58 protein-coding genes, 1 tRNA gene and 1 pseudogene (2 of these 60 running past the window's edge) are annotated in these 54952 nt (G+C 63.9%); 31 read left to right on the top strand and 29 right to left on the bottom strand.

Translation table 11 applies throughout. The features are described 5' to 3' along the window. From dapB to hxlB, 3 genes are all read left to right on the top strand, one after another. Positions 1 to 435, top strand: partial view of a 4-hydroxy-tetrahydrodipicolinate reductase gene (dapB, locus tag MCIT9_RS13245; RefSeq protein ID WP_317705345.1) — the 3' portion only. The gene continues 372 nt to the left of window position 1, outside the view; 435 of the gene's 807 nt are visible here — the last part of the coding sequence; its start codon lies off the left edge, out of view; it ends in the stop codon at positions 433 to 435. A gap of 137 nt (positions 436 to 572) precedes the next feature. Further along, positions 573 to 1229 carry a 3-hexulose-6-phosphate synthase gene (hxlA, locus tag MCIT9_RS13240; protein ID WP_317705344.1) on the top strand — a complete coding sequence of 219 codons (657 nt, stop codon included), beginning with the start codon at positions 573 to 575 and terminating at the stop codon, positions 1227 to 1229. A gap of 2 nt (positions 1230 to 1231) precedes the next feature. Beyond that, positions 1232 to 1771 (top strand): 6-phospho-3-hexuloisomerase, encoded by a 540-nt coding sequence (gene hxlB / locus MCIT9_RS13235; protein WP_317705343.1) that lies wholly within the window; start codon positions 1232 to 1234, stop codon positions 1769 to 1771. A 56-nt stretch (positions 1772 to 1827) separates the two neighbouring features. Here the strand turns inward: hxlB and MCIT9_RS13230 are convergent, their stop codons facing one another. Beyond that, on the bottom strand, positions 1828 to 2094 hold the full coding sequence (locus tag MCIT9_RS13230; protein ID WP_317705342.1) for an isoaspartyl peptidase/L-asparaginase: 267 nt from the start codon (positions 2092 to 2094) through the stop codon (positions 1828 to 1830). A gap of 21 nt (positions 2095 to 2115) precedes the next feature. On the opposite strand from MCIT9_RS13230, the gene MCIT9_RS13225 reads away from it, so the two are divergent. The 4 genes from MCIT9_RS13225 (at position 2116) to greA (ending at position 7314) form a co-directional block, all read left to right on the top strand. After that, positions 2116 to 2364: a hypothetical protein gene (locus tag MCIT9_RS13225; RefSeq protein WP_317705341.1), complete on the top strand. Its 249-nt coding sequence runs from the start codon at positions 2116 to 2118 to the stop codon at positions 2362 to 2364. 123 nt (positions 2365 to 2487) lie between these two features. Continuing rightward, on the top strand, positions 2488 to 3612 hold the full coding sequence (gene carA / locus MCIT9_RS13220; RefSeq protein ID WP_479724324.1) for a glutamine-hydrolyzing carbamoyl-phosphate synthase small subunit: 1125 nt from the start codon (positions 2488 to 2490) through the stop codon (positions 3610 to 3612). 1 nt (position 3613) lies between these two features. After that, positions 3614 to 6841, top strand: coding sequence for a carbamoyl-phosphate synthase large subunit (gene carB, locus MCIT9_RS13215; RefSeq protein ID WP_317705339.1), 3228 nt, complete (start codon positions 3614 to 3616; stop codon positions 6839 to 6841). Next, complete coding sequence (gene greA / locus MCIT9_RS13210) at positions 6838 to 7314, top strand: transcription elongation factor GreA (protein WP_317705338.1); 477 nt, start codon at positions 6838 to 6840, stop codon at positions 7312 to 7314. The genes carB and greA overlap by 4 nt, the downstream gene beginning before the upstream one ends. 32 nt (positions 7315 to 7346) lie before the next feature. Here the strand turns inward: greA and yhbY are convergent, their stop codons facing one another. Further along, a complete protein-coding gene (gene yhbY, locus MCIT9_RS13205) occupies positions 7347 to 7619 on the bottom strand; it encodes a ribosome assembly RNA-binding protein YhbY (protein ID WP_317705337.1) in 273 nt (90 codons plus the stop codon). 93 nt (positions 7620 to 7712) lie between these two features. On the opposite strand from yhbY, the gene rlmE reads away from it, so the two are divergent. The 6 genes and pseudogenes from rlmE to MCIT9_RS13175 all read left to right on the top strand — a co-directional run bounded on the left by rlmE (position 7713) and on the right by MCIT9_RS13175 (position 13896). Further along, positions 7713 to 8336 carry a 23S rRNA (uridine(2552)-2'-O)-methyltransferase RlmE gene (rlmE, locus tag MCIT9_RS13200; RefSeq protein WP_317706750.1) on the top strand — a complete coding sequence of 208 codons (624 nt, stop codon included), beginning with the start codon at positions 7713 to 7715 and terminating at the stop codon, positions 8334 to 8336. 101 nt (positions 8337 to 8437) lie between these two features. Further along, positions 8438 to 10369, top strand: coding sequence for an ATP-dependent zinc metalloprotease FtsH (gene ftsH / locus MCIT9_RS13195; protein ID WP_317705336.1), 1932 nt, complete (start codon positions 8438 to 8440; stop codon positions 10367 to 10369). Between the two features lie 102 nt (positions 10370 to 10471). After that, positions 10472 to 10642: a hypothetical protein gene (locus MCIT9_RS13190; RefSeq protein ID WP_317705335.1), complete on the top strand. Its 171-nt coding sequence runs from the start codon at positions 10472 to 10474 to the stop codon at positions 10640 to 10642. Next, a complete protein-coding gene (locus tag MCIT9_RS13185; RefSeq protein ID WP_317705334.1) occupies positions 10632 to 12116 on the top strand; it encodes a 4Fe-4S binding protein in 1485 nt (494 codons plus the stop codon). The genes MCIT9_RS13190 and MCIT9_RS13185 overlap by 11 nt, the downstream gene beginning before the upstream one ends. Continuing rightward, positions 12109 to 12666 carry a TorD/DmsD family molecular chaperone gene (locus MCIT9_RS13180; RefSeq protein WP_317705333.1) on the top strand — a complete coding sequence of 186 codons (558 nt, stop codon included), beginning with the start codon at positions 12109 to 12111 and terminating at the stop codon, positions 12664 to 12666. The genes MCIT9_RS13185 and MCIT9_RS13180 overlap by 8 nt, the downstream gene beginning before the upstream one ends. A 167-nt stretch (positions 12667 to 12833) precedes the next feature. Further along, positions 12834 to 13896: pseudogene (locus tag MCIT9_RS13175) on the top strand (integrase core domain-containing protein). A gap of 111 nt (positions 13897 to 14007) precedes the next feature. Here the strand turns inward: MCIT9_RS13175 and MCIT9_RS13170 are convergent. Beyond that, the gene (locus MCIT9_RS13170) at positions 14008 to 14526 is read right to left on the bottom strand and encodes a YcxB family protein (protein WP_317705332.1); all 519 of its coding nucleotides are present in this window, start codon (positions 14524 to 14526) and stop codon (positions 14008 to 14010) included. Positions 14527 to 14620: 94 nt separating this feature from the next. Between MCIT9_RS13170 and MCIT9_RS13165 the strand changes: the two genes are divergently transcribed. From MCIT9_RS13165 to MCIT9_RS13155, 3 genes are all read left to right on the top strand, one after another. Continuing rightward, positions 14621 to 15157, top strand: a complete 537-nt coding sequence (locus tag MCIT9_RS13165; RefSeq protein ID WP_317705331.1) for a glycine cleavage system transcriptional repressor — start codon at positions 14621 to 14623, stop codon at positions 15155 to 15157. Between the two features lie 65 nt (positions 15158 to 15222). After that, positions 15223 to 15989, top strand: a protein-coding gene (locus tag MCIT9_RS13160; protein WP_317705330.1) for an IS5 family transposase whose coding sequence is annotated in 2 segments (ribosomal slippage) — positions 15223 to 15598 and positions 15598 to 15989 — 768 coding nt in all. Because the reading frame shifts where the segments join, the coding sequence is not laid out codon by codon here. A 22-nt stretch (positions 15990 to 16011) separates the two neighbouring features. After that, complete coding sequence (locus MCIT9_RS13155) at positions 16012 to 16500, top strand: peroxiredoxin (RefSeq protein ID WP_317705329.1); 489 nt, start codon at positions 16012 to 16014, stop codon at positions 16498 to 16500. Here the strand turns inward: MCIT9_RS13155 and MCIT9_RS13150 are convergent. After that, positions 16472 to 17668, bottom strand: a complete 1197-nt coding sequence (locus MCIT9_RS13150; RefSeq protein WP_317705328.1) for an AI-2E family transporter — start codon at positions 17666 to 17668, stop codon at positions 16472 to 16474. The genes MCIT9_RS13155 and MCIT9_RS13150 overlap by 29 nt on opposite strands. Before the next feature lie 214 nt (positions 17669 to 17882). Here MCIT9_RS13150 and MCIT9_RS13145 point away from each other — a divergent pair, with 214 nt between their 5' ends. From MCIT9_RS13145 to MCIT9_RS13135, 5 genes are all read left to right on the top strand, one after another. Next, positions 17883 to 20708 (top strand): ribonucleoside-diphosphate reductase subunit alpha, encoded by a 2826-nt coding sequence (locus tag MCIT9_RS13145; protein ID WP_317705327.1) that lies wholly within the window; start codon positions 17883 to 17885, stop codon positions 20706 to 20708. Positions 20709 to 20727: 19 nt separating this feature from the next. Further along, positions 20728 to 21813 carry a ribonucleotide-diphosphate reductase subunit beta gene (locus MCIT9_RS13140; protein ID WP_317705326.1) on the top strand — a complete coding sequence of 362 codons (1086 nt, stop codon included), beginning with the start codon at positions 20728 to 20730 and terminating at the stop codon, positions 21811 to 21813. A gap of 175 nt (positions 21814 to 21988) precedes the next feature. Continuing rightward, a complete protein-coding gene (locus MCIT9_RS13730) occupies positions 21989 to 22171 on the top strand; it encodes a DUF4258 domain-containing protein (protein WP_422880214.1) in 183 nt (60 codons plus the stop codon). Continuing rightward, the gene (locus MCIT9_RS13725) at positions 22135 to 22398 is read left to right on the top strand and encodes a type II toxin-antitoxin system MqsA family antitoxin (RefSeq protein ID WP_422880183.1); all 264 of its coding nucleotides are present in this window, start codon (positions 22135 to 22137) and stop codon (positions 22396 to 22398) included. The genes MCIT9_RS13730 and MCIT9_RS13725 overlap by 37 nt, the downstream gene beginning before the upstream one ends. Then, positions 22376 to 22546: a hypothetical protein gene (locus MCIT9_RS13135; RefSeq protein WP_317705325.1), complete on the top strand. Its 171-nt coding sequence runs from the start codon at positions 22376 to 22378 to the stop codon at positions 22544 to 22546. Before MCIT9_RS13725 ends, MCIT9_RS13135 begins: the two co-directional genes overlap by 23 nt. An 18-nt stretch (positions 22547 to 22564) precedes the next feature. On the opposite strand, the gene MCIT9_RS13130 is transcribed toward MCIT9_RS13135, so the two are convergent. From MCIT9_RS13130 to MCIT9_RS13105, 6 genes are all read right to left on the bottom strand, one after another. After that, positions 22565 to 24493: a hypothetical protein gene (locus MCIT9_RS13130; RefSeq protein WP_317705324.1), complete on the bottom strand. Its 1929-nt coding sequence runs from the start codon at positions 24491 to 24493 to the stop codon at positions 22565 to 22567. After that, entirely contained in the window at positions 24484 to 24900 is a 417-nt protein-coding gene (locus MCIT9_RS13125) for a pilin (protein ID WP_317705323.1), read from the bottom strand. The genes MCIT9_RS13130 and MCIT9_RS13125 overlap by 10 nt, the downstream gene beginning before the upstream one ends. A gap of 225 nt (positions 24901 to 25125) precedes the next feature. Continuing rightward, positions 25126 to 27708, bottom strand: a complete 2583-nt coding sequence (gene clpB, locus MCIT9_RS13120) for an ATP-dependent chaperone ClpB (protein WP_317705322.1) — start codon at positions 27706 to 27708, stop codon at positions 25126 to 25128. A gap of 79 nt (positions 27709 to 27787) precedes the next feature. Then, complete coding sequence (gene pgeF, locus MCIT9_RS13115) at positions 27788 to 28522, bottom strand: peptidoglycan editing factor PgeF (RefSeq protein ID WP_317705321.1); 735 nt, start codon at positions 28520 to 28522, stop codon at positions 27788 to 27790. Further along, entirely contained in the window at positions 28507 to 29499 is a 993-nt protein-coding gene (gene rluD / locus MCIT9_RS13110) for a 23S rRNA pseudouridine(1911/1915/1917) synthase RluD (RefSeq protein ID WP_317705320.1), read from the bottom strand. The genes pgeF and rluD overlap by 16 nt, the downstream gene beginning before the upstream one ends. An 87-nt stretch (positions 29500 to 29586) precedes the next feature. Further along, a tRNA-Leu gene (locus MCIT9_RS13105) sits at positions 29587 to 29673 on the bottom strand. A 74-nt stretch (positions 29674 to 29747) separates the two neighbouring features. Here MCIT9_RS13105 and rnr point away from each other — a divergent pair. From rnr to MCIT9_RS13075, 6 genes are all read left to right on the top strand, one after another. Continuing rightward, the gene (gene rnr / locus MCIT9_RS13100; protein WP_317705319.1) at positions 29748 to 32087 is read left to right on the top strand and encodes a ribonuclease R; all 2340 of its coding nucleotides are present in this window, start codon (positions 29748 to 29750) and stop codon (positions 32085 to 32087) included. Then, positions 32084 to 32839 carry a 23S rRNA (guanosine(2251)-2'-O)-methyltransferase RlmB gene (rlmB, locus tag MCIT9_RS13095; RefSeq protein WP_317705318.1) on the top strand — a complete coding sequence of 252 codons (756 nt, stop codon included), beginning with the start codon at positions 32084 to 32086 and terminating at the stop codon, positions 32837 to 32839. The genes rnr and rlmB overlap by 4 nt, the downstream gene beginning before the upstream one ends. Position 32840: 1 nt before the next feature. Beyond that, the gene (locus MCIT9_RS13090) at positions 32841 to 33431 is read left to right on the top strand and encodes a LabA-like NYN domain-containing protein (protein WP_317705317.1); all 591 of its coding nucleotides are present in this window, start codon (positions 32841 to 32843) and stop codon (positions 33429 to 33431) included. A gap of 322 nt (positions 33432 to 33753) precedes the next feature. Further along, positions 33754 to 35109: an RNA-guided endonuclease IscB gene (gene iscB, locus MCIT9_RS13085; RefSeq protein WP_317705316.1), complete on the top strand. Its 1356-nt coding sequence runs from the start codon at positions 33754 to 33756 to the stop codon at positions 35107 to 35109. A 28-nt stretch (positions 35110 to 35137) separates the two neighbouring features. Next, positions 35138 to 36523 carry a class II fumarate hydratase gene (locus MCIT9_RS13080; RefSeq protein ID WP_317705315.1) on the top strand — a complete coding sequence of 462 codons (1386 nt, stop codon included), beginning with the start codon at positions 35138 to 35140 and terminating at the stop codon, positions 36521 to 36523. After that, a complete protein-coding gene (locus MCIT9_RS13075; protein ID WP_317705314.1) occupies positions 36520 to 37326 on the top strand; it encodes an MOSC domain-containing protein in 807 nt (268 codons plus the stop codon). Before MCIT9_RS13080 ends, MCIT9_RS13075 begins: the two co-directional genes overlap by 4 nt. On the opposite strand, the gene flgL is transcribed toward MCIT9_RS13075, so the two are convergent. The 13 genes from flgL to MCIT9_RS13010 form a co-directional block, all read right to left on the bottom strand. Next, entirely contained in the window at positions 37327 to 38562 is a 1236-nt protein-coding gene (gene flgL, locus MCIT9_RS13070) for a flagellar hook-associated protein FlgL (RefSeq protein ID WP_317705313.1), read from the bottom strand. Between the two features lie 6 nt (positions 38563 to 38568). After that, complete coding sequence (flgK, locus tag MCIT9_RS13065) at positions 38569 to 40197, bottom strand: flagellar hook-associated protein FlgK (protein WP_317705312.1); 1629 nt, start codon at positions 40195 to 40197, stop codon at positions 38569 to 38571. A 6-nt stretch (positions 40198 to 40203) separates the two neighbouring features. Next, entirely contained in the window at positions 40204 to 41097 is an 894-nt protein-coding gene (gene flgJ / locus MCIT9_RS13060; RefSeq protein ID WP_317705311.1) for a flagellar assembly peptidoglycan hydrolase FlgJ, read from the bottom strand. 3 nt (positions 41098 to 41100) lie between these two features. Beyond that, entirely contained in the window at positions 41101 to 42192 is a 1092-nt protein-coding gene (locus MCIT9_RS13055) for a flagellar basal body P-ring protein FlgI (RefSeq protein ID WP_317705310.1), read from the bottom strand. A gap of 9 nt (positions 42193 to 42201) precedes the next feature. Beyond that, positions 42202 to 42876: a flagellar basal body L-ring protein FlgH gene (locus MCIT9_RS13050; RefSeq protein WP_317705309.1), complete on the bottom strand. Its 675-nt coding sequence runs from the start codon at positions 42874 to 42876 to the stop codon at positions 42202 to 42204. A 4-nt stretch (positions 42877 to 42880) separates the two neighbouring features. After that, positions 42881 to 43669, bottom strand: coding sequence for a flagellar basal-body rod protein FlgG (gene flgG / locus MCIT9_RS13045; protein ID WP_317705308.1), 789 nt, complete (start codon positions 43667 to 43669; stop codon positions 42881 to 42883). Positions 43670 to 43696: 27 nt separating this feature from the next. Continuing rightward, complete coding sequence (gene flgF / locus MCIT9_RS13040; RefSeq protein ID WP_317705307.1) at positions 43697 to 44437, bottom strand: flagellar basal-body rod protein FlgF; 741 nt, start codon at positions 44435 to 44437, stop codon at positions 43697 to 43699. A gap of 12 nt (positions 44438 to 44449) precedes the next feature. Further along, the gene (gene flgE, locus MCIT9_RS13035) at positions 44450 to 45703 is read right to left on the bottom strand and encodes a flagellar hook protein FlgE (RefSeq protein WP_317705306.1); all 1254 of its coding nucleotides are present in this window, start codon (positions 45701 to 45703) and stop codon (positions 44450 to 44452) included. Positions 45704 to 45714: 11 nt separating this feature from the next. Further along, positions 45715 to 46377: a flagellar hook assembly protein FlgD gene (locus MCIT9_RS13030; protein ID WP_317705305.1), complete on the bottom strand. Its 663-nt coding sequence runs from the start codon at positions 46375 to 46377 to the stop codon at positions 45715 to 45717. Positions 46378 to 46380: 3 nt separating this feature from the next. Next, positions 46381 to 46800, bottom strand: coding sequence for a flagellar basal body rod protein FlgC (flgC, locus tag MCIT9_RS13025; protein WP_317705304.1), 420 nt, complete (start codon positions 46798 to 46800; stop codon positions 46381 to 46383). 3 nt (positions 46801 to 46803) lie between these two features. Then, the gene (flgB, locus tag MCIT9_RS13020; RefSeq protein WP_317705303.1) at positions 46804 to 47196 is read right to left on the bottom strand and encodes a flagellar basal body rod protein FlgB; all 393 of its coding nucleotides are present in this window, start codon (positions 47194 to 47196) and stop codon (positions 46804 to 46806) included. 143 nt (positions 47197 to 47339) lie between these two features. Continuing rightward, positions 47340 to 48206: a CheR family methyltransferase gene (locus MCIT9_RS13015; RefSeq protein WP_317705302.1), complete on the bottom strand. Its 867-nt coding sequence runs from the start codon at positions 48204 to 48206 to the stop codon at positions 47340 to 47342. Continuing rightward, a complete protein-coding gene (locus MCIT9_RS13010) occupies positions 48206 to 49141 on the bottom strand; it encodes a chemotaxis protein CheV (RefSeq protein ID WP_317705301.1) in 936 nt (311 codons plus the stop codon). The genes MCIT9_RS13015 and MCIT9_RS13010 overlap by 1 nt, the downstream gene beginning before the upstream one ends. Before the next feature lie 130 nt (positions 49142 to 49271). Between MCIT9_RS13010 and flgA the strand changes: the two genes are divergently transcribed. From flgA to MCIT9_RS12990, 4 genes are all read left to right on the top strand, one after another. Beyond that, the gene (gene flgA / locus MCIT9_RS13005; RefSeq protein ID WP_317705300.1) at positions 49272 to 49967 is read left to right on the top strand and encodes a flagellar basal body P-ring formation chaperone FlgA; all 696 of its coding nucleotides are present in this window, start codon (positions 49272 to 49274) and stop codon (positions 49965 to 49967) included. 65 nt (positions 49968 to 50032) lie between these two features. Beyond that, on the top strand, positions 50033 to 50326 hold the full coding sequence (gene flgM / locus MCIT9_RS13000) for a flagellar biosynthesis anti-sigma factor FlgM (protein WP_317705299.1): 294 nt from the start codon (positions 50033 to 50035) through the stop codon (positions 50324 to 50326). Between the two features lie 77 nt (positions 50327 to 50403). Continuing rightward, positions 50404 to 50808, top strand: coding sequence for a flagellar export chaperone FlgN (flgN, locus tag MCIT9_RS12995; protein WP_317705298.1), 405 nt, complete (start codon positions 50404 to 50406; stop codon positions 50806 to 50808). Continuing rightward, positions 50745 to 51599 (top strand): flagellar brake protein, encoded by an 855-nt coding sequence (locus tag MCIT9_RS12990; protein WP_317705297.1) that lies wholly within the window; start codon positions 50745 to 50747, stop codon positions 51597 to 51599. Before flgN ends, MCIT9_RS12990 begins: the two co-directional genes overlap by 64 nt. Here the strand turns inward: MCIT9_RS12990 and pqqE are convergent. From pqqE to MCIT9_RS12960, 6 genes are all read right to left on the bottom strand, one after another. Next, the gene (gene pqqE, locus MCIT9_RS12985) at positions 51596 to 52720 is read right to left on the bottom strand and encodes a pyrroloquinoline quinone biosynthesis protein PqqE (protein WP_317705296.1); all 1125 of its coding nucleotides are present in this window, start codon (positions 52718 to 52720) and stop codon (positions 51596 to 51598) included. The genes MCIT9_RS12990 and pqqE overlap by 4 nt on opposite strands. Continuing rightward, a complete protein-coding gene (gene pqqD, locus MCIT9_RS12980) occupies positions 52689 to 52964 on the bottom strand; it encodes a pyrroloquinoline quinone biosynthesis peptide chaperone PqqD (protein ID WP_317705295.1) in 276 nt (91 codons plus the stop codon). Before pqqD ends, pqqE begins: the two co-directional genes overlap by 32 nt. Further along, complete coding sequence (pqqC, locus tag MCIT9_RS12975; RefSeq protein WP_317705294.1) at positions 52961 to 53689, bottom strand: pyrroloquinoline-quinone synthase PqqC; 729 nt, start codon at positions 53687 to 53689, stop codon at positions 52961 to 52963. The genes pqqD and pqqC overlap by 4 nt, the downstream gene beginning before the upstream one ends. Beyond that, positions 53686 to 54600 carry a pyrroloquinoline quinone biosynthesis protein PqqB gene (gene pqqB / locus MCIT9_RS12970; RefSeq protein ID WP_317705293.1) on the bottom strand — a complete coding sequence of 305 codons (915 nt, stop codon included), beginning with the start codon at positions 54598 to 54600 and terminating at the stop codon, positions 53686 to 53688. The genes pqqC and pqqB overlap by 4 nt, the downstream gene beginning before the upstream one ends. 70 nt (positions 54601 to 54670) lie before the next feature. Beyond that, positions 54671 to 54745 carry a pyrroloquinoline quinone precursor peptide PqqA gene (gene pqqA / locus MCIT9_RS12965; protein WP_205434686.1) on the bottom strand — a complete coding sequence of 25 codons (75 nt, stop codon included), beginning with the start codon at positions 54743 to 54745 and terminating at the stop codon, positions 54671 to 54673. A 135-nt stretch (positions 54746 to 54880) separates the two neighbouring features. Next, positions 54881 to 54952: the final stretch of a hypothetical protein gene (locus MCIT9_RS12960; RefSeq protein ID WP_317705292.1), read on the bottom strand. 153 nt of this gene lie beyond the right edge of the window; the window shows 72 of its 225 coding nt (coding positions 154–225); the start codon falls outside the window, past its right edge — the gene reads right to left on this strand; the stop codon is at positions 54881 to 54883.

Here is a 54952-nt window from a genome sequence, read left to right as displayed (position 1 = left end):
ATGAGCGTGGGCGTGAATCTGGCCCTCAAACTCCTGGATCTGGCCGCGCGGGTGCTGGGGGACGAGGTGGACGTGGAGATCGTCGAAGCCCATCACCGCAACAAGGTGGATGCTCCATCCGGCACCGCCCTGCGCATGGGCGAGGTGGTTGCCGCGGCTTTGGGAAGGGATCTGGACCGGTGCGCCGTCTATGGCCGTCAGGGCCACACCGGGCCCCGCGACCGCAACACCATCGGCTTTGCCACCATCCGCGCCGGCGACATCGTCGGCGAGCACACGGTGATGTTCGCAGGAGAAGGGGAGCGGCTGGAAATCACCCACAAAGCGTCGAGCCGGATGACCTTCGCCCGGGGGGCGCTGCGGGCGGCGCGCTGGCTGATGGGCCAGGCCCCCGGCCTGTACGACATGCAGGACGTCCTTGGGCTCAAAGATTGACGCTCTGGCTTTTCTCCGATAAAGTGCTGCTCTCCAAATGACTCATTATCGCTTCTGATCGCGATAACGGACGCGAGCGTCCGAGTCATTGAGTTTTTGGGCAACAAACACAAACCAACTTGAAGTGGAGCAATATCATGGCGAAAAAAGTAATGATTCAAGTCGCGCTGGATACTCTGGATCCGCAAGTGACCCTGGATCTGGCGGCGAAAACCGCTCCTTACATCGACATCATCGAAATCGGCACCCCGTGCGTGAAGTACAACGGCATTTCCCTGGTCAAGGAAATGAAGGCCAAGTTCCCGGATCGCAAGGTTCTGGCCGACCTGAAGACCATGGACGCCGGTGAATACGAAGCCCGTCCGTTCTTCGAAGCTGGCGCCGACATCACCACCGTGCTGGGTGTCGCCGAACTGGCCACCATCAAGGGCGTGATCAAGGCAGCCCATGACAACAACGGCTGGGCCCAGGTCGACATGATCTGCGTGCCGGACATCGTCGCCACCGCCAAGGCATCCGCCGAAGCCGGCGCCGACATCCTGGGCGTGCATACCGGTCTGGACCAGCAGGCCGCAGGTCAGACTCCGTTCGCCGACCTGAACAAACTGACCTCCCTGGGTCTGAACGTGATGATCTCCTGCGCCGGCGGCATCAAGCCGGAAACCGTCGCCGACGTGGTCAAGGCCGGTGCCGACATCGTGGTCGTCGGTGGTGCCATCTATGGTGCGGACGATCCCGCCGCCGCCGCCAAGCAGATGCGCGAACTGGTCGACAAGGCTGCCGCTGAGGTCTGAGAATGAGTCCTCATCGCAAACTGGTACTGGACAAGATCACCGAGATCCTCTCCGTCACGCCGGACGAATACGAAGACCGCCTGACCGCCATGGTCGATGCGGCCGAGCAGGTCTTCGTCGGCGGGATGGGACGCAGCGGGCTGGTCACCAAGTTCTTCGTCATGCGCCTGATGCACGCCGGCTACAAGGCCTTTGTGCTCGGCGAGACGGTGACCCCGGCCATCCGCAAGGGTGATTTGTTCATCGTCATTTCCGGTTCCGGTGAGACCGGTTCGATGATCACCAACGCCAAGAAGGCCAAGGAAGTCGGCGCCAAGGTGGTGCTGCTCACGGCCAAGAGCAGCTCGACCCTGGCCGAGATCGCAGACGAAGTGCTGCAGATCGGCACCGACGATTCCTACGCCAAGGTCAAGGGACTGCCCATGGGCACCATGTTCGAGCTCTCCACCCTGATCTTCCTGGAAGCCATGGTGTCTCACATCATCCACGAGAAGGGCATCCCGGAAGAGAAAATGCGTGAGCGTCACGCCAATCTGGAGTGATTTGCGCACGGGCAGCCATTGCCGCAAAGGCAGGCATCTTCGGATGCCTGCCTTTTTTAATGGCCGAAGAGAAACACCTGGGGATTTTCTCCCGCGCGGATGTAGCCACGGTACATGCCCTCGGTATTGAAAGGCATGGCGATATGGCCGTCGCGGTCGAGGGCGACCGCGCCGACGGTGTCGTAGGCCCGCTGCCACTGGCGGTAGCGGCGTTCGGTGACGAAGTATGCCGGCGGCTCGATGGCCAGCCCCTGATCGGCGGCAAAATGCTCGGCAGGTATCCGTGATGACGGCGACGATGATATGCTGAAAGGCCGTTCCACTGTCAACCGTTCCAGAATTTCATGAGTCCGAAAAACCGCTACCAACTCGCTGTGCTGGCGCCTTTGGGCGTGTTCGTCGCCACCCTGCCGGTCAACCTGGCCCTGCACCAGCCCCTCATCACCTTCATTCCCACCCTGGCGACGCTGTTCTGGTCCTCGCGTCAGCTCGAGGCCATCCGTTGTCCCCAATGCGACACGCCGGTGCGCCAGGGGCGTTTCTTTCTGTTCGGCCTCGACCGTTGCAAGCACTGCGGCGCGGGGCTGAGCTGAACCGGGCGCATGGAAATTGCCGTCCCGATGTCCTAAAATGAATCCGGTTTCAGATCAACGAATTCCGAGGACGGGATGACCTTGAGCGGCATCCCGTTTTGTTTGCCCGCAGCGGGAGGCGAAGTGAGTACGACTGCGATTCTGGCGCTGGAAGACGGCACCCTGCTTCGGGGTGTTTCCATCGGGGCATCGGGCTGCAGCGTGGGGGAGGTGGTGTTCAACACCGCCATGACCGGCTATCAGGAAATCCTGACCGATCCCTCCTACGCCCGTCAGCTGGTGACCCTGACCTATCCCCATATCGGCAACACCGGGGTCAATCCCGAGGACGGGGAGTCGGCGGACATCCATGCCGCCGGTCTCATCGTCCGCAACGTACCCGGCCGGGCCAACAACTGGCGCATGACCGAAACCCTGCCCGAATACCTCCGGCGTCACGGGGTGGTGGGCATCGCCGACATCGACACCCGCAAACTGACCCGGATTCTGCGGGACAAGGGTGCCCAGCGCGGCTGCCTGTGGGCCGGGGACGACATCGACGAGGCCGCCGCCGTGGCCCGGGCGCGGGATTTCCCCGGCCTCAAGGGCATGGACCTGGCCCGGGAGGTCAGCTGCGATGCTCCTTACCCCTGGGAGCAGACCCCCTGGGCGCTGGGGCAGGGCTACGGCGTTCGTGAGGAAAGCCGCTACCGGGTGGTGGTCTACGATTTCGGCGTCAAGTTCAACATTCTGCGGCTGCTGGCGGCGCGCGGTTGCGAGGTGACTGTGGTGCCCGCCACCACTCCGGCGGCCGAGGTGCTGGCCAGGCACCCCGACGGGGTGATGCTGTCCAACGGCCCCGGTGATCCGGAACCCTGTCGCTACGCCATCGAAGCGATCCGCGCGCTGCTCGACGCCGGCGTGCCCCTCTTCGGCATCTGTCTCGGGCACCAGCTCCTGGCGCTGGCCTGCGGGGCGCGAACGGTGAAGATGAAATTCGGCCACCACGGCGCCAACCATCCGGTGCAGGATCTGGAGACCAGCCAGGTGCTCATCACCAGCCAGAACCACGGGTTCGCCGTGGACGAGGACAGCCTGCCGGCCCATCTCCGGCCCACCCACCGTTCCCTGTTCGACGGCACCCTGCAGGGCGTCGCCCACACCCACAAGCCGGCCTTCGGCTTCCAGGGCCATCCGGAGGCCAGCCCCGGCCCCCACGATGTGGAAGGCCTGTTCGACCGTTTCATCGACCTGATGGCAGCCAGCTGACATGCCCAAAAGAGACGACATCCAATCCATTCTCCTCATCGGGGCCGGGCCGATTGTCATCGGCCAGGCGTGCGAGTTCGACTATTCCGGCACCCAGGCCTGCAAGGCCCTGCGCGAGGAGGGCTACCGGGTCATCCTGGTCAACTCCAACCCGGCCACCATCATGACCGACCCGGACACTGCCGACCGCGTCTACATCGAGCCGGTGGACTGGCCCACCGTGGCACGCATCATCGAGCAGGAGCGCCCCGACGCCCTGCTGCCCACCATGGGCGGGCAGACCGCCCTCAACTGCGCCCTCGACCTGGAGCGGGAGGGGGTGCTGGAACGCTACGGGGTGGAACTGATCGGTGCCTCCCGGCAGGCCATTGAAAAGGCCGAAGACCGCGACCTGTTCCGCCAGGCCATGCGCCGCATCGGCCTCGACGTGCCCAACAGCGGCGTCGCCCATAGCATGGAGGAAGCCCTGGAGGTGCTGGAGGAGATCGGCTTTCCGGCTATCATCCGCCCCTCCTACACCCTGGGCGGCAGCGGCGGCGGCATCGCCTACAACCGCGAGGAGTTCGTGGAAATCTGCGAGCGCGGTCTGGAGCTGTCGCCGGTGAGCGAGCTGCTCATCGAGGAATCCATCCTCGGTTGGAAGGAATTCGAGATGGAGGTGGTGCGCGACCGCAAGGACAACTGCATCATCGTCTGCTCCATCGAGAACCTCGACCCCATGGGGGTCCACACCGGCGATTCCATCACCGTGGCCCCGGCCCAGACCCTCACCGACAAGGAATACCAGATCATGCGCGACGCCTCCATCGCGGTGCTGCGCGAGATCGGCGTCGATACCGGCGGCTCCAACGTCCAGTTCGCGGTCAACCCTAAGGACGGCCGTCTGGTGGTGATCGAGATGAACCCGCGCGTTTCCCGCTCCTCGGCCCTGGCCTCCAAGGCCACCGGTTTCCCCATCGCCCGGGTGGCGGCCAAGCTGGCCGTCGGTTACACCCTCGACGAGCTGCGCAACGAGATCACCGGCGGGGCCATCCCGGCCTCCTTCGAGCCCAGCATCGACTACGTGGTCACCAAGGTGCCGCGGTTCGCCTTCGAGAAGTTTCCCGATGCCGACGACCGGCTCACCACCCAGATGAAATCGGTGGGCGAGGTGATGACCATCGGCCGCACCTTCCAGGAATCGCTGCAGAAAGCGTTGCGGGGGCTGGAGATCGGCGTCGACGGCCTGACCGAGAAGGTCGATCCCCAGGCCGACGATACCCGCGACCGCCTGGTGCGCGAACTGCGCAGCCCCGGCCCCGACCGGCTCTGGTACGTGGCCGACGCCTTCCGTTTCGGCATGTCCCCGGAGGAAATCCACGAACACAGCCGCATCGATCCCTGGTTCCTGGCCCAGATCGGGGAAATCGTCGCCGCCGAGCAAAGTCTCAGGAAACGCACCCTGGCCACCCTGCGCCCGGAGGAGCTGCGGGCCTTCAAACGCATGGGGTTCGCCGACTCGCGCCTGGCGGCCCTGCTCGACAGCTCCGAGTTGGAGGTGCGCACCGCGCGCCACAAACACGGCATCCGTCCGGTGTACAAGCGCATCGACTCCTGTGCCGCCGAGTTCGCCTCGAGCACCGCCTACCTTTATTCCACCTACGAGGACGAATGCGAGGCCGAGCCCACCGACAGGCGCAAGATCATGATCCTCGGCGGCGGCCCCAACCGCATCGGCCAGGGGATCGAGTTCGACTACTGCTGTGTCCACGCCGCCTTCGCCCTCAAGGAAGACGGTTTCGAGACCATCATGGTCAACTGTAATCCGGAAACCGTCTCCACCGACTTCGACACCTCCGACCGCCTCTACTTCGAGCCCTTGACCCTGGAGGACGTGCTCGAGCTGATCCACGTGGAGCAGCCGGAGGGCGTGATCGTCCAGTACGGCGGCCAGACCCCGCTGAAGCTGGCCCGCGATCTGGAGGCGGCCGGGGCGCCGATCATCGGCACCTCGCCCGACGCCATCGACCTGGCCGAGGACCGTGAGCGCTTCCAGAAGCTGGTGGAGCGCTTGGGGTTGAAACAGCCGGACAACCGCACCGTCCGCTCCCTGGAGGAAGCAGTCCTGAGCGCTCGGGAACTGGGCTATCCCCTGGTGGTCAGACCGTCTTACGTGCTCGGCGGGCGGGCGATGGAGATCGTCTTCAACGAGGAGGAGCTGCGGCGTTATATGGTGGAGGCCGTGAGCGTCTCCAATCAGTCGCCGGTGCTGCTCGACCGTTTCCTCGACGACGCCGTGGAGGTGGACGTGGATGCGGTGTGCGACGGCGAAACCGTGTGGATCGGCGCCATCATGGAACACATCGAACAGGCGGGAATCCACTCCGGCGATTCGGCCTGCTCGATCCCGCCCTACGAGCTCGACGCCGGGCTGCAGCAGCGCCTGCGCGAACAGATGCGCCGGCTCGGCGAGGCCCTGGGGGTGGTGGGGCTGATGAATACCCAGTTCGCCATCAAGGACCGGGACATCTACATCCTCGAGGTCAATCCCCGCGCCTCGCGCACCGTGCCCTACGTTTCCAAAGCCGTCGGCCTGCCGCTGGCGAAGATCGCCGCCCGCTGCATGACCGGCCGCACCCTGGCGCAGCAGGGGATCGCGCAGGAGCGGGTGCCGCCCTATTTCGCGGTCAAGGAGGCGGTGTTCCCGTTCATCAAGTTCCCCGGCGTCGATCCGCTGCTGGGGCCGGAGATGAAGTCCACCGGCGAGGTCATGGGGGTGGGGCTGAGCTTCGGCGAGGCCTACGCCAAGGCCCAGCAGGCGGCCGGTTCCCGGCTGGTATGCGGCGGGCGGGTGCTGATGAGTGTGCGTGAACGGGACAAGCAGCGTCTGGTGCCGATCGCCCGCCGGCTGCTGGAGAAGGGCTTCGAACTGGTGGCCACCCGCGGCACCGCCAAGGTGCTCAAGGAGGCGGGGCTTCCCTGCGAGGTGGTCAACAAGGTCCGCGAGGGCCGGCCCCACATCGTTGATCTGATCAAGAACGGGGAAGTGCAGCTCATCATCAACACCACCGAGGGCAAGAAGGCCATCGCCGATTCCTTCCTGATCCGCCGCGAGGCCCTCCAGCACCAGGTGACCTACACCACCACCCTGACAGGGGCCTACGCCATCGCCCTGGCGCTGGACGCCCTCGACACCGGGCGGGTCTATTGCCTGCACGATTTGCACCGACAACTGGAGGAAAGCGCATGAACAAAGTGCCCTTGACCGTCCGCGGAGCGGAGAAGCTCAAACAGGAGCTTCACGAGCTCAAGACCGTCAAGCGCCCGCAGGTGATCGCGGCGATCGCCGAAGCGCGGGCCCATGGCGACCTGAAGGAAAACGCCGAATACCACGCCGCCCGCGAGCAGCAGAGCTTCATCGAGGGGCGGATCCGCGAGATCGAGGCCAAGCTCGCCAACGCCCAGATCATCGACGTGACCCAGATCAATGCCGACGGCAAGGTGGTGTTCGGCGCCACCGTCGAGCTGGAGGATCTGGAGACCGGCGATACCGTCACCTACCAGATCGTCGGCGACGACGAGGCCGACATCCAAGCGGGGCTGATCTCCATCTCCTCGCCCATCGCCCGCGCCCTGATCGGCAAGGAAGTCGAGGATGTGGTGGAAGTCAAGACTCCCAAAGGCATCCGCGAGTACGAAGTCCTCGCCATCCGCTACGAATGACCCTGCCGGCTGCGGCATTTCGCCGCAGCCCCTTAGCTTTCCGGATTTTCCCGATACAATGTCGCCACGTGCCCGAGGATCTGGACCAGCTCCGCGTCGAGGCGGTCGCAGATTTGCTGCGCCATCTCCCGCCGGGCTTGACGGTCCTCGGCGTTGATCCGTACCTTGATGAGCTCGTGGGCCGTCAGGGCCCGGTCGATCTCCGCCAGCACCGCTTCGGTGAGGCCGAGCTGGCCGGTGATCACGACCGGTTTGAGCGGGTGGGCGCGGGCCTTGAGGTGGCGTTTCTGCTTTTTGTCCAACATGGCGATGGGTCGCTCCGAAAAAGGGGCGACAGTATAGCGGAATCTGAACGTCCCGGCGCGGTCGCGGTCTAAACTAGAGTAGAATACTTGGAAATTATGGCGAGGAGTCGAAGCAGCGGCCGCTGGCTGGCGGAGCATTTCAACGATGATTACGTCCGTCAGGCCCAGGCCAAGGGCTGGCGCAGTCGGGCGGTGTTCAAACTGGCGGAGATCCAGCAGCGCGACCGGATTCTGCAGCCCGGCATGATCGTGGTCGATCTGGGGGCTGCCCCCGGTGGATGGTCGCAATACGCCGCCGAACAGGTGGCGCCGAACGGCCAGGTGATCGCCCTGGATCTGCTGCCCATGGAGCCGCTGCCGGGCGTGACCTTCCTGCAGGGGGATTTCACCGCGGCGGAAACCTGGCGCCGGCTGCAGGATGAGGTCGGCGGCCGTGCGGTGGACGTGGTGCTGTCGGACATGGCGCCGAACATGAGCGGCAACCGCAGCGTCGATCAGCCCCGGGCGATGTTGCTGGCCGAGCTGGCCCTGGAGGCGGCCGAGAATCTCTTGAACGAGAACGGGTGTTTTTTGACGAAACTTTTTCAGGGCGAGGGGTTCGAAGCTTTTCAGAAACAGGTGCGCCGGCGTTTCGCCCGGGTGGCGACCTGCAAGCCCAAGGCGTCGCGGGCACGCAGCCGAGAAGTCTATCTGCTGGCGCAGGGATTCAAACGCTAAGTTTTAAGGCTACTTTTTAAGTAGGCAAACCACAGACAATACAGCGGACGTATTGGCAACAAACCGGAAGGAGCCGGTTGGGAGAGAGACCTTTGAGCAACATGCTGAAAAACATACTCCTGTGGGTGGTGATCGCCGCGGTGTTGATGTCGGTGTTCAACAACTTCGGTGCCCGCAAGCCTGCGGGTGCGCAGTTGTCGTACACCCAGTTCATCGAAGCGGTCCACAATGGCCAGGTCAAACAGGTGGTCATCGAAGGGAAAGCCGTCAAGGGCATCACCAGCGCAGGACAGAAATTCATCACCTACAACCCCAACGACCCGCATCTGATCGACGATCTTTTGGAAAACAAGGTCGAGATCAAAGCCGAACCGCCGGAAGGCCAGTCGCTGTTGATGCAGATCTTCATCTCCTGGTTCCCGATGCTGCTGCTGATCGGCGTGTGGGTGTTCTTCATGCGCCAGATGCAGGGCGGCGGCGGTGCCGGCCGCGGGGCGATGAACTTCGGCAAGAGCAAGGCGCGGCTGATGGAGGAAGACAAGATCAAGGTCACCTTCAAGGACGTGGCCGGCTGTGACGAAGCCCTGGAAGAAGTCCAGGAAGTGGTCGACTTCCTCAAGGACCCGAGCAAATTCCAGAAGCTCGGCGGCCGCATCCCCAAGGGCATCCTGATGGTCGGCCCGCCCGGGACCGGCAAGACCCTGATCGCCCGCGCGATTGCCGGCGAGGCCAAGGTGCCGTTCTTCACCATCTCCGGCTCCGACTTTGTGGAAATGTTCGTCGGGGTCGGGGCTTCCAGGGTGCGCGACATGTTCGAGCAGGCCAAGAAGCACGCCCCCTGCATCGTCTTCATCGACGAGATCGACGCCGTCGGCCGTCACCGCGGTGCCGGACTGGGCGGCGGCCACGACGAGCGCGAACAGACCCTCAACCAGCTGCTGGTGGAGATGGACGGTTTCGAAGGCAACGAAGGCATCATCATCATCGCCGCCACCAACCGTCCCGACGTTCTCGACCCGGCGCTTTTGCGTCCCGGCCGCTTCGACCGCCAGGTCACCGTCGGCCTGCCCGACATCCGCGGCCGCGAGCAGATCCTCAAGGTGCACCTGCGCAAGGTGCCCACCGCCGACGACGTCGACCCCAAGGTCATCGCCCGCGGCACCCCCGGCTTCTCCGGGGCGGATCTTGCCAACCTGGTCAACGAGGCCTCGCTGTTTGCCGCCCGCGCCAACAAGAAGCTGGTGGACATGAGCGACCTGGAAAAGGCCAAGGACAAGATCCTCATGGGGGTCGAACGCCGATCCATGGTGATGAGCGACGAAGAAAAGCGCATGACCGCCTACCATGAAGCCGGTCACGCCATCGTCGGCCTCAACGTCCCCGAGCACGACCCGGTCTACAAGGTCAGCATCATGCCTCGGGGGCGGGCTTTGGGGATCACCATGTTCCTGCCCGAGCGGGACCAGTACTCGGCCTCCAGGCGCAAGCTCGAGAGCCAGATCTCCAGCCTGTTCGGCGGCCGCATCGCCGAAGCCCTGATCTTCGGCAGTGAGGCCATCACCACCGGCGCCTCCAACGACATCGAGCGGGCCACCGACATCGCCCGCAACATGGTCACCAAATGGGGGCTGTCGGAAAAGCTCGGGCCTCTGGCCTATGCCGAAGAGGAAGGCGAAGTGTTCCTGGGCCGCTCGGTGACCCAGCACAAGAGCATGTCCGAGGCCACCGCGCGGATGATCGACGAGGAGATCCGCGCCATCATCGACCGTAACTACGAGCGTGCCGAGCGCATCCTCAAGGAGAATATGGACAAGCTCCACCTGATGGCCGAGGCCCTGGTCAAGTACGAAACCATCGACCGCGACCAGATCGATGCCATCATGCGGGGCGAAACCCCGCCGCCCCCCAAGGACTGGGAGGACAATCCGCCGGCGGGCAAGCCAGCCGAGGCTGAGGGCAGGAAGGAAGCCCCGGCCGAGCCTTCCGGCGGCGTCAGTCCCGTCGGGGGGCCGGCAGGGCAGCACTTCGAGTAAGTAATGCCTGCCGCAGAGAAAGCCCCGCATCTCCCGAGGGAGGTGCGGGGTTTTTCTTTGTGGGCTATCCTGTTGCGGTACCTGTGACGAGGAGAAAAAACGATGCAAACCGGCAACAAGATGAGCGAGGGTTTTCGCCGGCTGCTGTGGCGGCGCCGTTTCATCGGGGAGGAATTTCAGGACCCGGACCGGCTCAACGAATACGACGAAGACTACACGGCTCTGGAGGAAGACGGTGATGCCGGAGACGGCTCCATCCGGCATGACGCCTGAAGCGGTCGAATACCGTTCCCGGGGGCGGGTGCTGTTCATCGGCGCCGCTGCGATGTGGGCCCCCTGGCTGCAGCGCAACGACTGGCCGGAACCGTTGCAGCCGGCCTTCCTGCTGCTCGACGACATCCCCGTCGCCGCCGCTGCCCGGACGATGCGGGCCGCTGGCCAGACTATTTCCATCCAGGGCCACCTGGGCACCTACCGGGTGCGACTGGACGACGGGCGGGACGTGGCCGCCGAACTGCTGGGGCCCGGCGAGGTCTTTGATCTGATCGTCGATGCCGGCGATCCCCCGCAGCTGGCGCGGGAGGTGGCGCCTTTCGGTTATTTCGCGCCCCTGAACGAAGGCCGGGACCTGGCCGACGTGGTGGCACAGCTGCCCGAGTGGGTCGGGGAGTTCGAGAAACGCCGTTACTTCGCCTACCGGGACGGGCTTTGCGCCCGCCGGGGAGGGGGGCGTGAAGGCTGTCGGCGCTGCGTCGATGCCTGTCCGGCCGAAGCCATCGCCCTGCGCCCGACCGCGGTCGAGGTCGATCCCTATCTGTGCCAGGGATGCGGCGACTGCACCACGGTCTGTCCCACCGGGGCGCTGTCCTACTGCTGGCCGCCCCCGACGGAAAGCCTGTCCCGCTGGCTGGCGGCGCTCGAAGCCCGCCCCGCGGCGCCGGTGGCGATCGTCAGGGCCCGGCAGCCGGCCGAACCCGGCGACGACTGGCAGGTATTCCCGGTGCATTCGGTGGCTGCCTGCGGCCCGGAAGTGTGGCTGACGTTGCTGGCGGCCGGCGCTGCCGGCGTGTGGCTGCAGCGGGCCGGGTTGACGGCGCCCAGCGTGGCGGCCCTGGAAGCCCAGTTCGGTTGGGTGACGGCCTTGCTCCGGGGCTTGGGGTATCGCCGTCGCGGCATCGGCTGGCTGGAGCAGCTCCCGGAAGACGGCCCCGCAGCGCTCGTTTCCGAGCCGGTGTCGCCGGCGGTGGTGGAGAGCAAGACCGACCAGTTGCACCTGGCCCTGGCGCGGCTGACCGACGTGGCGCCGCAGCGGCTGGCGTCGGTGCCGCTGCCGTCCCCGGCGCCTTTGGGCGCGGTGGCGGTGAATGCCGACCGCTGTACCCTGTGCTACGCCTGCGTCTCCGTGTGTCCGACCGGCGCCCTGCAGGCGGGCGGGGAATCCCCGCGGCTGGGTTTCGTGGAGGCAGCCTGCGTCCAGTGCGCCCAGTGTCAAAGCCAGTGTCCGGAAGCCGCCATCACCCTCGAACCCTGCTGGCTGACCGATGCCGGACAGCGCCGCCGCCTGCGCTGGCTGCAGGAGGATGAAGTGTTGCTCTGCCTCGACTGCGGCAAACCCTTCGGCAGCCGGCGGCTAGTGGAACAGGTCGCCGCCCGGATTGCCACGCATCCCCTGTTCGCCGATCCCCGCCAGCGCCGGCGCCTGTACCTGTGCGAGGACTGCCGCATCCGGGATCTGGCCCATGACTGACGCCCAAGCCCGCGCCGACCTGTACCTGCTGTTGGCCGCCCTGCTGCGCGAACCTCCGGAACCGGTGCTGCTGGAGACTCTGGGGGCGCTGGAGGTGCACGGTGACGACGAACTGGCCGAAGCCTTGCGTGCCCTGCAGGCGGCGGCGACCGCAGCCGATCCCGAGGCGGTCGTGGACGAATTCCATACCCTGTTCATCGGTGTCACCCAGGGGGAACTGCTGCCCTATGCCTCCTGGTACCGCCGGGGATTCCTGCACGAGACGCCGCTGGTGGAACTGCGCCGCGATCTGGCCCGGCTGGGGGTCTGCCGGATCGGGACGGGCGAACCGGAGGACCATGCCGCCGCCCTGTGCGAAGCGATGGCGCTGCTGGCCGTGGAGGACCACCCCGGCCAGGGCGATTTCTTCCGGCGCCACCTGGCGCCCTGGATCGGCCGTTTCTTCCGGGATCTGGCCCGAGCCGGCGGGGCGGATTTCTACCGCCGGGTAGGGGCGGTGGGGGAACGTTTCATGGGTCGGGAGGCGCGTTGTCTGGGCCGCTGTGGCTAAAGATGAAACTCCATCAGCGCCCAAAGGGTAGGTGTTGGGTCCCGTGTGATCATATCCCCAAAAGGAGCTATCCTTTGTTCCGTGCTTGGGATGTTCTGAGCGAGCTGATGGCAGAGGCTCAGGCCGGAAAGAAAGAAGGTTCAAGTTTGACGGAGAAGGAGGAAGCCATGGTCATCCGTCTTCACAAGAAAGCCCGCACCACCCCTGAGATCCGCCGGGAGATCCAGAACTCCGATCTGCCGGCCACGGTTCTGGCCAGGAAATACGGCGCTCATCGTCATACCATCCGCAAGTGGCGCCAGCGCGATTCGGTCGAGGATGCCTCGCACCGGCCCCATCGCATCCATGCCACCCTGACCCCGCAGCAGGAAGCGATCGTCGTCTGTCTGCGCGAAACCCTGCTGCTGCCCCTGGACGACCTGCTGGCGGTCGTTCACCGCTTCATCCATCCCAAGATGTCCCGCTCGGCTCTGGACCGGCTGCTGCGCCGCCATGGGGTCTCCAATCTCAAGGAACTGATCGCTGCCAAGGAAGGGGAGAACGCCCCCGCCAAGGCCAAAAAGAAAGGCTTCAAGGACTACGAGCCCGGGTTTGTCCACATCGACATCAAGTACCTGCCCAAGATGCCCGATGAGACTCGGGGCCGTTACCTCTTCGTCGCCATCGACCGGGCCAGTCGCTGGGTCTGCCTGGAAATCCCATCCCACCAAGGAAGCCCAGGTCGCCGCCGGCTTCCTCGACCGCCTGATCGCCAAGGCTCCCTTCAAAATCACCAAGGTCCTGACCGACAACGGCAAAGACAAATCCGCCGGGAGCGGATTTGGACCGCGTAGCGGGCCCCGAAGGGGCGAACCCCAGGGATGGGGTGAGCAATTCACCGACCGCTTCTGCGCCACCGGGGAACGCGAACCGACCGGCCGTCACCTTTTCGACCAGACCTGCCAACGCCATGGCATCGAGCACCGCCTCATCCCACCCAAACACCCGCAGACCAATGGGATGGTAGAACGTTTCAACGGTCGGATCGCCGAGATCCTCAAAACCACCCCCTTCCGCAGCAGCCAGGATCTGGAACGGACCTTGATGCAGTATGCCAGTGTCTACAACCATCAGATTCCCCAGAAGGCCCTGGGACACATATCACCGGTACAGGCTCTCAAAGACTGGCAGAAGAAGCGGCCGGAGCTCTTCAAAAAACGTGTATACAATCTCACGGGGCTTGACAGCTAACCTTATGCTGGGTAAGCATTTTGCCGATTAACGCTTTTCCTCGGCATTGTCCGCCTCTCACTTCCCTACAGCCTACAGGTGCTAATAGGCCAAGGTGCTATTTATCGATAGTCACTCGGCAGCTGCGATGCGCTTGCGGGCGATCTCGACGAACTTCTTCAGGTCGCCCTTGGCCTGTTTCTTGGGGACGATCAGCGCCTGATCGACGTCCAGGTAGATGAAGATGTATTTCTTGGTATCCTCGATGCGGATCAGATCGCGCCAGGGGAAGCGGGTTTCCTCCTTGCCGCGCACCAGCAGCAGTGCCTGGGGTTCGAGCACCAGTTTGTAGTGGCCGGTCAGCTGCGCGATGTCCTCGGCGCTGTATAATTTGAGGGTACGGCGCCGGATGTTGTACTTGATAATGAGCGGGGCGACGTAACGCCAGAGGATGGCCATGAGGCCGATGTAGATGGCGCCGGGGACGTTGCCGTAATAGAACCACACGAAGAAGGCCAGCAGGGCCATGATGGCGGGGAGCAGCACTTCGTGGCGGCGCAGGACTTTCTGAAAGTGTTCCTTGTCCTGCAGTTCGTGTTCGGTGAAGGCGGTCAGGTCCTGTTCCTGGAGGTCGTACTCGATCTGTAACATGGATTGCGGTTCCGTTTTTTCTTGTCGTGGAGGTCGATTTGGCGCTTCATTGTAACCGATCGCAGAACCCCGATCGCCGGGCTTTGGAGGACGCATGCAACTGATCATTACCGCCTGGGGTGAGCCGGACGGCACGCTGTTCGAGCGGCTGCTGGCCAGTATCCGCGAAAGCGACTGCGAGGTGCGCGAGTGCCGCATGGCGCGGATCGCCCGGGGGTGTGCCTGTTTCCTGCAGGTCCAGGGCAAGTGGAATCACGTGGCGCGGCTGGAGAGCGCACTCGCCGTGCTGGGACAGCAGGCGCAGATTTTCCACCACCGCCTGGAAGAGACAACCGGGGAAGGCAAGGAGGAGAGCGGGGAGCTGCTCTACGTCGCCGATGTGGTGAGCCGCGAGCACGCCGGGGTGTTGGAAGGTCTGGTGGCCTACTTTTCCCAGGCCGGCGTCGGCATTCAGGATCTGCGCTGCAGCAGTTACCGCCTGCCTTACGTGGACGCCACCGTCTGCACCATCCACATGTTGCTGCGGATTCCGCCGGGAATCGGGGTGCTGTCGCTGCGCGACGATTTCCTCGACTACTGCGAGCAGCTGCAGGTGGACGCCATTTTCGAACCGGTCAAACCCATCTTCTAGATGCTGTCGTCACGAGTTTGTGAGATACTGAACGTCTGTTTGGACTTTATCACAGGACCTGCGCCATGACGACACCTGCACACCGCCGCCACGATATTTCCGACCGGGTTTGGGAGCTGTTGGAACCGCATCTTCCCGGGCGCCGAGGCGCCTGGGGCGGGGTGGCCAGAGACAACCGGCAGTTCATCAATGCGGTGTTTTGGATTCTGCGCACCGGCGCCCCCTGGCGGGATCTGCCACCGGATTACGGGGATTGGAAGAACGTCCATCGAAGGTTCTGCCGCTGGCGGGACAAGGGGGTGTGGGAGAAGGTTCTCGAGCAGCTGATCGATGAGCCGGATTACGAATGGCTGATGATCGATGCCAGCCATGTGAAGGTACACCCTCATGCGGCCGGCGCCAAAGGCGGCAACCAGGACATGGGGCGCACAAAAGGGGGCTCAACACCAAGATACATCTGGCCGTGACAGCGCTGTGTCTGCCGGTCCGAATGGTTGTCACAGCAGGTCCCACAGCGGATTGCAGCCAGGCTGCAACCCTGATCGAGGGAATCGACGCCCAGTACCTGTTGGCGGACAAAGGTTACGACAGTGATGCCCTCATCGCCCAGGCCAAAGAGCAAGGGATGGAGCCTGTCATCCCTTCCCGCAGGAATCGCAGGCATCGGCGTGAATACGACAAGCATTTGTATCGTCTGCGCCATCTGGTTGAGAACGCCTTTTTGCATCTCAAGCGCTGGCGGGGTATCGCCACCCGTTATGCCAAAAATACGGCTTCCTTCCTTGCCGCCGTGCATATCCGCTGTATCGCCATTTGGGCATCAATCTTGTGACGACACTATCTAGGAGCGCGACGTGAGTGAAGCCAACGTACAAGCAGGACAACCGGTGCCGGATTTTTCCGCCCCCGCCACCGGCGGCAGGACCGTGCGGCTGTCGGACCTGAAGGGCAAGTGGGTGGTGCTGTATTTCTATCCCAAGGACCACACCCCCGGCTGTACCCTGGAGGGCCGCGCCTTCCGCGACCATTACGAGGCATTCAAACAGCTGGGGGCGGAAATTTTCGGCGTCTCCCGAGACAGCCTCAAGACCCACGAGAACTTCAAGGCTCGCCAGGGGTTTCCCTTTGAGCTGATTTCTGACCGGGACGAAACCCTGTGCCGCCTGTTCGACGTCATCAAGCCCAAAAAGATGTTCGGCCGCGAATACCGTGGCATCGAGCGCAGCACTTTCCTCATCGACCCCGAGGGCCGGCTGGCGGCCGAGTGGCGCAAGGTCAAGGTCAAGGGCCACGTGGACGAGGTGTTGGCCCGGCTCAGGGCGTTGCAGCAGGCGGGCGACTGAGTTTCTTGTGTTTGGGCGGCGGGCCGTGGTGCCGTTTGCGCTGGCGCGGCGGTTTGCCGCCTTTCTTGCTCTGGCCCACGTAACAGCCTTCCCGCGGCCAGGCGCTCAGCACCGCCTCCACGAGGGTCGCCAGCGGAATGGCGAAAAACACGCCCCAGAACCCCCACAGCCCGCCGAAGAACAGGATGGCGACGATGATCGCCACCGGATGCAGGTTGACCACCTCCGAGAACAGAATCGGCACCAGCACCATGCCGTCGAGGGCCTGAATCACGAAGTAGGCGATGGTTACGTACCAGAAGGAATCGTTCAGTCCCCACTGAAAGTAGGCCACGATCAGCACCGGAAAGGTCACCACCGTGGCGCCGATGTAGGGAATGATAACCGACAGCCCCACCAGCACCGACAATAACAGGGCGTAGTTGAGCCTCAGCAGGGAGAAGGTCAGGAAACTGACGCCGAAGACGATCAGGATCTCGATCACCTTGCCGCGGATGTAGTTGCCGATCTGGGCGTCCACGTTGCGCCAGACCTGGGCGGTCAGGTGGATGTCCTTGGGCAGGTATTGCTTGAACCAGGCCAGGATGCGGTCCTTGTCCTTGAGGAAGAAGAACACCAACAGCGGCACCAGGATCACGTACACGACGATGGCGATGAGGTTGACCACCGAGGCATAGGAGTAGGTCAGGAGGCGCTGGCCCAGGAGGATGAATTCCTGACGCACGGTGGCGATGAGCTCGTTGATCTGGCTCTGGCTGATGAATTCCGGATACAACTCCGGCAGGCGGTTGAGCAGAGCCAGTCCCTGGGTCACCATGTTGGGCAGTTGCTGGGCCAGCTGGGCCAGCTGCTGGTACAGCAGCGGCAGCAGGGCGATGACGGTGAACAGCAGTAAGGCCATGAAGGCGACGAAGACGATAATGACCGCCGCCAGCCGGGGCACCCCGCGCCGTTCCATGGCGCTCACCGGCCCCTCCAGCAGGTAGGCGATCACCAGGGCGGCGAACACTGGCATCAGCATGTCCGCCAGCATCACCACCGCCAGGAAACCGGCCGCCAGCAGCAGGGTCAGGGCGACCGCCTGGGGAGTGGGGAACAGGCGGTGCAGGAAGCGCTGCACGATCTGGATCAGAGACGGAGCGGGTTCAGGATGGGGCAGGGTCGGCATGACGATTCTCGTTGGTGTTGTCGGGGCATCCTCCTCAAGCCGGATATTGTGCCAAAGTCTTTGAGACGGCAGGGGGTTTTTCCGTATCCACAGGTTATCCACAGATTTTCCGCCGAAAAAGCACAGGATATTGGGGTTGACCATTTTGGAAAGCACCGTCTATAGTTTTTTCCAAAACCCCGAAACCTGAATTTCACCTGAGGGAGGAACAACCATGGAACCCACCACCGCTGCCACCGGGCCGATGCCGGCGTCCAACTATCCGGCCCTCGAGCTGAGTTCCGAAGTCCAGGCCATGATTCCGGAGGAGCTCAAGGTCATCCGCCGCAACGGTAAGCTTACCGGCTTCGATCCCAACAAGATCCGCATCGCCATCACCAAGGCCTTCCTCGCCGTCGAGGGCGGCCAGGCCGCCGCCAGCCGCCGCATCCACGACACCTGCACTGAGCTCACCGAACAGGTGGTGCGCGCCCTGATGCGGCGCCTGCCCGCCGGCGGCACCGTCCACATCGAGGACATCCAGGACCAGGTGGAGCTGGCCCTGATGCGCGGCGGCCACCACAAGGTGGCCCGCGCCTACGTCCTCTACCGCGAGGAGCGGGCGCGCCTGCGGGCCGAGAAGGCCAAGGTGGAAAATGGGCCCGAGGCGCCGCAGCTGCACGTCACCGACGAGCACGGCCGGCGCAAGCCTTTGGATGTGGAACGGATGGCGCGGCTGGTGAAAGAGTCCTGCCAGGGGCTGGAGGATCCCGATCCCGAGTGGATCCTGCAGGAAGCCAAGCGCAACCTGTACGACGGCGTGCCCGAGAACGAGGTCATCGACACCCTCATCATGGCCGCGCGCCTGCGCATCGAGCAGTCGCCTGACTACGGCTATGTGGCCGCCCGCCTGCTGCTCGACAAGATCCGCTCCGAGGCCCTCGGCTTCCTCAGCGGCCACTTCGAGACCGCCACCGGCGCGGAAATGGAGGAAGGCTACGCCGACTACTTCCAGCGCTACATCCGCCGCGCCATCGAGCTGGAGCTGCTCGACCCGGTGATGGGCCAGTACAACCTGGAACAGCTGGGCCGGGCGTTGAAGCCGGAGCGCGACTTCCAGTTTACCTATCTGGGGCTGCAGACCCTCTACGACCGCTACTTCATCCACCACGACGGCATCCGCTTTGAGCTGCCGCAGGCGTTCTTCATGCGCGTGGCCATGGGGCTGGCCAAGAACGAGATCGACCGCGAGGCCCGCGCCATCGAGTTCTACGAGCTGATCTCCAGCTTCGACTTCATGTGCTCGACCCCGACCCTGTTCAACGCCGGCACCCGCTGGTCACAGCTGTCGTCCTGCTACCTGACCACCATTCCTGATGACCTCGAAGGCATCTTCAACGGCATCAAGGAAGACGCCATGCTTTCCAAGTACGCCGGCGGCCTCGGCAACGACTGGACTCGGGTGCGGGCGAGGGGAGCGCGCATCAAAGGCACCAACGGCATCTCTCAGGGTGTGGTGCCTTTCCTGAAAGTGGCCAACGACACCGCCGTGGCGGTCAATCAATCCGGCAAGCGCAAGGGCGCCATCTGCGCCTATTTGGAAACCTGGCACCTGGACATCGAGGAGTTCCTGGAGCTGCGCAAGAACACCGGCGAGGAGCGCCGCCGCACCCACGACATGAACACCGCCAACTGGGTGCCGGATTTGTTCATGAAGCGGGTGGCCGAGGAAGGCGAATGGACCCTGTTCTCCCCCGACGAGGTGCCCGACCTCCACGACAAATACGGTCAGGACTTCGAGCGGGCCTATCTGGCCTACGAGGAAAAGGCCGCCCGCGGCGAGATCAAGCTGTTCAAGAAAGTGCCGGCGGTGCAGCTGTGGCGCAAGATGCTTACCATGCTGTTCGAGACCGGCCATCCCTGGATCACCTTCAAGGATCCGTGCAACCTGCGCTATACCAATCAGCATGTGGGAGTCGTCCACAGCTCTAATCTCTGTAGTGAGATCACCTTGCACACCTCCGACGAGGAAATCGCCGTCTGTAATCTGGGGTCGGTCAACCTGGCCGCCCACGTCACCGAAGACGGCCTCGACATGGACAAGCTGGCGCGCACCTGCCGCACCGCCATGCGGATGCTCGACAACGTCATCGACATCAACTACTACAGCGTTCCCAAGGCGCGCCGCGCCAACCTGCGCCACCGGCCGGTGGGGATGGGGCTGATGGGCTTCCAGGACGCCCTCTACAAGCTGCGCATTCCCTACGCCAGCCAGGAGGCGGTGGAATTCGCCGACCGCAGCATGGAGGCGGTCAGCTACTTCGCCATCGAAGCCTCCGCCGAACTGGCCCAGGAACGTGGGGTCTATTCCAGCTTCCAGGGCTCGCTGTGGAGCCGGGGCATCCTGCCCATCGACTCCATCGACCTTTTAGCCGAGGCCCGCGGCGAGTATCTGGACATGGACCGCAGCAGCACGCTGGACTGGGACGCCCTGCGGGAGAAGGTCAGACAGGGAATGCGCAACTCCAACTGCCTGGCCATCGCCCCCACGGCCACCATTTCCAACATCTGTGGGGTGAGCCAGTCGATCGAGCCCACTTACCAGAACCTGTACGTCAAATCCAACCTCTCGGGCGAGTTCACCGTGGTCAACCCCTATCTGGTGGCCGACCTCAAGGCCCGGGGGCTGTGGGACGAGGTCATGATCGCCGACCTCAAGTACTACGACGGCAGCGTGCAGCAGATCGCCCGCATCCCCGACGACCTCAAGGCCCTGTACGCCACCGCCTTCGAGATCGACCCGCGCTTCCTGGTGGAGGTGGCCTCCCGGCGGCAGAAATGGCTCGACCAGAGCCAGTCCCTCAACCTCTATCTGGCCGAGCCTTCGGGCAGGAAGCTCGACGCCCTGTACAAGTTCGCCTGGCTCAAGGGGCTCAAGACCACCTATTACCTGCGTACCCTGGGGGCGACCCGGGTCGAGCGCCACACCGCCGCGCCGAAACAGGAAGAGGCGCCCAAGGTGTGCTCGATCCTCGACCCCGACTGCGAAGCCTGCCAATAAATTTTGAAGGAGAAGACCGATGCTGAACTGGGACGACCCCCTCGAACAGATCAAACAACGCAAGCAACCGACCGCCGACACCAAGGTCCACTTCGAACCGGTGGCCGCCGACCGCGAAGCTGCGGCGGCGGTGGACGGCGAAAAGCGCCTGGTGGGCGGCAGCGACCTGACCGCCAACATCGCCCCGATCAAATACCACTGGGCCTGGGACGCTTACATCAAGTCCCAGCGCAACTTCTGGCTGCCCACCGAAATCGGCATGGGCGAAGACCTGATGACGCTGGGCAAGCTCAACGACAACGAGCGCCACACCTTCTTCACCACCTTCGCCACCCTCACCACCGCCGACGCCCTGCACCAGCGAAACCTGGCCCTGGCGGTGTACGAGCGCATCACCGCGCCTGAAGTGGGGATGGCGGTCATCGCCCAGATGCACCAGGAAACCATCCACTCGATGAGCTACCAGCACATCATCGAGTCCCTCAACTTCGACGAGGACGAGATCTACCTGCTGTACCAGAAGGTGCCGCAGATCCGCGCCAAGTTCGAATACAGCAACGCCCAGACTCACGCGCTTCAGGGGCAGGGCGGCGATCTTACCGATTACGTCCGCGGCCTGTTCTTCTACTACATGATCTTCGAGGGCGTCTGGTTCATGGCCAACTTCTGCCCCATCTTCTCCTTGCAGCGCCGCCGCCTGATGGTGCGCACCGGGGAGCAGCTCCAGTACATCGCCCGCGACGAGTCCGGCCACGTCGCCTTCGGCAAGGCGCTGATCCAGGCCCTGTGGCGCGAGCATCCGGAGACCCGCATCGACGAATCGCAGGCCCACAAATTGATGGGCGAGGCGATGGAACTGGAGCAGGCTTATGCCGAATACGCCGTCAAACCCATGCTCGGTTACGATCTGGAGCTCCATCTGCGCCACGTGCGCTATCTCGCCAACCGCCGCCTGCTCGACTTGGGGCTAACCCCTCTCTACCCGGAAAGCGAAGCCGAGGTCCTGCCCTGGTGGGAGGAACAGATCGGCTTCCGCAAGGAGAAGAACTTCTTCGAGACCCGGGTGACGGAGTATCAGACGGGTGGGGCGTTGAGTTGGGATTGACAGCTACCGCTGCGGATATTGATGCGCAATGACCGCAACACGGAATTCCGCCAGTTGATCCGAGAGCGGGCTTCGCAGCGGATGCTCTTTTTGCCGCATGCAGTGCGCCAGATGTCGCGGCCGGATCGAATGATTGCTACCGCGGATGTTCGCAAGGTCGTGAAGGAAGGGGGAAATCATAGAGGACTATCCCGAAGATGCCAGAGGCCACAGTTGTCTCATGTTGGGTAGAGGCGTGGACGGACGTCCTATTCATGTCGTCTGTGCACCGAAGGACGAATATCTGGCGGTGATCACGGCATATATCCCGGATGGGAAGCAATGGTCCAAGGACTTCAGAGTGAGAATCAAGTCATGAAATGCATGTATTGTCAGGGTGAAATGGTGCGTGGGCATGCACCATTGCATATCGATCGTAAAGACGTGCATGTCAGCTTCGACAACGTCCCCGCATGGGTGTGCTTGCAATGTGGGGAAGCCTATTTCGAGGAAACGGCGGTCGATGCAGTCCAGGATATCATCAGGGCCGTGGACGAGCAGACAGACAATTGGCACGCACGGCGTGAAGTCTGCGGCTGGCGGTAAACGTCGCCTCATCCAACCGCCGTACCCAGAAAGCGAAGCCGAAGTCCTGCCCTGGTGGGAGGAACAGATCGGCTTCCGCAAGGAGAAGAACTTCTTCGAAACCCGGGTGACGGAGTATCAGACGGGTGGTGGGTTGAGTTGGGATTGACCCGGGTAGTGAAGATGGTTAAGGGAGGGCCTTGGGGGCAGCTGCAAGCTGTTCCTTAAGGTGTCGTATCTGTACGCTGCACTCGCTCGTTCCAGCGGCAATGGCCTTGTTCAATTCTACGGTAGCGTTTTTTCTTTCTTGAAGCGCGAGTTGAAGCGCAATCAGAGTAGTCCGGGCGCAGCCATTGCCTGGATAGGCTTCTGCGGCTTGACGTGCCAGCGTTAAGCCCAGGGGCAAGTCGTGTAAGGCATTGACCGCAAAGCGGGCGGCGCTGGCTTCTATCAGGGCACGATTGCGGCTGGAGAGCCTGGGATTCCTCCGTATGGCTTCGTACAGCGACCATACTTCCGCTGCCGGAAGCTGGCATTTTCCTGTTTGCTGACATTTGGCCAGCGCTGGCAATAGTGTGAAATTGTGCGCGTGTAGAGGTCCCTCTGACAGACGGCGTTTCAGCTCCGACAAATCCTTTGATACATCGTCCTGCAGCAGGCTGGATTTTATGACGACTCTCGCATAAAGCCCGCCGATATTTCCTCTTTCAGCCGCTTTATGGAATAGCCTTAAGGCATCTTGCAGGTATTTCTCCTGTTCGTCTCCTTCCACGTTTTCCGCCAGGCGGAACATGACCCGTCCGGCCTCGTAGGCGGTGGCTGCGGAATTCGGATGATTCTGGACTTCGACCAGCATTTGTGCGGCCGTGTCGCCCCATAGGGCGGCGCGGGCTGCGGTGGCGATCATCAGACCCAACAGGATCGACCCAGTGACGGCGGTGCAGATAGTGGTTGAAAGCTTTCGGGATAGGAGGCGCAATCCATCGGCCGCCATAAGGCAAAATCCCACAAGCGGCAAATAATTTCGGTGTTCATGTATCAGTTCCAAAGGGAACACGCTGGATTCCATGCTATGCCCCCAAAGAAACCAGAAGATACCCAATGAGGCGATTGGGTGTTGATGGCGAAGGCGCCAAGCCATAACGACAAGGACGCCAAGCCCCATGATGGCCAACAGGGTCGTGGGCGGATCGAGCGGACCGTTCGATAGCGGAATGTCCTCGTGGAACAGGCCCATATGCTGAATGTTGGGAAGCAAGAACAGACCAATGTAGAACCAGAGCACGCGGCTTTCCGTCATGAGGCGCTGTTCCAGGTCGAACGGTCGGTTTGCATAGCCGTTCGTGATCCAGCCCGGGTGGAGGGCGGTATAGAACAAGGTTGCCAAGACAGGAAGCCAGAACAGGAGGCTATGAACGGCGAGCAGAGCCTGTCTCTCGTCAGCCTGGGCTTTGAAACCGCAGACCAGCCATTCGACGAGAAAAAGAAAACCGGGCAGTAGCAGTCCATTCTCCTTGCTCAGAGCGGCGGGAACGGTACAGGCGAATGCCGCAGCAATCCAGAGCCAGCGCCGGCCGCCTTGGGCGCGTCTGCCGTATAGATAGAAACCGATGCCCAGGAAGACGAACAACGCCGCCAGACTGGCCATGCGCTGCACGACATAGAGCACCGGGCTCAGATTCAGGGGATGGAGCAGCCAGAGCGCGCTGGCGATCAGGGCGAAGCGGCGCCGTTCCCGTTCCGGCAGAGAGGGGAACAGATGGCCGGCGGTCAGCCATGCGATCCAGAGGACCAGCAGTCCGTTGAAAATATGGATGCAGACGTTGGTGAGCTTGAACCACCAGGGGTCCAGGCCGGTCAAGGCGTGGTTGACGGCAAAGCTGGCCATGGCCAGCGGGCGTTTCAAGGGACCGGCGGCCCCTGATGCGGCGGCGTCCCGAAGTTCTTGCCAGCCGAGGTGGCTGATGTGGAGCGCCGGCTGGTCGAGGATATTGCCGATGTCGTCGAAGACGAACCAGCCGTTCAGTCCCGGCCAGTAAATGGCCAGGGTCAAGAGCGACAGAAGCAAAAAGCGGCCCCCGAAGGGGCCGCCGAAGATGAGGGTTATTATTTGCATGAGCCCGGGGCGTATTTGGCATTCGTTCCACTGGAGCTACACGTCCATTTCACCGCTCCGCCGCTTAAGGTGGGAGCCAGATAAATGTCTAAACCGGAAAGATCACCTTTACCAACCACTGCAATACGATTATTAGAGGAATCCCAAGAAACACTGCTCACATAATCTGTGGATACCGTGGAGAAACCAGCTTGAGTTGCATTGCTTGGCAATGAATTGTTGGCGACAATAAATTCAGAAACGGCAGCTTTTGCCGGCCCAGCTGCATTCAAAAGCTCAGCCGCTTTGGCTTTCTTTGTATAGTCCTGATACGCCGGAATCGCGATCGCCGCCAAAATCCCGATGATCGCCACCACGATCATCAGTTCGATGAGCGTGAAACCCTGTTGGTTGCGTTGTTGCATCATGTCGATATCTCCTGTGTGGGGTTGGAAGAAAGTCCGCTTTGAATGAAGCAATCCCCTTGCCAACTTTACAAGTCGTTGAAAATCAAGCAGCTGGCGGGAGTCCGGCGCCATCGGGGGTGGAATCACGGGTTATTCGTGGGCCGGTTTTGACAATTTTGTCATCTGCCGGGCAAAAAAATGCGCCCCGAAGGGCGCACAAGGCAGGTTGAACGAGCAACGCGGGGCTTAGCCCTTGCGGAAGACGATCTTGTCGCCCTCCGCGTCGGCGACGATGGTGTCGCCGGGGCCGAACTTGCCGGCGAGGATCTCCATCGCCAGCGGTTCCTCGATGAGGTGCTGGATGGCGCGGCGCAGGGGCCGGGCGCCGAACACCGGGTCGTAGCCCACCTCGGCGATGATGTCGAGGGCGGATTCTGTGACTTCCAGCTTCATCTCCCGTTCTTCCAGCCGCTGCTGCAGGCGGGCGATCTGCAGCCGGGCGATGTTGTGGATGTGCTCGCGGCCGAGCGGGTGGAACACCACGATCTCGTCGATGCGGTTGACGAACTCCGGCCGGAAGTGGCGGTTGACGTAGGTCATCACCTCGTTCTTGATGACCTTGTACTCGGCCCCCTCCTGGGCCAGCTCCTGGATGCGGTCGGAGCCGAGGTTGGAGGTCATGATCACCACCGTGTTGCGGAAGTCCACCGTGCGCCCGTGGCTGTCGGTCAGGCGGCCGTCGTCGAGGATCTGCAGCAGGATGTTGAACACGTCCGGGTGGGCCTTTTCCACCTCGTCGAACAGGATCACCGAATAGGGCTTGCGGCGCACCGCCTCGGTGAGATAGCCGCCCTCCTCATAGCCGACGTAGCCGGGGGGCGCCCCGATCAGACGGGCGACGGCGTGCTTCTCCATGAACTCCGACATGTCGATGCGGATCATGGCGCGCTCGGTGTCGAACAGGAAGTCCGCCAGCGCCTTGCACAGCTCGGTCTTGCCCACCCCGGTGGGGCCGAGGAACAGGAACGAACCCACCGGCCGGTTGGGATCGGACAGTCCGGCGCGCGAACGGCGGATGGCGTTGGCCACAGCCTGCACGGCCTCGTCCTGGCCGACGACGCGCTTGTGGAGTTCCTCCTCCAGGCGCAGCAGCTTCTGCTTCTCGCCTTCCAGCATCTTGGAGACCGGGATGCCGGTCCATTTGGAGACGATCTCGGCGATCTCCTCTTCGGTCACCTTGTTGCGCAGCAGCTTGAACTCGCGGGTTTCCGCCTCCTGGGCGGCCTTGAGCTGCTCCTCCAGCTGGGGGATGACGCCGTACTGGATTTCCGCCATGCGCTGCAGGTCGCCGGCGCGTTTGGCGTTTTCCAGCTCGAGGCGGGCCTGCTCCAGTTTTTCCTTGATGGCCTGGGCGCCCTGCAGGGCGGCTTTCTCCGCCTTCCAGACTTCCTCCAGCTCGGAGTATTCCTTCTCCAGCTTGGCGATTTCCTCCTCCAGGGCCTCCAGGCGTTTTTGGGAGGCGGGGTCGGTTTCCTTCTTCAGGGCCTCGCGCTCGATCTTGAGCTGGATCAGGCGCCGTTCGAGGCGGTCGAGGGCCTCCGGCTTGGAGTCGATCTCCATGCGGATCTTGGCGGCGGCCTCGTCGATGAGGTCGATGGCCTTGTCCGGCAGTTTGCGGTCGGTGATGTAGCGGTGCGACAGGGTGGCGGCGGCGATGATGGCCGAGTCGGTGATCTCCACCCCGTGGTGCAGCTCGTAGCGCTCCTTGAGGCCGCGGAGGATGGCGATGGTGTCCTCCACCGAGGGTTCGTCCACCAGCACCATCTGGAAGCGGCGCTCGAGGGCGGCGTCCTTCTCGATGTACTTGCGGTATTCGTCCAGGGTGGTGGCGCCGATGCAGTGCAGCTCGCCGCGGGCGAGGGCCGGTTTGAGCATGTTGCCGGCGTCCACCGCGCCCTCGGCCTTGCCGGCGCCGACGATGGTGTGGATCTCGTCGATGAACAGGATGATTTTGCCTTCCGCCTTGGCGATCTCGTTGAGGACGGCTTTGAGGCGCTCCTCGAACTCGCCGCGGAACTTGGCGCCGGCGATCAGGGCGGCCATGTCCAGGGACAGGATGCGTTTGTCGCGCAATCCTTCCGGGACTTCCTTGTTGACGATGCGCTGGGCCAGCCCTTCGACGATGGCGGTCTTGCCCACGCCGGGATCGCCTACCAGACAGGGGTTGTTCTTGGTGCGCCGCTGCAGAATCTGGACGGTGCGGCGGATTTCCTCGTCACGGCCGATGACCGGGTCGAGCTTGCCCTGCTCTGCCTTCTCGGTCAGGTCGATGCAGTATTTTTCCAGCGCCTGGCGGGTCTCTTCGGCGGCTTGGTCGGTCACTTTCTCTCCTCCGCGGATTTCGTCAATGGCTTTTTCGATCAGGCTGCGGGTCGCGCCCAGCCGGCGCAGCAGGTCGGCCAGCGGGCCGCGGTTGTCCTCCACCGCGGCAAGCACGAACAGCTCGCTGGCGATGTATTCGTCGCCGCGCTTCTGGGCCAGCTTGTCCATCAGGTTGAGGATGCGGATCAGGTCGTTGGACAGGTGCACCTCGCCGCCCGCGCCCTCCACGGTGGGCAGGCGGTCGAGCAGTTTGCCCAGCTCGCTGCGCAGCTTGGCGACATCGACGCCGGCCTTGGTCAGCAGGGGGCGGACGGTGCCGCCTTCCTGTTCCAGCAGCGCGATCATCACGTGGACCGGCTCGATGAACTGGTGGTCGCGCCCCAGGGCCAGGCTTTGGGCGGCCTGCAGCGCTTCCTGGAATTTGGTGGTCAGTTTGTCCATTCGCATGTCGTTAAATGCCTTGCTTCCGTTGGTGGGGGTGAAAATTCGTCGGTCGCCGTATAGGTGGGGACGGCGCGGTTTTTTTTCAAGCGCTGCGCCAGATCAGGGCGGCCTGCCGGCCGCAGGCGCCGTCACGGCGATGGGAGAAATAGCGCTTCGGGGCGCTGAAGGTGCATTCGTGGCCGCCGAAGACGGCGTAGAGGTCGTGGCGGTAGAGCTGGTAGGTGGCGATCTGGTACAGATCGGCGAGGAAACGGTCCCGCCTGGGGAAGAAGGCGGTGTCGAGGTCGGGATAGCGGCGCAGGAAGGCGTCGCGGACCTCGGGGCCGACCTCGAAGGCGGCCGGCCCGATGGCCGGTCCCAGCCACACCATCGGGGGGCGGCCCCAGGGGATCTCGGTCAGGGCACGTTCGAGAATCCCGGCGGCCAGCCCCCGCCAGCCGGCATGGACGGCGGCGACGATGAGACCGTCGGTGATGAGGACGGGCAGACAGTCGGCGGTCAGCACCGCGCAGACAACCCCGGCGGTGGCGGTGTAGCTGCCGTCGGCGCGGGGCGGCCGGGAGGGCGGCTGCGGGAGATGGACCAGGTCGGTGCCGTGGACCTGTTCCAGCCAGGCCGGCTCCGACGGCAGGGCCAGGCCTTCCCGCAGGCGGCGGCGGTTCTCGGCCACCGCCGCAGGGTCGTCGCCCACGTGGGCGGCCAGGTTGAAGCTGGCGTACGGCCCGGTGCTGATCCCGCCGTGGCGCAGGGTGACCGCGGCGTGGATGTCCGGCGGCGCCGGCCAGTCGGGGGTGAACCAGTTCAATCCGTCGGCCATATCATCTCCCATCCGTCTCCGTCGTGATCATCATCGCCGGCATACGCGCGCCGCAAGGCTTCGAGCAAGGCGGCGAAATCGTCCGGCAAAGGTGCCTTCCAGCTCATCTCCCGGTTCGTGGCCGGATGGATCAGGGTCAGCTTCTCGGCGTGCAGCGCTTGGCGGCGGAAGTTTCGCAATGTCTGGATCAGCGCCTCCGAGGCGCCCAGCGGCAGGCGCAGGCGGCCGTACAGGGGATCGCCCACCAGCGGATGGCGCAGGTGGGCCATGTGGACGCGGATCTGATGGGTGCGACCGGTCTCCAGGGATACCCGCAGCAGGGTGTGGTGGGGAAAACGCTCGGCGATGCGGTAGTGGGTGATGGCCTCCTTGCCGGTGGGGGTGACGGCGAAGCGCTTGCGGTCCAGCGGATGGCGGCCGATGGGGGCGTTGACGGTGCCGCCGGCGGTGACCCACCCCTGCGCCAGGGCCAGATACCGGCGCTTGACGCTGCGGGCCTGCAGCTGCGCCACCAGGGAGGTGTGGGCGCGCAGGCTTTTGGCCACCACCATCAGGCCGGTGGTGTCCTTGTCGATGCGGTGGACGATGCCGGCCCGCGGCAGCTCGGCCAGTTCCGGAGCGTGATGGAGCAGGGCGTTGACCAGGGTACCGTCGTGATGACCGGCGGCCGGATGGACCACCAGCCCGGCGGGTTTGTCAAGGACGATCAGATCCTCGTCCTCGAACACGATGTCCAGGGGAATGTCCTGGGGCAGATCTTCTGCCTGGATTTCCGCCGCCGGGTACAGTTCGATGGTTTCACCGCCGGCGAGCCTGTCCCGCGGGCGTCTGGTTTCCCCATCGACGGTCACCCGCCCGGCCTCGATCCAGCGTTTGAGACAGCTGCGGGAATAGTCGGGAAACAGCCTGGCCAGGGCCTGGTCCAGGCGCAGGCCGGCAAGTTCCTCGGAGGCGGTGCGGGTGATGGGGGTGGTCATGGGTCTATATCACTTCGACGCAGAAAAGGGCCTCATGTTCACCGACACAAAAAAACCCGATCCGGCTGGATCGGGTTCCTTCGAAACTGGTGCCGAGGAGAGGACTTGAACCTCCACGGGGTTTCCCCCACATGGACCTGAACCATGCGCGTCTACCAGTTCCGCCACCTCGGCGAAGACGGGCGAAAATATATCGTCCCCGTGATAAGATGTCAAGTTTGTTTCAGCAGAGATTTAAGAGCAAGCCTATGGCACGATCGCCCAGATCCGGGCGCAAGTCCCGGAGCGGAGCCCGCAAGGATACGAAAATCGCCAAGAAAAAAACGGAAGCCGCCAAAGGCCGCCCCCGACGTTTCAAGATCCCGGATCCCTACGCAGAGCGCGAGGCGAAGAAATACGAACGTCCCATCCCCAGCCGCGAGGCGATCCTGATGCTGCTGCAGGAGAAGGGCGTCCCGCTCTCCTTCGAGGAGATCGCCGCCGAGCTGGGGGTGAGCGATCCGGTGGATCTGGAAGCCCTGGAACGCCGTCTCAAGGCCATGGAACGCGATGGCCAGCTGCTGCGCAACCGCAGGGACCGTTACTGTCTGGTCAACGAGAGCGATCTCATCCGCGGCCGGGTCATCGGCCATCCCGACGGCTTCGGCTTTCTCAAGCCCGACGAGGGCGGCGAGGATCTCTTTCTGTCGCCGCGGGAGATGCGTCAGGTGTTCCACGGCGACCGGGTGGTGGCCTGCGTCACCGGGATCGACCGCCGCGGGCGCAAGGAAGGCAGCATCGTCGGGATTCTCGAACGGGCCCACGAACGGGTGGTCGGCCGTCTGTTCGTCGAACGCGGGATGGCCTACGTGGTGCCGGACAACAAGCGCATCACCCACGACGTGCTGATTCCCGAGGACTATCTGAACGGCGCCAAGCCGGGGCAGATCGTGGTGGCCGAGATCGTCGAGCAGCCGACCCGGCGCAATCAGCCCATCGGCCGCATCGTCGAGGTGCTGGGGGAACACATGGCCCCGGGGATGGAGATCGAGGTCGCCATCCGCGCCTTCGACATTCCCCACGAATGGCCCGAGGAGGTGCTGGCCGAGGCGGCCCGCTTCGGCACCGAGGTACCGGAGGCGGCCAAGGAAGGACGGGTGGATCTGCGCAAGCTGCCGCTGGTCACCATCGACGGCGAGGACGCCCGCGACTTCGACGACGCCGTCTATTGCCGCCCCACCCCCAAGGGATGGCGCCTGATCGTGGCCATCGCCGATGTGTCCCACTACGTCCGGCCGGGCAGCGCCCTCGACCAGGAGGCCCTCAAGCGCGGCAATTCGGTGTACTTCCCCCAGCAGGTGATCCCGATGCTGCCGGAGGTGCTCTCCAACGGCCTGTGCTCCCTGGTGCCTGACGAGGACCGCCTGTGCATGGTGTGCGAGATGCTGGTTGACCGCGAGGGCAGGGTGACCCGCTCCAGGTTCTATGAGGGGGTGATGCGTTCCCACGCCCGCCTGACCTACACCGAGGTGGCGGCGATGCTGGTGGACAAGGACCCGGCGGTGCGGGCCAGACACGAGAAGCTGCTGCCCCACCTGGAGGAACTGTACGCCGTCTATCAGGCCCTGCGGCGCCAGCGCGAAGCCCGCGGGGCGATGGATTTCGACACCGACGAATACAAGATCGTCTTTGGCGAGGGCCGCAAGATCGAGCGCCTCGAGAAAGTGGTGCGCACCGATGCCCACAAGCTCATCGAGGAATGCATGATCGCCGCCAACGCCGCCACCGCCCGCTTTCTCGACCGCAAGAAGGTTCCCTACCTGCGCCGCATCCACGACGGCCCGGATCCGGAAAAGGTGGCCGACGTGCGTCAGTTTCTCGCCGAGCTGGGGCTCAAGCTGCCCGGCGGCGACACCCCGTCACCGGCCGATTACATGCAGGTGCTGAAGGCGGCCGAGGGCCGACCCGACTACCATCTGGTGCAGACCCTGCTGCTGCGCACCCTGCCGCAGGCAATCTACAGCCCGGAGAAGAAGGGCCACTTCGGCCTCGCCCTCGACGCCTACACCCATTACACCTCGCCGATCCGCCGCTATCCCGACCTGCTGGTCCACCGGGCCATCCGCCACGCCCTGGCCGGCGGCAAAGCAAAGGACTTCCTCTATTCGGAACCGGAGCTCAAGACCATCGGCGAGCACTGCTCCATGACCGAGCGCCGCGCCGACGAGGCCACCTGGGACGTGATCGCCTGGCTCAAGTGCGAATACATGCAGGACAAGGTCGGCGAGGTGTTCTCCGGCGTCATCACCGCGGTGACCTCTTTCGGCTTCTTCGTCGAGCTTCAGGACATCTACGTGGAAGGACTGGTGCACATCTCCACCCTGGGGCAGGATTTCTACCACTTCGATCCCCTGCGCCATTGTCTGGTGGGCGAGCGCACCCACATCACCTACCGCATCGGTGACGTGGTCAAGGTGAAAGTGGCGCGGGTCGATCTGGACGAGCGCAAGATCGATCTGGTGCTGATCGAGCCTCTGGCGCCGGCCAAACCGCAGCCGAAAAAGGCCGCCTCACGGCGGCGCCGCCGCAAGCGCAAGAACGCCGCATGAGCGCGCGCATCTACGGGCTGCATGCGGCCCGCGCCGCCATCGAGCACGCCCCCGAGCGCATCCGCAGCGCCTGGCTCGACGCCGGCCGCCGCGACCGCCGCCTGGAGGAACTGCGCCAGCGCCTGCGTGAGCTGGGGATTCCCGTGGCCGACACCGAACGCAAGCGTCTCGACCGCCTCGCCGGCAGTTCCCAGCATCAGGGCATCGTGCTCGAAGTCACCCTGCCCCGGGCATTGGACGATGATGCCCTGGCGGAGCGGCTGGCGCGCGGCGGTTCGCCCCTGTTCCTGGTGCTCGATCAGGTGCAGGACCCCCACAATCTGGGGGCATGCCTGCGCACCTGTGACGCGGTCGGCGCCGCCGGCGTCATCGTCCCCAAGGACCGCTCGGTGGGGCTGACGCCGACGGTGTGCAAGGTGGCCAGCGGGGCGGCGGAAACCGTGCCGCTGTTCCGGGTCACCAATCTGGCCCGGACCCTGGAGCAGATGAAGGCCGCCGGATTGTGGCTTTACGGGGCCGACGGCAATGCGGAGCAGCTGGCCTTCGAGGCCGATCTGTCCGGTCCCCTGGCGCTGGTCATGGGGGCCGAGGGCCGGGGGCTCCGGCGTCTGACCCGGGAAGCGTGCGATCTTCTCATCAAGCTGCCGATGCGGGGACGGGTGGAAAGCCTCAATCTTTCGGTGGCCGCCGGCGTGCTGCTGTACGAAAGTCTGCGCCAGCGGCTGGCCAAAACCTCAACCCGGGAAGTCTGAAATGGTATCGAATCGCGGACGCACCATCGTCTTCATCGACAATTCCAACATCTTCGGCGGTCAGCAGGCCGCCGGCTGGCGCCTCGACTGGGAGAAGCTCATCGACTATTTGCGCCGCGGCGGCGACATCTGGCAGGTGCATTTTTTCGCCTCGGTGGACGAGAAGGCGTCCGAGGGCCAGATGGGTTTCTACCGCTATCTCAAGGAAGTCCTCAACTGGGAAGTGCATCTGTACCCGCTCGGTTACAAGCGCACCCGCTGCAGCCACTGCGGCCAGCTCAGCGAGGTGCGGGTGGAGAAGGGCGTGGACGTGGCCCTGGCGACCCGGATGCTGATCCTGGGCATCAACCGCGCCTACGATACCGCCATCCTGGTCTCCGGCGACGGCGACTACAAGGAAACCGTGTGGCTGTTGAAGAACACCCGCGGGCTCCGGGTGGAGATCGTCGCCTGGCGCCGCTCGCTGTCGGCGGAGCTGGCGGAGGAATCCTCCTCCAAGATCGTTTACCTCGACGATCTCAGGGACTTGATCGAGAAGAATGACATTCGCGATCCGGCCCAGGAAGGCGGCGCGCTGCTGGCGTCCGATTGATTCGATAGAATGGACTTTCCATCTTAGTCTTGCGAGGCAGCGGTCAACCACCCCTCCCTAAAGGGAGGGGATTGCGGGGAAACCTGCAAGCCCGGGGTTGACCAGGGAAAGCCGTAACCAACCGGCAACAAAGCAGGTAAGGCCAAAAGACCCACCCTGGGATGCTTCCTCAGTCCCAGGCTCTGGAAGTCCCGGTTGCAGACAAGGGCCGGGTACCCGCGAAACGGACCGGGACAGCGGGCTGGCCTGCAACCTTCCCGAGGGGAGACACCCTGAAAGGGGTGCGTTACCAGGCCCGTAAGGGCGTTTTGGAGAGAGAATCATGGCTGTCTTTGTACTCGACAGACACAAAAAGCCGCTGATGCCCTGCTCGGAGAAGCGGGCGCGACTGCTTTTGGAACGGGGCCGGGCGGTGGTGCATCGGCGGGCGCCGTTCGTCATCCGCCTCAAGGACAGGACGGTGGCGGAATCCCGATTGCAACCGCTGCGCCTGACCCTCGATCCCGGCAGCCGGGGGACGGGGATGGCCCTGGTGCGGGAGACCGAGCGCTTAGATTCGGAAACCGGCCAAATCCGCCGGGAACGGCAGGTGCTGGCGCTGCTGGAGCTGTTCCACCGCGGCCATCTGATCCGCAAGCAACTGGCGCAACGGGCGTCCTTCCGCCGAATCCGGCGCTACCGCAAGACCCGCTACCGGGCGCCCCGCTTCGCCAACCGGCGGCGACCTGAAGGCTGGCTGCCGCCCAGTCTGAAGCACCGGGTGGATGCCACGCTGGCGTGGGTAGAGCGGCTCTGCCGCTTTGCACCTGTCACCGATCTTTCGCTGGAACTGGTGCGTTTCGACACCCAAAAGCTCCAGAACCCGGAAATCTCCGGGAGCGAATACCAGCAGGGCGAACTGTTCGGCTATGAGGTGCGGGAATACCTGCTGGAGAAGTGGGGCCGGCAATGCGCCTACTGCGGCGCTGAGAACGTGCCGCTGGAAATCGACCACATCCATCCCAGGTCCCGCGGCGGCAGCGACCGGGTGAGAAACCTCACCTTGGCCTGCAGGAATTGCAACCAGGCCAAGGACAACCGGGAGGTCAAGGAATTCCTGTCCGGCCAACCGGATCGACTGGCGAAGATGCTGGCGCAGGCCAAAGCGCCGCTCCAGGACGCCGCCGCGGTCAACGCCACCCGCTGGGCGTTGTTCGAGGCCCTGAAAGCAACCGGCCTTCCGGTCGAAGCCGCTACCGGCGGCAAGACCAAGTGGAACCGGACCCGGTTTGCCATCCCCAAGACCCACGCCCTGGATGCCGCCTGTGTCGGCCAGGCGGATACGGTACGAAACTGGCGCATTCCCACCCTCGGTATCCGCTGCACCGGCCGGGGCAGCTATCAGCGCACGCGGTTGACCAAATACGGCTTCCCAAGAGGCTATCTGATCCGCCGGAAACGCCACTTCGGCTTTCAGATCGGCGACTGGGTGCGGGCTGAGGTGCCCTCGGGCAAGAAGGCCGGCGTCCATGTGGGCCGGGTGGCCGTCCGGGCTTCGGGCAGCTTTAACATCCAGACGCCCCAGGGCGTCGTGCAAGGGATCCATGCCCGCCACTGCCGCCTGTTGCAACGGGCGGACGGGTATGGGTATTTCATGCAACCTACACCAAAGGAGGCCGCGCTTTCCTCCCCCGCCTGAAGGCGGGGGAAACCTGCGCGGGAAACAGATGAGCGAATACCGCATCGAAAAGGACAGTATGGGCGAGGTCCGGGTCCCGGGCGACGCCCTCTACGGCGCCCAGACCCAGCGGGCGGTGGAGAACTTCCCCATCAGCGGCCTGAGGATGCCGCCGCCCTTCATCCGCGCGGTGGTGCTGATCAAGCGCACCGCCGCCGAGGTCAACCGCGACTTGGGGATGCTCGACGAGGCCATCGCCGATGCCATCGTCGCCGCCGCTGACGCGGTGCTGGCGGGCAAACACGACGACCAGTTCCCGGTGGACGTGTTCCAGACCGGTTCCGGCACCAGCACCAACATGAACGTCAACGAAGTGCTGGCCTCCCTCGCCAGCCGGATCTGCAGCAAGCCGGTCAGCCCCAACGACCACGTCAACTTCGGTCAGAGCAGCAACGACGTCATCCCCACCGCCATCCACGTCAGCGCCGCCCTGGAAATCCACGAAAAGCTGCTGCCCGCGCTGACCCATCTGGGTGCAGTCATCGGCGCGCGCACGGCGGAACTGGACGATATCGTCAAGACCGGCCGCACCCATCTGATGGACGCGATGCCGGTGCGCATGGGGCAGGAGGCCTCCGGCTGGGAGGCCCAGATCGCCGACGATATGGCGCGATTGCGCGACGGCTGCCGCCGCCTTTACCGGCTGGCCCAGGGGGGGACGGCGGTGGGGACCGGCATCAACACCCATCCGGAATTCGCCACCCGCTTCGCCGCCCGCCTGGCGGTGGTGACCGGCCTGCCGTTCGAGCCCGCCCGCAATTTCTTCGCCGCCCTCAGCGCCCAGGACACCGCAGTGGAGGCTTCCGGCCAGCTCAAGGTGATCGCCTGCAGCCTGATGAAGATCGTGGGCGACCTGCGCTGGATGAACTCCGGGCCCCTGGCGGGGCTGGCGGAGATCGAGCTGCCGGCGCTGCAGCCGGGCAGCTCCATCATGCCCGGCAAGGTCAATCCGGTGATTCCCGAGGCGGTGTGCCAGGTTTGCGCCCAGGTGATCGGCAACGATGCCACCATCGCCATCGCCGGCCAGTCGGGCAATTTCCAGCTCAACGTCATGCTGCCGGTGATCGCCCATAACCTGCTGCAGAGCATCGGGATTCTCGCCAACGCCTGCCGGGTGCTGGCGGACAAGGCGATCCAGGGCTATGCGGTCAAACGGGAAAACATCGAGCGCCCGCTGGCGCGCAATCCCATCCTGGTGACCGCCCTCAACCCCATCGTCGGTTATCTGAAGGCGGCCGAGATCGCCAAGCGGGCCTACCGGGAAGGACGTGCCGTCATCGACGTGGCCGAGGAGATGACCGGCCTGCCGCGGGAGGAGTTGGAGAGGATCCTCGATCCCCGGCGCCTGACCGAAGGGGGCTTCGTCAAGCCGTGAGCGCGCCGGTCCTGACCGAACTGCATCTCTACCCGGTCAAGTCCCTGGGCGGCATCGCCGTGGACCGCTGGGAACTGGATGCCTTCGGCCTGCGCTTCGATCGGCGCTGGATGGTGGTGGACCGGGAGGGGAAATTCCTCACCCAGCGCCAGCATCCCCAGATGGCCCGGATCCAGCCCCGTATCGACGCGCCGGGCAGGCTGACGTTACGGCATCCGCGGCAGGGAAGCTTCCAGGTGCCGCCGGCCGATCCCGAAGCGCCGCGCCTGGCGGTGACGGTCTGGGGCGATACCGTGGAGGCGGCCCCGGTGGGAGAGGACGCCGACCGCTGGCTGAGCGAGGCCATCGGCGTCGACTGCCGGCTGGTGTGGTTCCCGGACGACGTCAAGCGCCAGGTGGACACCCGCTACGCCGCCCCCGGCGAGCGCACCGCCTTCGCCGACGGTTTCCCTCTGCTCCTCATCGGCCAGTCCTCCCTCGACGATCTCAACCGTCGCCTGGAAAGCCCGGTGCCGATGCGGCGCTTCCGTCCCAATCTGGTGGTGGCCGGCGCCGCAGCCTACGCCGAGGACAGCTGGCGCCGCATCCGCATCGGTGCCGTCACGATGCGCGTGGCCAAGCCCTGCTCGCGCTGTATCATCACCACCGTCGATCCCGAAACCGGCCGCCGCGCCGGCCAGGAGCCTTTGGCGACCCTGGCCAAATACCGCTGCCGTGGCAAGCACGTCTATTTCGGCCAGAACGTCATCCACGAAACCCAAGGGGAATTGGCGGTCGGGGAGCCGGTGGGGGTGTTGGCCTGATCAGCGGATGTAATTGAACAGCGACAGGTTCTGCACCTTGGCGAAGGCCTGCTGGGCCGCCTGCAGGGCCACCTGCTGCAGGTTGAAACGCCCGATCGCCTCGGCGTAATCCAGATCGTCGACCTCCGAGAGCGTGGTTTTTATATCCACGACGAATGCTTCGTTGACGTTCTTCTGATTGTCGATGGCATTGAGACGGGCGCCGATGCTGGCACGGGTGGTGTTGATCTTCTCCAGGGCGTTGTCGAGCGCCAGCAGGGAATCGCCGATGAGGCGCTTGGCGCTGTTGCCGTCCAGACCGCCCTCGAGCGCTTTGGCGAACTGGTCGATGGCGCTGAAGGTGTTGTCGTAGCGGCGCAGCTGGGCGACCGAGTTGACGTTGCCGGGGCTGCTCCAGGTCAGCACCAGTTTGCCGGCGTCGTTACCCAGCCCCTCGGCGACGGTGAAGGGGGCAGGCAGCGCCGTGGCGGCAGCGTTGAGGGCGGTGGCCAGCTCGGTCAGGGTCGGGTCCTTGTCCATCGGGCCTGCGCTCAGTTTGACCCCGTCCACTTCCAGTTCGAAGGTGGCCCCGGGGGTGAGGGCGCCGACGGGAATCTTCTGCACTTCCGCGGTGGTCGGCGTGCCCTCGGTGATGTCCTCGGGGGATGCATCGATGCGGGCGGTTTCCACGTTTTCGAACACACTGCTGCCAGGGTCGCCGTCCGCCAGGCGGCGGGTGGGGCCGATCTGGATCAGGCGGTGGTTGGCGTCGCCCTGGTATTTGTAGTAACCGTCGGTGGCCAGGGTGGCGGCGCTGTAGGGTTGGGTGTGGCTTTTGGTGCCGGCGAACAGATATTCGCCGTTGGCGTTCTTGGTGTTGGCCAGGCCGACCAGCTGATCCAGCCCCTGGCGGACTTCTTTGGCGATGTAGCTGCGGTCCTCCGGGCGCAAGGACGCCTCGTTGTTGGCGCGAACGGCCAGCTCGCGGATCCGCTGGAGCACGTCGGTGGCGTTCGCCAGGGTGTCTTCTTCCAGGGACAGGCGGTTTTGCGCCGAGCGGATGTTGTCCTGGTACTGGGTGTGCTTGCGGATCTCCTCACCCAGGTCGAGCGACTGGACGGCGGCGCTGGGATCGTCGGCCGGGGTCAGATTGCGCTTGCCGGTGGCCAGCTGCAGTTGGGTTTTGTGGAGTTTGCTCTGCTGGTCGAGAATGGCGTTGACGCCCCGTTGCTGGATCAGGGCCGTGGACAGACGCATGGCTGATTACCTCCTGACTGCATTGATGAGGGCATCGAATGTCTGGCTGGCGATGGTGACCACCTGGGCGGCGGCCTGATAGGTCTGCTGGTACTTGACCAGATTGGCCGCCTCCTCGTCCAGATTAACCCCCGCCAGTTGCTCGTGCGCCTCCAAGGTCTGGCGCTTGACAGTTTCGTGGGCCCCCCGGCTGATTTCGGCCGCCCGCGTCAGGCTGCCGACCTCGGTGACCATTTGACCATAAGCGTCCTGGAAGGTCGCCTTGCCGCCCAGCAGCTTCTTGTCCGATTCCAGCGCGGCCAGGGAAAGGGCGATCTGGTTGTCCCCCTCGGCGCCGGCGCTGCCGGCGGCGGCGATCCGGCGCGGATCGTCCAGATTCGGCTCGATTTTGCCGGCCGCCTCGGCGGTGGGGCGGATCAGGAACCGGCTCGCGCCGGTCGGTGCGCTGGTGACGTCGATCTGGATGCCGTCAACCGTGGCCGGGAACGTGGTCAGCGTCTGCTGAAACCGGTCGCTCAGGCGGGTGAGGGTGTAGCTGCTGCCGTCGTACTCCAGCAGGTAGTCGCTGGCCTGCAGGTCGGCGCTGGGACCGGTGTAGGTGGCGGTGACGGTGCCAGTCCCGTTCTGCATTACCGCGATCGGCGGGGCGACGAAAAAGTCCTGACCGGTGTTGCCATCGAGATCGTAGCCGCTTTGGTGGAGCTGATTGAACTCGAGGGCGATGCCGGCGGCCAGGCGGCCCAGCTTGTTCTGGGTGGGAATCAGGACCTGCTCGCGGAAACGCAGCAACCCGCCGACTTCGCCGCCGGTCAGATCCTTGGTGACGGTCAGGCTGGTGGAGTCGCTGTCGAAGGTGATCTCCTGCTGGTTCGGATCCAGGTCGTTGGCCTTGAGGCCGAGGCGGTTGGCGTGGGCGCCGCCGACCAGTTCATGCCCCTTGCCGATGAAGAGGCTGACGGAACCGTCGTCCTGGGGAACCGGGGTTACGTCGATCTTTTCCGCCAGGCGGGTGACCAGGAGATCGCGCTGATCCAGCAGATCGTTGGGGAGGTGGCCTTGGCCCTTGCCGATTTCGTGCACGATCTTGTGGTTCAGTTCGGCGATCTTGGTAGCGGTGGTGTTGATTTCGTCGATCTGGGCCTGCAGCTCGTGCTGGGTTTGGGCATCGAGTTCACGCAGGCGGCTGTCGAGCAGGTGGAAGCGGTCGGTCAGGGTTCCGGCCTCGCTCAGGAGGGTTTGGCGGGCCGGTATCGAAGTCGGGTCGGTGGCGACGTCGTGGACGGCGTTGAAGAAATTCGCCATCGCCGAGGCGAGGCCCACGTCCGGATCGGCGGTAATGTTGTCGACCTGGGCGCTGAGGCGGTAGAAACGGTCGGTCTCGCTGAAACGGGTGGTGGCCTCGCGCACCCGGTTGTCCAGGAATTCGTCGTAGGCGCGCTGGACGTCGGTAATATGAACCCCGGTGCCGAAGAAGCCGGCGCCGGTGAACAACGGCGTGCGGGTGGCGGTGTCGACCCGTTGGCGGTGATAGCCCTCGGTGTTGACGTTGGCGATGTTGTGCCCCGTGGTGTCGAGCGCTTTCTGGGTGACGCGGAGCGCCGATGTGGCGATGCTGAGAAGTTCCCGGTTGCTCATGGTCGTTTACCTGGTCGTGTTGGCGGCAAGGGTCTGGCGCCGGTAGATGGCAAGAATCTTGTCCGCATAATTAGGATCGGTTGCATAGCCCGATTCTTGAAGGGCGCGCAGGTATTTTTCCGGCTCGCCGGCGTGGCGCAGGGCCTGACGGTAACGCGGCTGGCGCAGCAGGTCGGCGTAGTCGGCGAAGCTCTGCTCGTAATCGTCGTAGGCGCGGAAGGCGGCCCGTTTCTTCACCGCCACCCCGTCGAGATATTCGAGGGTGTTCACCTGGACCCTGTCGCCCTGCCAGCTGCGTCCGGCCTTGATGTTGAACAGGTTGTGGCTGCTGCGCCCGTCGGGGTAGTGGATGATGCGTTTGCCCCAGCCGGTCTCCAGCGCCGCCTGGGCCAGCAGCAGGTCCGGATCGACGCCCAGGGCGGCGGCCACCTTCCTTGCCTTGGGACGCAGCGTGGCGATGAACTGCTGCGGGGATTCGAAGCGTGACGGGGCAGGTTCCGGCGTGGGTGCTGCGGCCGGTGCTGGAGTTACCGCTTTTTTCGTGACTCCTGCCGGGACCGCCTGACGGCTGAGGCCGGGTTGGGGGGCGGCGGGCGGCCGGGTGGATTCACCGCCGCCGAGCTGGCGGACGATCATGTCGGCGATGCCGACGCTGCCCTGCCGGGACAGGTGCAGGGCCAGCTGATGATCGTGCATTTCCCGGTAGAACCGGGTGCGGTCGTTGTCGAAGATCGGATCGCCGGGGCTGGCCTGGCGCATCTGCTTGAGCATCAGTTCCAGGAACATGGCCTCGAACTGTTTGGCGGCTTCCTTGAGGGCCGCATGGCGGTCCTCTTTGGCCTGCCGGCGCAGCTCGGCCAGCTGGGTGAAATCGGTGTAGAGGGCGGTCGGATTCTGCATGGCCTAGATCACGATCAGTTCCGCTTCCAGGGCACCGGCGTTCTTGAGCGCCTCCAGGATCGCCACCAGGTCCGAGGGGGCGGCGCCGACGGCGTTGACCGCGCGCACCAGATCGTTGAGGGAAACGCCGGGATCGAACACGAACATGTGCTTGCCCTGTTCCTCGATGCTGACGTCGGACTGGGGCACCACGGTGGTGGTGCCGCCGGCGAAGGGCGCCGGCTGGCTCACCTTGGGATTTTCCCGGATGGTCACCACCAGCTTGCCGTGGGACACTGCCGCCGGCCGCACCCGCACGTGGCGGCTGACGACCACGGTGCCGGTGCGGGCGTTGACGATCACCCGCGCCGGGGCCTCGCCGGGTTCCACTTCCAGATTCTCGATCATGGAGACGAAGGTCACCTTTTGGGCCGGGTCCGCCGGCGCTCCCACCTGCACCGAGGTGGCGTCCAGGGGGCGGGCGGTGTCCGGTCCCAGGATGCGGTTGATGCTGGCGGCGATGCGCTGGGCGGTGGTGAAATCGGCCCGGTGCAGGTTGAGGGTCAGATAGCGGGCGTTGCCGAAGGGGGAGGGAACCGCCCGTTCCACGGTGGCGCCGTTGGGAATGCGCCCGGCGCTGGGGATGTTGACGGTGATGCGGGAGCCGTCCTGACCGCTGGCGGTCAGGCCGCCCACCAACAGGTTGCCCTGGGCCACGGCGTAGATCTGGCCGTCGATGCCCTTGAGGGGCGTCATCAGCAGGGTGCCGCCGCGCAGGCTCTTGGCGTCTCCGAGGGAGGAGACGGTCACGTCCAGCGTCTGCCCCGGTTTGGCGAAGGGCGGCAACTCGGCGTGGACGGCGACGGCGGCGACGTTCTTGGACTTGGGATTGACCCCGGGCGGCAGGGTGATTCCCAGGCGGGCGAGCATGTTGCGCAGGGTCTGGCCGGTGAACTTGGTTTTGTCGCCGGTGCCGTTGAGTCCCACCACCAGGCCGTAACCGATCAGCTGGTTGGCGCGGACCCCGGCGATGCTGGCCAGGTCCTTGATCCGTTCCCCCCGGGCCAGGGGGGCCAGGGCCAGTAACAGGATGCCGAGCCAGAGCCTTGCTTTCATGCCGTCACCTCAGAAGGGAAAGAACACGCTGTTGAAGAACCGGGTCAGCCAGCCGACCTGTTTGACGTCGGCCATCGCTCCCTCGGCGGTGTACATGATGGTGGCGTCGGCCACCTTGGTGGAGGGTACCGAGTTGTCGGCGTCGAGATCCACCGGCCGGACGATGCCCGCCAGGCGCACGTATTCGTGGCCGTCGTTGATCGTGATGCGTTTTTCCCCCTGCACCCGCAGATTGCCGTTGGGCAGCACTTCCACCACGGTGACCGTGATAGTGCCTTTGAGTGTGTCGTTCTGTTTGGTCTTGCCGGTTCCCTTGTAATTTTTGGTGCTTTTGGCGTCGGTTTCAAAGTTGACGCCCAGCGGTTTCGCTGTTCCGAACAGCATCGGCAGCGAGCCGCCAATCTTGTTGCCCTTCTTGATTTCCAGACCAGCCTCCTTGGTGGCGTCGGTATTTTCCACCAGGCGGATGGTGAGAATGTCGCCCACCTGATGGGCGGTCAGGTTCTCGAACAGGGCCAGGTGCTGGTTGGCGCGGAAGATGGCGCCGGTGGGCTGTGGCGGCGGCGGCCGGTAAGCGGGCGTGGCTGGCGCGAACAGGGCGTTGTGGCGCGGCAGCGACTCCGGCAGGGTGGTGCAGCCGGCGGCCAGCAGCAGCAAAGGGAGGATGGCGGGCAGACGCATCATCGCATTACAGGTTGTTGTTGAGGAAGCCCAGCATCTGGTCCACGGTGGAGATGGCCTTGGAATTCATCTCGTAGGCGCGCTGGGTTTCGATCATGTTGACCATTTCCTCCACCACGTTGACGTTGGAGGTCTCCAGGGAATGCTGCACCAGAGCGCCGCGCTCGTCCTCGCCGGGATTTCCCACCGTGGGGGCGCCGCTGGCCACCGACTCACGGAACAGGTTCTCGCCGATGGGTTCGAGCCCGGTGGGGTTTACGAAATCGGCCAGCTGGATCTGCCCCAGCTGCTGTGGGGTGGCGGTGCCGGGGACGGTGACCGAGACGATGCCGTCCTCGCTGATGGTGATGCTCTTGGCGTTGGCGGGGACGGTGATCGCCGGTTCCAGGAAATAGCCGCTGGCGGTCACCAGCTGGCCCTCGGCGTTCAGTTTGAAGGAGCCGTTGCGGGTGTAGGCGATGTCGCCGTTGGGCAGCAGCACCTGGAAGAAGCCGCGGCCGTTGATAGCCACGTCCAGGGCGTTGCCGGTCTGGATCAGGTTGCCCTGGGTGTGGAGCTTTTCCGTGGCCACCACCCGCACCCCGGTGCCCAGTTGCAGGCCGGAGGGCAGTTCGGTGTTCTGGCTCGACTGGGCCCCCACCTGGCGCACGTTCTGGTACAGCAGGTCCTCGAACAGGGCCCGCCCTTTCTTGAAGCCGGTGGTGTTGACGTTGGCGAGATTGTTGGAAATCACCGCCATCCGGGTCTGCTGGGCGTCGAGGCCGGTCTTGGCGACCCAAAGGGCTCGGTCGGTCATGGTCGTTTCTCCTTTTGAACGATTCGGTTAAACCATGCGCAGCAGTTGCGCGGCGGTGTCGGCGTCGTCCTCGGCGGTCTTCATCATCTTCACCTGCAGCTCGTAGCGCCGCGACAGTTCGATCATGTCCACCAGGGCGGCGACGCTGTTGACGTTGCTGCCTTCCAGGGCGCCGGAGACCAGGGTGATCCCGGCGTCGGCCTCGGCAGGCTGACCCGACCTGAGCCGTATCAGTCCGTCTTCGCCTTTCTCCAGTTGTTCCGGGGTGGCGCGCACTAGCTTGATACGGTCGACGACCGCCAGCACGTCGGGCTTTTCCCCCAGCGGGACGACGCTGATGGTGCCGTCGCTGCCGATGTCGACCTTTTGCGCCGGAGGGATGGCGATGGGGCCGTTGTCCCCCAGCACCGGATGGCCGTCGCCGGTCTGCAGCAGCCCTTCCGGGCTGATGCGCAGGTCGCCGCGGCGGGTGTAGGCTTCGGAGCCGTCGGCGGCCTGGACCGCGATCCAGCCGTCGCCCTTGACGGCGACGTCGAGATCGCGGCCAGTGGTCCGGATCGGGCCGGGATCGAAGTCGGTGGCCGGCCGCTCGTTGAGGGCGTAGACCCGGCTGGGATAACCGGGCCCGAACACCGGCATGCTGCGGAACTGTTCCAGATCCTGTTTGAAACCGGTGGTGTTGACGTTGGCCAGATTGTTACTCACCGACGCCTGGGCCCGCAGGGTTTCCCGGGCGCCGCTCATGACCACGAACAGGCTGCGATCCATGGGTCAGCTCCCTCAGCGGACGTTGAGCAGGGCCTCGATGACCCGGTTCTCGGTGGAGATGGTTTCGGCGTTGGCCTGGTAGCTCTGTTGGGCGATGATCAGGCGCACGAGTTCTTTGGAAAGATCGACATTGGAAGCTTCCAGGGCGCCGGACTGGATGGTGCCGACGTTGCCCGTGCCCGGGTTGTCCCCCTGGGAGCTGATAGCCGGACCGGAGGCGGAGCTTTCTCCCCAGGTGGTGTTGCCGAGTTTGGCCAGGCCGTGCTCGTTGCGGAAGCGGAAGAGCTTGATATGACCGATTTTCTCACCATTGCCGTTGGTGAAGCGGGCGAAGATTTCCCCCTTGTCATTGACTTCCAGGCCGGAAAAGTCACCGGCCGGAAAACCATCCTGACTCATGGAATTGATGGTGAAGTCGCTGTTGTATTGCGAGGTCCCCGCAAAATCGAATTCGATGTTGAGCGGGTCTGCCCCGGTGGGGGTGAATGGATCCAGATTCACCTTGGTGCTGCTGCTGCTACCATTGACTTTTATCAACGAGCCGTTGGTGTCGAATTCAAGGCTGATGGGAGTTGAGGTCAGGGTGTCGGTGGTGCCGTCGATGTACTGATAGACCGACCATTTATTCGGGGTGGTACCGTCCTTGACGAAATAAGTCGTCAGGTTGTGGGCGTTTCCCAGGGAATCGTAGGCGGTAATCGATGAGGAGTAGTTGTAGCTGGTCGTGTCCGTCGGATCGAACGGCGTGGTGACAGGGGCAGAGGCGCTGGCGTTTAGATTCAGGCTGATGGATTCCTTGGTGGTGGCGCTGGGTTTGCCTTTGCCGACATCCACTCGGAGCGCACCGGGTTGTTCGCCGTTTCCGGTCGGCGTCGTGCCATAGAGCATCATGCCTTGGTCATCGACGATGTAGCCGTCCTTGTTCAACTGGAAAGCGCCGTTACGGGTGTAGGCGGATGGTACGCCCGCAGACAGATTCTTCGGATCGACAAGTCCGAAAAATCCCTGGCCGTTGATGGCGAGGTCGAGGACGTTTTCGGTGTATTCCATGTTCCCCTGGGAGAAGGTTTGGGCGATGTCTGTCACCCGTACGCCGCTTCCGGGGGTGGTTTTCGAGGCGCCGAGAACGCCGGCGGCATAGACATCGGCAAACTCCGCCCGCGACTTTTTGAAGCCGACGGTGTTGGCGTTGGCGATGTTGTTGCCGGTGGTCTGCAGATCGGTGGATGCGGCATTGAGGCCGCTGAGTGCGGTACTGAAGCTCATAGAATCACCTCCTAGAGAATTTGTTCGATGTCCTTGAAGTCGACGCTGCCCAGGCCTTCCAAATCCACCTTGAGGCCGTAGCCGCCCTTGGCGGTGGAGACGCTTTCCACGGTGGCCGGCACCAGGGTGGTGAGGGCCTGGTTCTCGCCGCCGACCACCCCTTCGGCCTGGATGCGGTAGCGTCCGGGTTCGGCGAACTCGCCGTCGTCCTTGATCCCGTCCCAGCTGAAGGGGACCCGTCCTGCATCTTGGGGTCCCAGCTCCAGGGTGCGGACGGTGATGCCCTGGGGATTGACGATTTTGATCCGAACTCCGGTGGCCGGCGTGTCGAGCTTGAGGGCGCCGTGGATTTCGCCGCCGGGGGACAGGCGAGCCTCGTGGCCTTGCACCAGTACCTGCCTTCCCACCAGACTGGCGGCCTGCAGGGCCTGGTCGGAGCCGATGGCCTTGGCGAAGTCGGCGAAGGATTTCTGCAGGCTCTGAATGCCGGAGACGGTGCCGAACTGGGCCATCTGGGTCAGAAACTCGGTGTTCTCCATCGGTTTCAGGGGATTCTGATGGGTCATCTGGGTGGTCATGAGCTTGAGGAAATCCTCCTGGCCCAGTTCGTTGCGGGGCTTTCCGGCGCTTTTAGGCTTCATCAGCCCCAGTTCTTGAAGGCGGTCCACGTTCATGGCTTACTGCCCCATCTTCAGGGTTTGCATCATCATTTCCTTGGCGGTGTTGAGCACCTCGATGTCGTTCTGGTAGGAACGCGAGGCGGCGATCATGTTGGCCAGCTCCTCCACCGGATCGACGTTGGGTTTGAAGATGTAGCCGTCCTTGTTGGCCATGGGGTGGTTGGGGGCGTATTCCATCCGCAGCGGCTCCGGGCTTTCCACCACGCCGAGGACCTTGACCCCGGTAGCGACGGCGTGGAGGCGGTCGAAGGCGTTGCGGAACTGGGCCGCGAACACCGGCTGCCGGGACTTGTAGGTTTGTTCGATGCTGCTGGAGACGCTATCGACGTTGGCCAGATTGCTGGCGGTCAGGTTGAGCCGCAGCATCTGGGCGTTCATGCCGGAACCGGCGACGTCGAAGATCTTGAAGCTGGACATGGCTTACTCTCCCCGAATCGCTGTCATGAGACCGGAAAATTTGCCGTTGACGAAGCGCAGGCTGGCCTGATAGCGCAGGGCGTTCTCGGCGAACTTGGCCTGCTCGATGTGCTCCTCGACGGTGTTGCCGTCCAGGGCGGCCTGCTGGGGGACACGGTAAAGCAGACGGAAACGCGCATCCTCATCATCCAGCGACAGATGATCCGGACTGGTTTTCCGGATTGGCAGTTTGGGCGTTTCCGGCCCGCGCAGCAGTTTGTCCACGTTGAAATCCCGGGCCTTGTAGCGGGGGGTGTCGGCGTTGGCCAGATTGGAGGCCAGCACTTCCATGCGCCGGGCCCGGAGCTGGAGCGCTTGCGGATGAAGCCCTAGGGCGTTGGCAAAGCTGATCTTCATGGGACTACCCGATACCTGCAATTGATCTCGCAGCTAATCCAGCATCTTCCGTGCCAGGATTTTATTCAAGAGAAATCAATTGGTTGGGGTTTTCGTTCTGGGCGTGGCGGCAAAATTTTGCCGTCGTGACGGATTTCTGCCAGTCAAGCCGGACGTTGGTAAATCCAGGTTCCCCGCAGGGAAAGCGGTTGCAGCGCTGCGACCGGCTCCGCCAAGGTTTCGGTGCTGCTGAGAAAAAGATAGCCGCCGGGCTCGAGGGCGGCGGCCAGACGCTGGAGGATGTCGCGCTTGGTTTCCGGCGTGAAGTAGATCAGGACGTTGCGGCAGAAGATGAGATCGAAGCGCCCGAGGGCGGTGCAGGGTTTGAGGAGATTGAAGGGCTGGAAGCGGACCAGCGCGCGGACTTCGGGTTTGAGCCGCCAGCCGTTGGCGTGAGGTTGAAAATAACGCTGCCGGATCGCCTCCGGCAGGCCGCGGCTGAGGGACAGGTCGGAATAGACCGTCCCGGCGGCGGTTTTCAGTACCTGTTGCGACAGATCGGTGCCGACGATACGCAGGTTGGCCCGTGGCAGCCGGCCTTCGCGCACGGCTTCCAGGGCGGTGATGGCGATGGAGTAGGGTTCCTGGCCGGTGGAGCAGGCGGCGGACCAGATCCTAAGGGGGCGGAAACGCTGCCGGCTCAGGTCGGCCAGCAGTCGTTCCTTTAACAACTCGAAATGCCCCCGGTCACGAAACCAGAAGGTTTCGTTGGTGGTCATGACGTCGATGATGCGGCTGCGGACTTTCTCCGGCAGTTGCCCGCGGACCAGCGCCTCGATCAGGGCGTCCAGGCTGCCCAGGCCGGTTTCCGGCAGGATCTGACTCAGGCGGCTCTGGACCAGGTAACGTTTGCCGTCCCCCAGGGTGATGCCGCTGTGCTCGTGCAGAAAGCGCTGGAAGTCGCAAAACGCGGTCTGCGATAACGTGTCTCCATTGGGGGACGTCAGGTCCAGGACACGGGCGCCTGCCATCAGGCCGCCTTTCTGGCGTCGTATTCGCGCAGGCGCTCCTGGACCGCGGTGGCCAGCTCGTCCGGGGCAAACTTGGCCAGGAAGCGGTCGGCGCCCACCTTCTTCACCATCGCCTCATTGAACACGCCGCTGAGGGACGTATGGAGCAGGACGTAGAGATCCTTCATCTGCGGGTGTTCGCGCATTTTGGTGGTCAAGGTATAGCCATCCATCTTGGGCATCTCCACGTCGGAGATGACCATGCTGAGGAAGTTGTTGAGGTCCTTGCCTTCCTCGATCCAGGCGCTCAGCTTTTCGTAGGCATCCTGACCGTCGCGGGCCAGGGTGGCTTCGACCCCGAGCTGGTCCAGCACCCGTTTGATCTGATTGCGGGCGACCATGGAATCATCCACCACCAGGATGTGATGTTCGCTGTCCAGGATTTCGCTGTCGATGACGCCTTCGGAAACCTCCTCGTCACCGCCTATGATCTCCTTCATGATCTTTTCCACGTCGATGACCTCGATCAGTTCGCCCTCGAACTCGGTCACCGCAGTCAGATAGCTGTCCTTGCCGGTTCCCCGGGGCGGCGGTTTGATCTGGTCCCAGCCCATGTTGATGATGCGGTCCACTTCCCGGACCAGGAATCCCTGTACCGAGCGGTTGTACTCGCTGACGATGACATAGCCGCTGCCGTCCCGCGGCAATGCCGGTCCGCCGATGCCTTTGGAAATGTCGAGAATGGGGACGGTCTGGCCGCGCAAATGGGCCATGCCGCACATGACCGGGTGGGCTTCCGGTACCTGGGTCAGGGGCGGGCAGGAGATCACCTCCTTGACCTTGAACACGTTGATACCGAAACGCTGCGGTCCCTGAAGGCGGAACAGCAACAGCTCCAGGCGGTTGTGCCCGGCCAGCTGGGTGCGTTGATCGACTCCGGCAAGAATACCCGACATGGTGCCCTCCTTATGGGAGTTTGTGCAGAGTTTTTTCCTGTATCGGCCGGCTTGCGGCGGACTTGAAAACCAATTCTGGCCCGAATATCGCATCGGATTTTGCGTGTTTATGTCATCAGGGGGTCTTCCGATGCGAAGGGTCTTGCTGGGATTGCTGTTGTCGCTGCCTTTGACGACTCTTTCGGCGGCAGTCGAGAGGCAATCGCTTGCCGCGGTACGGCAGGCGGTCGCTGCGCAATTGGCGTCGATCTTCCGGCGGCAATGGCAGGATTTTGACGTTCAGGTCCCGCCCCTCGATCCCCGGTTGCAGCTTCCCGCCTGTTCCGCGCCACTGCGGATCGAGCCCTTGCGGGGGGAAGTCAAGCCCGGTTCCCTGTCCGTACGGGTGCACTGTCCGGGAGACAGGCAATGGTCGATCTATGCCAAGGCGGTCGTGCGGGTGTACCAGCCGGTGATCACCCTGCGTCAGGGGTTGCCCAAGGGCACGCGGTTGACCGCGGCGATGGTGGCGCTGCAGCGGCAGGAACTGGGGAGGCTGCGCCAGGGCTATTTCACCGATCCATCCCGCGTGATCGGTTTGCGGCTGCGCCGTTCCCTGCCGGCCGGTGCCGTGCTGCAGCCGGGGATGCTGGTCGCCGACACTCTGGTGCATCGGGGGCAGGCGGTGACCATCCAGGCAAGCCTGGGAACCCTCGAAGTGAGCATGGAGGGTCATGCGTTGATGGACGGCGCCCGGGGAGAGCGGATACGGGTGCGCAACGACCGCTCGCGACAGGTTGTCGAAGGGGTGGTCCAGGGGCCGGGCGAAGTCCGGGTCCAGCTTTGAGCTAAACTTTCAGCAAACCCTGCCGTTACAAGCTTCGGGATGACATCTTCAACGAGGGCGTGAGCATGATGATCAATTTGCGTGCCGTGACGGGAAAGCCCGAACCGGCCAATACCGGTCCACGGGCGCTGCGCAGGCTCGAAACACAAACGGGCGCCCGTCAAAGCGACGGCGATTCCCTGGCGCTGACCGATGCCGCCGCCAGGCTCAAGGAGGCCGAGCAGGCCCTGAGCCGGGCTGAGGTCATCGACATGGCGCGGGTCACCCGGGTGGCCAACGCGCTGCAGGACGGCAGTTACCAGATCGACGCGGAACAGATTGCGGAAAAACTGTTGGAATTGGACAGCCAGTTGCCCTGACCGGAATTCAGCAGATGGACGAAAGACAGCGAGGGTTTTTGGTTTGGTTGGGCCGGCTCGAAGCGGACATCCGGCAGATGCAGTCATTGCTGGAGCAGGAAGGCGAGGCGCTGAGAAACCGGCAACTGGCCGAGCTGTCCCTGCTGGCCAGGGAAAAACAGGAAACCGTGGCGCGTATCGACGAGCGTCTCGGTCAGTTACCTGCCGTTCCGGGGCCAAAGGAGGCGGCGATCGAGCAATTGTTCGAGACCCTGGACCTTCGCGAGGTCGGGGAGGTTCAGCGTGTCTGGGTCCGGGTGAAAGAGACGACGGCGCGCTGCCGTGAACTCAACGAGGTCAACGGCGCCATGATCGCGCTGCTCAACGAACAGACCCGCCGGTCCCTGGGGATCTTGCTCGGGCAGCGGTTCCAGCAGCTGTGTTACCGGGCGGACGGGCAATCCCATACCGAGGCGGAAGCCCGGCTGCTGGGGGAAAGTTAGGAGGCGGTGTGCTGGCTCTGATTCGAAACCGGAAGCGCGGTGCATCGTCCACCGCTTCCGTCAGGGCACGGCCGGAAAATCCCCATTTCGTCCATGACGGGGAGAAGATCCGGCGGATGCTTAAATCGCTGCAGCAGAACGAGACGGTCATTTCCCTGTATTTTCCGGATCGCCCGGACAAGGAATACGCTTCTTCGGTTTTCGAGGTAGGGCGGGGGACGCTGCTTCTGGACCAGGTCAGCGATTCCGAAGGTCACGAGGCGCTTCTGGCCCGGCGCAAATTCCGCGCCATGAGCAAATACAAGGGCGTGACCGTCACTTTCGACTGCCACCTGGCGGGATTGCAGGAGGACGGCGACGGGGTCCGTTATCAGGTCGCTTTCCCCGAGCGCGTTTTCTATCCCCAATTGCGGGAAACCTTTCGTCTCAAGATCCATGACTTGCAGATTCCCATCCATATCCGGGGTCACAGCCCTGATGGCGCGGGGGAGACGGTGGCCGGACAGGTCGATGACATCGGATACAATGGTGTCGGTTTCATCCTCGAATCCAACCTGTTTATCCGCAAACTCGACGTGCTGCGTTATTGCGTGATACGGCTGGGTGAGGACCGAAATTTGACCTTCGACCTGCGGGTATGCAACGTGCGGGCGATCGTCAAGGGGCGGCGTTATCGTATCGGCGGCAAGTTCGTCAATTTGTCGGGCAGGAACGCCGCCCTCATCCGGCGGGAGGTCACCCGTTTCCAGCGCCTGCTTCGCCAGCAGGAACGGGAGGGAGGATCGGATTAACCGCCACGCAACTGCCTGGAAGCGCGGAGGTTGCGGAAGATCAGCGGCGCCTCCGGCGGGCTGTCGGCCTCGGCGATGGCCTGATCGATCAGGCGGCGGTTGGGGGACTTGGCGCACACCGGGTCGGTGGCGTTCATGTCGCCGGTGAGGAGATAGGCCTGGCAGCGGCAGCCGCCGTAGTCCTTGTGCTTCTCGTCGCAGGAGCGGCACGGCTCGGGCATCCAGTCGAAGCCGCGGAAGCGGTTGAAGATTTCCGACTCCTCCCAGATTTCGCGCACGCTCATCTGCCGCACGTTGGGGAATTCGTCGATGGGCAGCTCCCGCGCCGAATGGCAGGGCAGGGCGGCGCCGTCGGGGGCGATGGTGAGGAAGGTGGTGCCCCAGCCGTTCATGCACGCTTTGGGGCGGTCCTCGTAGAAGTCGGGGATGACGTAGTAGATCTTCATCTTCCCCTTCAGCTTTTCCTTGTAGCTTTGGGCGATGGCCTCGGCGCGCTCGAACTGGGCCCGGGTGGGCATCAGCTGGACGCGGTTGAGGTGGGCCCAGCCGTAATACTGGGTGTTGGCCAGCTCCAGATAGTCGGCCCCCAGCTCGATGGCCATCTCCAGGATGCCCTCCATCTGCTCGATGTTGTGGCGGTGGATCACCACGCACAGGACCATGGGATAGCCCTGTTCCTTGACCCAGCGGGCCACCTGCTTCTTGTGCTCAAAGCTCTCGGTGCCGGCGAGGAAGTCGCTCAGGTCCTTTTCCGGGGCCTGGATGCTGACCTGGATGTGGTCGAGGCCGGCCTCCTTCAGGGCGGCGATGCGCGCTTCGGTCAGGCCGTAGCCGGAGGTGATGAGGTTGGAGTAATAACCGAGGCGGCGGGCGTGGGCCACCAGTTCCTCCAGATCCCGGCGGGTCAGGGGTTCGCCGCCGGAAAAACCCAGCTGCACCGCGCCCATCTCCCGGGCCTGGGTCAAGACCCGCTTCCAGTCCTCGGTGGAAAGTTCTTCCTCGTGGCGGGCGAAATCCACCGGGTTGGAGCAGTAGGGGCACTGCAGCGGGCAGCGGTAAGTGAGCTCCGCCAGCAGCCAGCGCGGCGGGCTAAGCGGCGGTTTCGATCCAGCCGTTTTCAAGGGCGATCTCCAGAAATTCGCGGATGTCGTCGGTAAGACCTTGCGTCTGGTACTTGCGTTCCAGTTCTTCGACGATGGTCCTGAGGGTGTGCCTGCCGTCGCACAGCTTGAGGATCTCCGCCGAGGTGGCGTTCAGCTCCACCAGCCCCTCCGGATAGAGGATCACGTGGCGCTGCTGGGCCTCCTCCCACTGCAGCCGGTGCAGGGGAGAAAAGCGCAGCGGGGTGTCGGGATCGAGACTCATTCCTGGATGTTGAAGTAGGGCGGTTTGTTGTCGATGTAGGCCAGCCACATGGCGTCGAGCATGGTCCAGAGGACGTCGAGCTTGAACTGGAGGATCTCCAGCGCCCGCTCCTGGAGCTGGCGGCTTTGGCCGAAATAGTCGAGGGTGAAGGCGAGGCCGTGCTCCACGTCACGGCGCGCCTGGCTGACCCGCTTCTGGAAGTAGGCCAGTCCCTCCGGCTTGATCCACGGATACAGCTCCGGCCAGCCGGCCAGGCGCTGCTTGTGGATGGTGGGGGCGAACAGCTCGGTCAGGGACGAGCACACCGCCTCCTGCCACGGGGCGGTGCGGCAGAAGTTGTAGTAGGCATCGACGGCGAAGCGTACCCCGGGAAGGACGTGCCTCAGGGAGGTGATCCCCTCGCGCTGAAGGCCGCAGGCCAGCCCCAGCTGGATCCAGGCCTCGATGCCGCCGGGATCGTCGCCATGACCGTCGTGGTCGAGGATGCGCTGCACCCACATCCGCCGGGTCTCCCGGTCCGGGCAGTTGGCCATGATCGCCGCGTCCTTGCGCGGGATAGTCACCTGATAGTAGAAGCGGTTGAGCACCCAGCCGCGGATCTGGTCCTCGTTGAGCTTGCCCTCGGCCATGAGGACGTGATAGGGATGCTTGATGTGGTAGTACTTGCCCTTGTCGCGCAGTTTGGCCTCGAATTCCTCCCGCGACCACGGCTGTTGGTTCGTCATACGCGGATCTCCATGGTGTCGTAAGCCACCTCGATGCCGGCCTCGGTCAGTTGCCGGCGCTCGGGCGAATCTTCGTCCAGAATCGGATTGGTGTTGTTGATGTGGATCAAAATCCTGCGCGTCTCCCGCGGCAGGCGGTTCAGCACTTCGATCATGCCGCCGGGGCCGGACTGGGGCAGGTGGCCGATTTCGCGGGCCTTCTTGGCACTGCCCACCTTTTTCATCTCGTCGTCGGTCCAGAAGGTGCCGTCCACCAGGACGCAGTCGGCTGCCTGCATGGCCTCGAACACGTGGGGCTCGATTTCCCCCAGGCCGGGGGCGTAGTAGAGCTTTCTGCCGCTGGAGATCTGCTCCACGATCACGCCCACGTTGTCGCCGGGATGGGGATCGTTGCGGTGGGGCGAGTAAGGGGGCGCCTTGCTCACCAGGGCGTGGCTGTAAAAGCGCAGGTCGTCGAAGCCGGGAATCTGGAAAGCGCTGCCGTCGATGGGCAGTGGATGGCGGTGGACACCGCAGTAATGGCCCAGCATGGTCAGGACCGGGAAGCCGGAGGTCAGGTCACGGTGGACCGGATCGGCGCAGTAGATCTCCAGCGGGGAGGTGCTCTCGCGCAGGATCAAGAGTCCGGTGGTGTGGTCGATCTGGGCGTCGATGAGGACGATGGCTCTGATGCCGGTGTCGCGCACCCCGCGTTTGGGCTGGAGCGGCGGGTTGGCCTCCAGCTGGAAGCGGATGTCCGGGGAGGCGTTGAACAGAACCCAGTTGTCCCCGTCCTCGCTGACGGCGATGGACGACTGGGTGCGGGGGCGGGCGTTGATTTCACCCCGGCGCAGACGGCGGCAGTTGTCGCAGTTGCAGTTCCACTGGGGGAAACCGCCGCCGGCGCCGGAGCCGAGCACACGGATGAGCATGATGGCGTCCTATGGGAATAAAAAAGGGGCTTCGCGAGGAAACCCCTTTGCTGAAAATCGAACCGCGAGATTAACGGTTGTAGATGTACATGGTGACTTCAAAACCGAAGCGCAGATCGTTGTAGCTGGGCTTTTCCCACTTCATGTCGCGTACCTCCTTTGAAGGATCTTGTGATTTTCCCGAGATTTGAAGTATACGGCCCCCTTTGGGGGAGCGCAACCATCCGTGACCAGGAATTTTTCATCTGTCGCTTCCACGGGAGAAGGCCGGGAAGGCAGGTCATTCGGCCTTGCCCTGCTGGCGCCACCAGACGATGCCCCATACCGTCAGCACGACCAGCGTCACGGTGGC

This window comes from Methylomarinovum caldicuralii, from assembly GCF_033126985.1.
Lineage (GTDB): Bacteria > Pseudomonadota > Gammaproteobacteria > Methylococcales > Methylothermaceae > Methylohalobius > Methylohalobius caldicuralii.
This window is presented reverse-complemented; position numbering and strand designations above follow the sequence as displayed.

What these genes read in the sequence shown, in the direction of transcription:
- hxlA (WP_317705344.1), top strand. Translation starts at nt 573, where the DNA reads ATGGCGAAAAAAGTAATGATTCAAGTCGCGCTGGATACTCTGGATCCG.
- hxlB (WP_317705343.1), top strand. Translation starts at nt 1,232, where the DNA reads ATGAGTCCTCATCGCAAACTGGTACTGGACAAGATCACCGAGATCCTC.
- MCIT9_RS13225 (WP_317705341.1), top strand. Translation starts at nt 2,116, where the DNA reads ATGAGTCCGAAAAACCGCTACCAACTCGCTGTGCTGGCGCCTTTGGGC.
- carB (WP_317705339.1), top strand. Translation starts at nt 3,614, where the DNA reads ATGCCCAAAAGAGACGACATCCAATCCATTCTCCTCATCGGGGCCGGG.
- greA (WP_317705338.1), top strand. Translation starts at nt 6,838, where the DNA reads ATGAACAAAGTGCCCTTGACCGTCCGCGGAGCGGAGAAGCTCAAACAG.
- yhbY (WP_317705337.1), bottom strand. Translation starts at nt 7,619, where the DNA reads ATGTTGGACAAAAAGCAGAAACGCCACCTCAAGGCCCGCGCCCACCCG.
- ftsH (WP_317705336.1), top strand. Translation starts at nt 8,438, where the DNA reads ATGCTGAAAAACATACTCCTGTGGGTGGTGATCGCCGCGGTGTTGATG.
- MCIT9_RS13190 (WP_317705335.1), top strand. Translation starts at nt 10,472, where the DNA reads ATGCAAACCGGCAACAAGATGAGCGAGGGTTTTCGCCGGCTGCTGTGG.
- MCIT9_RS13185 (WP_317705334.1), top strand. Translation starts at nt 10,632, where the DNA reads ATGACGCCTGAAGCGGTCGAATACCGTTCCCGGGGGCGGGTGCTGTTC.
- MCIT9_RS13180 (WP_317705333.1), top strand. Translation starts at nt 12,109, where the DNA reads ATGACTGACGCCCAAGCCCGCGCCGACCTGTACCTGCTGTTGGCCGCC.
- MCIT9_RS13170 (WP_317705332.1), bottom strand. Translation starts at nt 14,526, where the DNA reads ATGTTACAGATCGAGTACGACCTCCAGGAACAGGACCTGACCGCCTTC.
- MCIT9_RS13165 (WP_317705331.1), top strand. Translation starts at nt 14,621, where the DNA reads ATGCAACTGATCATTACCGCCTGGGGTGAGCCGGACGGCACGCTGTTC.
- MCIT9_RS13150 (WP_317705328.1), bottom strand. Translation starts at nt 17,668, where the DNA reads ATGCCGACCCTGCCCCATCCTGAACCCGCTCCGTCTCTGATCCAGATC.
- MCIT9_RS13145 (WP_317705327.1), top strand. Translation starts at nt 17,883, where the DNA reads ATGGAACCCACCACCGCTGCCACCGGGCCGATGCCGGCGTCCAACTAT.
- MCIT9_RS13140 (WP_317705326.1), top strand. Translation starts at nt 20,728, where the DNA reads ATGCTGAACTGGGACGACCCCCTCGAACAGATCAAACAACGCAAGCAA.
- MCIT9_RS13725 (WP_422880183.1), top strand. Translation starts at nt 22,135, where the DNA reads ATGGTCCAAGGACTTCAGAGTGAGAATCAAGTCATGAAATGCATGTAT.
- MCIT9_RS13130 (WP_317705324.1), bottom strand. Translation starts at nt 24,493, where the DNA reads ATGCAAATAATAACCCTCATCTTCGGCGGCCCCTTCGGGGGCCGCTTT.
- MCIT9_RS13125 (WP_317705323.1), bottom strand. Translation starts at nt 24,900, where the DNA reads ATGATGCAACAACGCAACCAACAGGGTTTCACGCTCATCGAACTGATG.
- clpB (WP_317705322.1), bottom strand. Translation starts at nt 27,708, where the DNA reads ATGCGAATGGACAAACTGACCACCAAATTCCAGGAAGCGCTGCAGGCC.
- pgeF (WP_317705321.1), bottom strand. Translation starts at nt 28,522, where the DNA reads ATGGCCGACGGATTGAACTGGTTCACCCCCGACTGGCCGGCGCCGCCG.
- rluD (WP_317705320.1), bottom strand. Translation starts at nt 29,499, where the DNA reads ATGACCACCCCCATCACCCGCACCGCCTCCGAGGAACTTGCCGGCCTG.
- rnr (WP_317705319.1), top strand. Translation starts at nt 29,748, where the DNA reads ATGGCACGATCGCCCAGATCCGGGCGCAAGTCCCGGAGCGGAGCCCGC.
- rlmB (WP_317705318.1), top strand. Translation starts at nt 32,084, where the DNA reads ATGAGCGCGCGCATCTACGGGCTGCATGCGGCCCGCGCCGCCATCGAG.
- MCIT9_RS13090 (WP_317705317.1), top strand. Translation starts at nt 32,841, where the DNA reads ATGGTATCGAATCGCGGACGCACCATCGTCTTCATCGACAATTCCAAC.
- iscB (WP_317705316.1), top strand. Translation starts at nt 33,754, where the DNA reads ATGGCTGTCTTTGTACTCGACAGACACAAAAAGCCGCTGATGCCCTGC.
- MCIT9_RS13080 (WP_317705315.1), top strand. Translation starts at nt 35,138, where the DNA reads ATGAGCGAATACCGCATCGAAAAGGACAGTATGGGCGAGGTCCGGGTC.
- flgL (WP_317705313.1), bottom strand. Translation starts at nt 38,562, where the DNA reads ATGCGTCTGTCCACGGCCCTGATCCAGCAACGGGGCGTCAACGCCATT.
- flgK (WP_317705312.1), bottom strand. Translation starts at nt 40,197, where the DNA reads ATGAGCAACCGGGAACTTCTCAGCATCGCCACATCGGCGCTCCGCGTC.
- flgJ (WP_317705311.1), bottom strand. Translation starts at nt 41,097, where the DNA reads ATGCAGAATCCGACCGCCCTCTACACCGATTTCACCCAGCTGGCCGAG.
- MCIT9_RS13055 (WP_317705310.1), bottom strand. Translation starts at nt 42,192, where the DNA reads ATGAAAGCAAGGCTCTGGCTCGGCATCCTGTTACTGGCCCTGGCCCCC.
- MCIT9_RS13050 (WP_317705309.1), bottom strand. Translation starts at nt 42,876, where the DNA reads ATGATGCGTCTGCCCGCCATCCTCCCTTTGCTGCTGCTGGCCGCCGGC.
- flgG (WP_317705308.1), bottom strand. Translation starts at nt 43,669, where the DNA reads ATGACCGACCGAGCCCTTTGGGTCGCCAAGACCGGCCTCGACGCCCAG.
- flgF (WP_317705307.1), bottom strand. Translation starts at nt 44,437, where the DNA reads ATGGATCGCAGCCTGTTCGTGGTCATGAGCGGCGCCCGGGAAACCCTG.
- flgE (WP_317705306.1), bottom strand. Translation starts at nt 45,703, where the DNA reads ATGAGCTTCAGTACCGCACTCAGCGGCCTCAATGCCGCATCCACCGAT.
- MCIT9_RS13030 (WP_317705305.1), bottom strand. Translation starts at nt 46,377, where the DNA reads ATGAACGTGGACCGCCTTCAAGAACTGGGGCTGATGAAGCCTAAAAGC.
- flgC (WP_317705304.1), bottom strand. Translation starts at nt 46,800, where the DNA reads ATGTCCAGCTTCAAGATCTTCGACGTCGCCGGTTCCGGCATGAACGCC.
- flgB (WP_317705303.1), bottom strand. Translation starts at nt 47,196, where the DNA reads ATGAAGATCAGCTTTGCCAACGCCCTAGGGCTTCATCCGCAAGCGCTC.
- MCIT9_RS13015 (WP_317705302.1), bottom strand. Translation starts at nt 48,206, where the DNA reads ATGGCAGGCGCCCGTGTCCTGGACCTGACGTCCCCCAATGGAGACACG.
- MCIT9_RS13010 (WP_317705301.1), bottom strand. Translation starts at nt 49,141, where the DNA reads ATGTCGGGTATTCTTGCCGGAGTCGATCAACGCACCCAGCTGGCCGGG.
- flgA (WP_317705300.1), top strand. Translation starts at nt 49,272, where the DNA reads ATGCGAAGGGTCTTGCTGGGATTGCTGTTGTCGCTGCCTTTGACGACT.
- flgM (WP_317705299.1), top strand. Translation starts at nt 50,033, where the DNA reads ATGATGATCAATTTGCGTGCCGTGACGGGAAAGCCCGAACCGGCCAAT.
- flgN (WP_317705298.1), top strand. Translation starts at nt 50,404, where the DNA reads ATGCAGTCATTGCTGGAGCAGGAAGGCGAGGCGCTGAGAAACCGGCAA.
- pqqD (WP_317705295.1), bottom strand. Translation starts at nt 52,964, where the DNA reads ATGAGTCTCGATCCCGACACCCCGCTGCGCTTTTCTCCCCTGCACCGG.
- pqqC (WP_317705294.1), bottom strand. Translation starts at nt 53,689, where the DNA reads ATGACGAACCAACAGCCGTGGTCGCGGGAGGAATTCGAGGCCAAACTG.
- pqqB (WP_317705293.1), bottom strand. Translation starts at nt 54,600, where the DNA reads ATGCTCATCCGTGTGCTCGGCTCCGGCGCCGGCGGCGGTTTCCCCCAG.